Origin of the sequence: Acinetobacter sp. NCu2D-2 (genome assembly GCF_001647675.1) — a bacterium.
Lineage (GTDB): Bacteria > Pseudomonadota > Gammaproteobacteria > Pseudomonadales > Moraxellaceae > Acinetobacter.
Window position 1 is genome coordinate 634,387 of record NZ_CP015594.1, and the last position, 57,671, is coordinate 692,057.

The 57,671-nt window shown below is 39.9% G+C and carries 48 protein-coding genes, 1 tRNA gene and 4 pseudogenes (2 of these 53 only partly in view); 34 read left to right on the forward strand and 19 right to left on the reverse strand.

The window, feature by feature from the left end:
• Positions 1 to 898 carry the 3' portion of an MFS transporter gene (locus A3K93_RS02935; protein ID WP_067728789.1) on the forward strand. The gene continues 479 nt to the left of window position 1, outside the view, so the window shows 898 of its 1,377 coding nt (coding positions 480-1,377); its start codon lies beyond the left edge, outside the window; its stop codon occupies positions 896 to 898.
• Positions 899 to 951: 53 nt separating this feature from the next.
• Here the strand turns inward: A3K93_RS02935 and A3K93_RS14620 are convergent.
• A protein-coding gene (locus A3K93_RS14620; protein WP_101494813.1) for an IS3 family transposase occupies positions 952 to 2,174 on the reverse strand; the annotation gives its coding sequence in 2 pieces (ribosomal slippage) (positions 952 to 1,838 and positions 1,838 to 2,174; 1,224 coding nt in all).
• An 854-nt stretch (positions 2,175 to 3,028) separates the two neighbouring features.
• Between A3K93_RS14620 and A3K93_RS02950 the strand changes: the two genes are divergently transcribed.
• From A3K93_RS02950 to hpaR, 9 genes are all read left to right on the forward strand, one after another.
• The gene (locus A3K93_RS02950; RefSeq protein WP_081408500.1) at positions 3,029 to 4,294 is read left to right on the forward strand and encodes a p-hydroxyphenylacetate 3-hydroxylase oxygenase component; all 1,266 of its coding nucleotides are present in this window, start codon (positions 3,029 to 3,031) and stop codon (positions 4,292 to 4,294) included.
• 18 nt (positions 4,295 to 4,312) lie between these two features.
• Positions 4,313 to 5,251 carry a p-hydroxyphenylacetate 3-hydroxylase reductase component gene (locus A3K93_RS02955; protein ID WP_067728791.1) on the forward strand — a complete coding sequence of 313 codons (939 nt, stop codon included), beginning with the start codon at positions 4,313 to 4,315 and terminating at the stop codon, positions 5,249 to 5,251.
• Between the two features lie 158 nt (positions 5,252 to 5,409).
• Positions 5,410 to 7,158, forward strand: coding sequence for an FAD-dependent oxidoreductase (locus A3K93_RS02960; RefSeq protein ID WP_067728793.1), 1,749 nt, complete (start codon positions 5,410 to 5,412; stop codon positions 7,156 to 7,158).
• A 96-nt stretch (positions 7,159 to 7,254) separates the two neighbouring features.
• Entirely contained in the window at positions 7,255 to 8,007 is a 753-nt protein-coding gene (locus tag A3K93_RS02965) for an SDR family NAD(P)-dependent oxidoreductase (RefSeq protein ID WP_067728795.1), read from the forward strand.
• 33 nt (positions 8,008 to 8,040) lie between these two features.
• Positions 8,041 to 8,781: an IclR family transcriptional regulator gene (locus tag A3K93_RS02970; protein ID WP_067728797.1), complete on the forward strand. Its 741-nt coding sequence runs from the start codon at positions 8,041 to 8,043 to the stop codon at positions 8,779 to 8,781.
• Positions 8,774 to 9,544, forward strand: a complete 771-nt coding sequence (locus A3K93_RS02975; protein WP_067728799.1) for an IclR family transcriptional regulator domain-containing protein — start codon at positions 8,774 to 8,776, stop codon at positions 9,542 to 9,544. Before A3K93_RS02970 ends, A3K93_RS02975 begins: the two co-directional genes overlap by 8 nt.
• Before the next feature lie 136 nt (positions 9,545 to 9,680).
• On the forward strand, positions 9,681 to 11,033 hold the full coding sequence (locus tag A3K93_RS02980; RefSeq protein ID WP_067728802.1) for an MFS transporter: 1,353 nt from the start codon (positions 9,681 to 9,683) through the stop codon (positions 11,031 to 11,033).
• Positions 11,034 to 11,287: 254 nt separating this feature from the next.
• Positions 11,288 to 12,634, forward strand: a complete 1,347-nt coding sequence (locus tag A3K93_RS02985; protein ID WP_067728804.1) for an OprD family outer membrane porin — start codon at positions 11,288 to 11,290, stop codon at positions 12,632 to 12,634.
• A 54-nt stretch (positions 12,635 to 12,688) separates the two neighbouring features.
• Positions 12,689 to 13,117: a homoprotocatechuate degradation operon regulator HpaR gene (gene hpaR, locus A3K93_RS02990; RefSeq protein WP_067728806.1), complete on the forward strand. Its 429-nt coding sequence runs from the start codon at positions 12,689 to 12,691 to the stop codon at positions 13,115 to 13,117.
• Between the two features lie 73 nt (positions 13,118 to 13,190).
• On the opposite strand, the gene A3K93_RS02995 is transcribed toward hpaR, so the two are convergent.
• Positions 13,191 to 13,385 (reverse strand): hypothetical protein, encoded by a 195-nt coding sequence (locus A3K93_RS02995; protein WP_067728810.1) that lies wholly within the window; start codon positions 13,383 to 13,385, stop codon positions 13,191 to 13,193.
• A gap of 489 nt (positions 13,386 to 13,874) precedes the next feature.
• Here A3K93_RS02995 and sbmA point away from each other — a divergent pair, with 489 nt between their 5' ends.
• The 8 genes and pseudogenes from sbmA to A3K93_RS03045 all read left to right on the forward strand — a co-directional run bounded on the left by sbmA (position 13,875) and on the right by A3K93_RS03045 (position 22,311).
• Entirely contained in the window at positions 13,875 to 15,068 is a 1,194-nt protein-coding gene (gene sbmA, locus A3K93_RS03000) for a peptide antibiotic transporter SbmA (RefSeq protein WP_067728812.1), read from the forward strand.
• 642 nt (positions 15,069 to 15,710) lie between these two features.
• Positions 15,711 to 16,688: a hypothetical protein gene (locus A3K93_RS03005; RefSeq protein WP_171255044.1), complete on the forward strand. Its 978-nt coding sequence runs from the start codon at positions 15,711 to 15,713 to the stop codon at positions 16,686 to 16,688.
• A 140-nt stretch (positions 16,689 to 16,828) separates the two neighbouring features.
• Positions 16,829 to 17,344, forward strand: coding sequence for a hypothetical protein (locus A3K93_RS03010; RefSeq protein ID WP_067728814.1), 516 nt, complete (start codon positions 16,829 to 16,831; stop codon positions 17,342 to 17,344).
• 352 nt (positions 17,345 to 17,696) lie between these two features.
• Positions 17,697 to 17,879: pseudogene (locus A3K93_RS03020) on the forward strand (transposase); the annotation flags it as partial.
• Positions 17,880 to 17,968: 89 nt separating this feature from the next.
• A complete protein-coding gene (gene istA, locus A3K93_RS03025) occupies positions 17,969 to 18,988 on the forward strand; it encodes an IS21-like element ISAba8 family transposase (RefSeq protein WP_067728820.1) in 1,020 nt (339 codons plus the stop codon).
• On the forward strand, positions 18,988 to 19,761 hold the full coding sequence (gene istB, locus A3K93_RS03030) for an IS21-like element ISAba8 family helper ATPase IstB (RefSeq protein ID WP_067728822.1): 774 nt from the start codon (positions 18,988 to 18,990) through the stop codon (positions 19,759 to 19,761). The genes istA and istB overlap by 1 nt, the downstream gene beginning before the upstream one ends.
• Positions 19,762 to 19,833: 72 nt before the next feature.
• A pseudogene (locus tag A3K93_RS03035) lies at positions 19,834 to 20,732 on the forward strand (IS3 family transposase); the annotation flags it as partial.
• A gap of 355 nt (positions 20,733 to 21,087) precedes the next feature.
• Complete coding sequence (locus A3K93_RS03045) at positions 21,088 to 22,311, forward strand: IS256 family transposase (RefSeq protein ID WP_067728827.1); 1,224 nt, start codon at positions 21,088 to 21,090, stop codon at positions 22,309 to 22,311.
• Positions 22,312 to 22,442: 131 nt separating this feature from the next.
• On the opposite strand, the gene gatB is transcribed toward A3K93_RS03045, so the two are convergent.
• From gatB to gatC, 3 genes are read right to left on the reverse strand one after another with little or no spacing between them, the layout of a single operon-like run.
• A complete protein-coding gene (gatB, locus tag A3K93_RS03050) occupies positions 22,443 to 23,924 on the reverse strand; it encodes an Asp-tRNA(Asn)/Glu-tRNA(Gln) amidotransferase subunit GatB (protein WP_067728829.1) in 1,482 nt (493 codons plus the stop codon).
• Positions 23,924 to 25,402 carry an Asp-tRNA(Asn)/Glu-tRNA(Gln) amidotransferase subunit GatA gene (gene gatA, locus A3K93_RS03055; RefSeq protein WP_067728831.1) on the reverse strand — a complete coding sequence of 493 codons (1,479 nt, stop codon included), beginning with the start codon at positions 25,400 to 25,402 and terminating at the stop codon, positions 23,924 to 23,926. Before gatA ends, gatB begins: the two co-directional genes overlap by 1 nt.
• Positions 25,403 to 25,454: 52 nt before the next feature.
• Positions 25,455 to 25,769: an Asp-tRNA(Asn)/Glu-tRNA(Gln) amidotransferase subunit GatC gene (gene gatC, locus A3K93_RS03060; RefSeq protein WP_067728833.1), complete on the reverse strand. Its 315-nt coding sequence runs from the start codon at positions 25,767 to 25,769 to the stop codon at positions 25,455 to 25,457.
• A 134-nt stretch (positions 25,770 to 25,903) separates the two neighbouring features.
• On the opposite strand from gatC, the gene A3K93_RS03065 reads away from it, so the two are divergent.
• The 6 genes from A3K93_RS03065 (at position 25,904) to A3K93_RS14945 (ending at position 30,669) form a co-directional block, all read left to right on the forward strand.
• Positions 25,904 to 26,950: a rod shape-determining protein gene (locus A3K93_RS03065; RefSeq protein ID WP_067731652.1), complete on the forward strand. Its 1,047-nt coding sequence runs from the start codon at positions 25,904 to 25,906 to the stop codon at positions 26,948 to 26,950.
• A 16-nt stretch (positions 26,951 to 26,966) separates the two neighbouring features.
• Positions 26,967 to 27,824 carry a rod shape-determining protein MreC gene (mreC, locus tag A3K93_RS03070; protein ID WP_067728835.1) on the forward strand — a complete coding sequence of 286 codons (858 nt, stop codon included), beginning with the start codon at positions 26,967 to 26,969 and terminating at the stop codon, positions 27,822 to 27,824.
• Positions 27,811 to 28,302: a rod shape-determining protein MreD gene (mreD, locus tag A3K93_RS03075; RefSeq protein ID WP_067728837.1), complete on the forward strand. Its 492-nt coding sequence runs from the start codon at positions 27,811 to 27,813 to the stop codon at positions 28,300 to 28,302. The genes mreC and mreD overlap by 14 nt, the downstream gene beginning before the upstream one ends.
• Positions 28,290 to 28,856, forward strand: a complete 567-nt coding sequence (locus A3K93_RS03080; RefSeq protein WP_067728839.1) for a Maf-like protein — start codon at positions 28,290 to 28,292, stop codon at positions 28,854 to 28,856. The genes mreD and A3K93_RS03080 overlap by 13 nt, the downstream gene beginning before the upstream one ends.
• A 47-nt stretch (positions 28,857 to 28,903) precedes the next feature.
• Positions 28,904 to 30,358: a ribonuclease G gene (rng, locus tag A3K93_RS03085; protein ID WP_067728841.1), complete on the forward strand. Its 1,455-nt coding sequence runs from the start codon at positions 28,904 to 28,906 to the stop codon at positions 30,356 to 30,358.
• 137 nt (positions 30,359 to 30,495) lie between these two features.
• Positions 30,496 to 30,669, forward strand: coding sequence for a PA1571 family protein (locus tag A3K93_RS14945; RefSeq protein ID WP_171255045.1), 174 nt, complete (start codon positions 30,496 to 30,498; stop codon positions 30,667 to 30,669).
• Positions 30,670 to 30,816: 147 nt separating this feature from the next.
• Here the strand turns inward: A3K93_RS14945 and A3K93_RS03090 are convergent, their stop codons facing one another.
• Entirely contained in the window at positions 30,817 to 32,199 is a 1,383-nt protein-coding gene (locus A3K93_RS03090; protein WP_067728843.1) for a WS/DGAT/MGAT family O-acyltransferase, read from the reverse strand.
• A 172-nt stretch (positions 32,200 to 32,371) separates the two neighbouring features.
• Positions 32,372 to 33,103 (reverse strand): phosphoadenylyl-sulfate reductase, encoded by a 732-nt coding sequence (locus tag A3K93_RS03095; protein ID WP_067728845.1) that lies wholly within the window; start codon positions 33,101 to 33,103, stop codon positions 32,372 to 32,374.
• Positions 33,104 to 33,303: 200 nt separating this feature from the next.
• Here A3K93_RS03095 and thrH point away from each other — a divergent pair, with 200 nt between their 5' ends.
• Complete coding sequence (thrH, locus tag A3K93_RS03100) at positions 33,304 to 33,921, forward strand: bifunctional phosphoserine phosphatase/homoserine phosphotransferase ThrH (protein ID WP_067728847.1); 618 nt, start codon at positions 33,304 to 33,306, stop codon at positions 33,919 to 33,921.
• Positions 33,922 to 34,002: 81 nt separating this feature from the next.
• Here the strand turns inward: thrH and A3K93_RS03105 are convergent, their stop codons facing one another.
• Both A3K93_RS03105 and A3K93_RS03110 read right to left on the reverse strand, forming a co-directional pair.
• Positions 34,003 to 35,412 carry an outer membrane protein transport protein gene (locus A3K93_RS03105; protein ID WP_067728849.1) on the reverse strand — a complete coding sequence of 470 codons (1,410 nt, stop codon included), beginning with the start codon at positions 35,410 to 35,412 and terminating at the stop codon, positions 34,003 to 34,005.
• 443 nt (positions 35,413 to 35,855) lie between these two features.
• Positions 35,856 to 37,007, reverse strand: coding sequence for an OmpP1/FadL family transporter (locus A3K93_RS03110; RefSeq protein WP_067728851.1), 1,152 nt, complete (start codon positions 37,005 to 37,007; stop codon positions 35,856 to 35,858).
• 334 nt (positions 37,008 to 37,341) lie between these two features.
• Between A3K93_RS03110 and A3K93_RS03115 the strand changes: the two genes are divergently transcribed.
• Positions 37,342 to 38,274, forward strand: a complete 933-nt coding sequence (locus tag A3K93_RS03115; protein ID WP_081408502.1) for an IS5-like element IS17 family transposase — start codon at positions 37,342 to 37,344, stop codon at positions 38,272 to 38,274.
• A gap of 102 nt (positions 38,275 to 38,376) precedes the next feature.
• Here the strand turns inward: A3K93_RS03115 and A3K93_RS03120 are convergent, their stop codons facing one another.
• The 3 genes from A3K93_RS03120 to A3K93_RS03130 all read right to left on the reverse strand — a co-directional run bounded on the left by A3K93_RS03120 (position 38,377) and on the right by A3K93_RS03130 (position 41,440).
• Positions 38,377 to 39,606: an OmpP1/FadL family transporter gene (locus tag A3K93_RS03120; protein WP_067728853.1), complete on the reverse strand. Its 1,230-nt coding sequence runs from the start codon at positions 39,604 to 39,606 to the stop codon at positions 38,377 to 38,379.
• 320 nt (positions 39,607 to 39,926) lie between these two features.
• Positions 39,927 to 40,002, reverse strand: a tRNA-Arg gene (locus A3K93_RS03125).
• An 82-nt stretch (positions 40,003 to 40,084) separates the two neighbouring features.
• On the reverse strand, positions 40,085 to 41,440 hold the full coding sequence (locus A3K93_RS03130) for an amino acid permease (RefSeq protein ID WP_067728855.1): 1,356 nt from the start codon (positions 41,438 to 41,440) through the stop codon (positions 40,085 to 40,087).
• A 329-nt stretch (positions 41,441 to 41,769) separates the two neighbouring features.
• On the opposite strand from A3K93_RS03130, the gene prpF reads away from it, so the two are divergent.
• Complete coding sequence (prpF, locus tag A3K93_RS03135) at positions 41,770 to 42,969, forward strand: 2-methylaconitate cis-trans isomerase PrpF (RefSeq protein WP_067728858.1); 1,200 nt, start codon at positions 41,770 to 41,772, stop codon at positions 42,967 to 42,969.
• Between the two features lie 68 nt (positions 42,970 to 43,037).
• Here prpF and A3K93_RS03140 read toward each other — a convergent pair whose 3' ends face one another.
• A complete protein-coding gene (locus tag A3K93_RS03140; protein ID WP_035337399.1) occupies positions 43,038 to 43,907 on the reverse strand; it encodes an IS982 family transposase in 870 nt (289 codons plus the stop codon).
• A gap of 234 nt (positions 43,908 to 44,141) precedes the next feature.
• Between A3K93_RS03140 and A3K93_RS03145 the strand changes: the two genes are divergently transcribed.
• Positions 44,142 to 45,053 (forward strand): polyprenyl synthetase family protein, encoded by a 912-nt coding sequence (locus A3K93_RS03145; protein WP_067728860.1) that lies wholly within the window; start codon positions 44,142 to 44,144, stop codon positions 45,051 to 45,053.
• Positions 45,054 to 45,107: 54 nt separating this feature from the next.
• Here A3K93_RS03145 and putP read toward each other — a convergent pair whose 3' ends face one another.
• The 4 genes from putP to A3K93_RS03165 all read right to left on the reverse strand — a co-directional run bounded on the left by putP (position 45,108) and on the right by A3K93_RS03165 (position 48,968).
• Positions 45,108 to 46,598: a sodium/proline symporter PutP gene (putP, locus tag A3K93_RS03150; protein WP_067728862.1), complete on the reverse strand. Its 1,491-nt coding sequence runs from the start codon at positions 46,596 to 46,598 to the stop codon at positions 45,108 to 45,110.
• 218 nt (positions 46,599 to 46,816) lie between these two features.
• Positions 46,817 to 47,671 carry an SPFH domain-containing protein gene (locus A3K93_RS03155; protein WP_067728864.1) on the reverse strand — a complete coding sequence of 285 codons (855 nt, stop codon included), beginning with the start codon at positions 47,669 to 47,671 and terminating at the stop codon, positions 46,817 to 46,819.
• A 3-nt stretch (positions 47,672 to 47,674) separates the two neighbouring features.
• A complete protein-coding gene (locus A3K93_RS03160) occupies positions 47,675 to 48,157 on the reverse strand; it encodes an NfeD family protein (RefSeq protein ID WP_067728866.1) in 483 nt (160 codons plus the stop codon).
• A 178-nt stretch (positions 48,158 to 48,335) separates the two neighbouring features.
• Positions 48,336 to 48,968, reverse strand: coding sequence for a 1-acyl-sn-glycerol-3-phosphate acyltransferase (locus tag A3K93_RS03165; protein WP_067728868.1), 633 nt, complete (start codon positions 48,966 to 48,968; stop codon positions 48,336 to 48,338).
• A 131-nt stretch (positions 48,969 to 49,099) separates the two neighbouring features.
• Between A3K93_RS03165 and A3K93_RS03170 the strand changes: the two genes are divergently transcribed.
• Both A3K93_RS03170 and A3K93_RS03175 read left to right on the forward strand, forming a co-directional pair.
• Positions 49,100 to 50,329: an MFS transporter gene (locus A3K93_RS03170; RefSeq protein ID WP_067728870.1), complete on the forward strand. Its 1,230-nt coding sequence runs from the start codon at positions 49,100 to 49,102 to the stop codon at positions 50,327 to 50,329.
• A 147-nt stretch (positions 50,330 to 50,476) separates the two neighbouring features.
• Positions 50,477 to 51,586 (forward strand): porin, encoded by a 1,110-nt coding sequence (locus A3K93_RS03175; RefSeq protein ID WP_067728872.1) that lies wholly within the window; start codon positions 50,477 to 50,479, stop codon positions 51,584 to 51,586.
• Between the two features lie 55 nt (positions 51,587 to 51,641).
• Here A3K93_RS03175 and A3K93_RS03180 read toward each other — a convergent pair whose 3' ends face one another.
• Positions 51,642 to 52,472, reverse strand: coding sequence for a lipopolysaccharide kinase InaA family protein (locus A3K93_RS03180; protein ID WP_067728874.1), 831 nt, complete (start codon positions 52,470 to 52,472; stop codon positions 51,642 to 51,644).
• A 310-nt stretch (positions 52,473 to 52,782) separates the two neighbouring features.
• Here A3K93_RS03180 and A3K93_RS03185 point away from each other — a divergent pair, with 310 nt between their 5' ends.
• The gene (locus tag A3K93_RS03185; protein ID WP_067728876.1) at positions 52,783 to 53,484 is read left to right on the forward strand and encodes an HAD family hydrolase; all 702 of its coding nucleotides are present in this window, start codon (positions 52,783 to 52,785) and stop codon (positions 53,482 to 53,484) included.
• A 169-nt stretch (positions 53,485 to 53,653) separates the two neighbouring features.
• Positions 53,654 to 55,285, forward strand: a complete 1,632-nt coding sequence (locus tag A3K93_RS03190) for a sensor domain-containing diguanylate cyclase (RefSeq protein WP_067728878.1) — start codon at positions 53,654 to 53,656, stop codon at positions 55,283 to 55,285.
• A 221-nt stretch (positions 55,286 to 55,506) separates the two neighbouring features.
• Here A3K93_RS03190 and A3K93_RS03195 read toward each other — a convergent pair.
• A pseudogene (locus A3K93_RS03195) lies at positions 55,507 to 56,443 on the reverse strand (IS5-like element IS17 family transposase).
• Between the two features lie 138 nt (positions 56,444 to 56,581).
• Between A3K93_RS03195 and A3K93_RS03200 the strand changes: the two are divergent.
• Positions 56,582 to 57,295, forward strand: a pseudogene (locus A3K93_RS03200) (carbonic anhydrase).
• 112 nt (positions 57,296 to 57,407) lie between these two features.
• A protein-coding gene (locus tag A3K93_RS03205) for a molecular chaperone DnaJ (RefSeq protein ID WP_067728880.1) crosses the window boundary here: on the forward strand, positions 57,408 to 57,671 show its 5' portion. It continues 768 nt past the right edge of the window; only the first 264 of its 1,032 coding nucleotides appear in the window; it begins with the start codon at positions 57,408 to 57,410; its stop codon lies beyond the right edge, outside the window.

A 57,671-nucleotide genomic window follows, 5' to 3' on the forward strand; every position in this document is an offset into this window, starting at 1 on the left:
TTTTGGTTCATTCCCGCAAATTGGTGTGCCGCTAGGTTTACTGCTTGCATCAGGTATGCTTGCATTGATGAGCGGTGTGATTGCACCAGGTGAAGCATTCATGGAGTGGGGTTGGCGTATTCCATTCTTGTTCAGTATTATTCTTTTGTTCTTAGGTCACTGGTTGCGTAAATCAGTTGAAGAAAGTCCTGTATTTGAAGAAATTAAAGAACGTAAAAGTGCATCTCAAACACCTGTACGTGATTTATTTAAAAACCATGCATTGCTTGTCATTGTGGCAGCGCTTGTATTCGCTGGTAACAGTGCAATTGGTTATATGACTACAGGTGGTTTTATTCAAAACTACACCACTGATCCAAATGGTCCATTGGCTTTACCACGTACACCAATCTTAACGATTGTGACTATTTCAGCTGCAGTATGGCTATTGTTTACATGGATTTCAGGTGGTTTGTCTGACAAAATTGGTCGTCGTCAAACCTATATCTATGGCTGGATCATTCAATTGGTTGGTGTGATTGCACTGTTCCCATTGGTGAATATGGGTGAAATCTGGTCTGTAGGTGCTGCGCTATGCTTGCTTTCAGTGGGTATTGGTATGACCTATGGTGCGCAGTCTGCATTCTACTCAGAATTATTCCCAGCATCGATTCGTTTCTCTGGTGTGTCTATTTCTTATGCTTTAGGTGCGATTTTAGGTGGTGCATTCTCGCCATTGGTTGCATCATGGTTGGTCAGCACAACAGGTTCGACAGGTTCAGTGGCGATTTATCTTTCAATTATGACTTTGATTGGTTTTGTTGCAACTATTCTGTTAAAAGACCGTTCAGGTATTCCTTTAGGCCCTGATCATGAAGAAGAACAATCTAAATCACCATTTACTTTTGGTAGTAAATAATTAGATATTGTCTTGTCCTGAAATAGATTGACAGTATTCCACTTCAAACCGAGTTAAGCAATTAGCTCGGTTTTTGTTTGCTCATACATCTGATTCGGGGTGTTCATATTTAAACTTAAATGCGGTCTATAACAATTGTAAATCATGATAGATTCCGCAATTAAGTGATCTAACTCCTTCATGGTTTGACATCGCGTGGTTAAAAACTCCTGCTTTAATATTCCATTAATTCGCTCTGCTAATGCATTCTGATAACAGTCCTTGCCATCTGTCATGGAAGGACATATCCCATAATGGCGCAATGCCGATTGATATAGCTCAGAGCAATATTGAGCACCTCTATCTGAATGATGAATCATCCTAGTCGCTCGATCTGTCGCTTGCTGCATCGCCATATGTAGAGCCTGCACAACATTCTCCGCACGCATATCATTCGATAACTTATAACCTTTAATCTGTCGGGTATAAGCATCTGTCACCAAGGATAAATAATGCACACCTTCAGCACTCTCAACATAGGTAATATCACTAACAAAGACTTCATTGGCTTGCACTGCTGAATAATCCTTTAATAAATTTGGATGCTTCTTCATCCAATGCTTGCTATCCGTAGTTTTTGTATAGCAACGCTTAGGGCGAATCAATAAGTTATTTTCTTTCAATATTTTAAATAACTGATCCCGTCCACACTTTAAACCACGTTGCAACAATTTGCCTTTAATAAGCCAATACAGCTTACGTGTTCCGATACTTGGCATGAGACAGCGATATTCCATAACCAACTCAAGTATTTGTTCAGTTGCTTGTGCAGTCATTTGAGCACGTTTTTCTGCTTGATAATAAGCTTGTCGGGTGATTCCCAACCACTGACAATAACGTGAAACGCTTAGTCTTCTTTGGCTTTGCCAATCTTTGAAACGTGCTCGGTATACTTTTTTCCAAGATCAGTCCCACATTCTTTATCAATGTGATAAATCACATCCTGAATAAATTCAGTTTTAAGCTTTTCTGCGGCTAACTGCTTTTCTAATTGGCGGATTCGTTGTTGGGGTGTCAATTGGCGTTTAGAAGAAGTCGGCATATTCGAAGTCCAGTCCTGTTGTCCGTGCTTGCGTAACCATACCAGCACAGTTGATCTTCCTTGAATACCATATTTTGCCTGAGCTTGCTTATAAGTAATTTGCCCTTTTTCTACTTCATGTACCACCATCATTTTAAAGGCAAAGCTATAGTCACGTTGTGTACGTTTAACTCGTTGTTCTCGTTTATGTTCCATAAAATAAGTCTCTTAAGGTGTAAACTTATTTCAGGACGGGACATATATCTGATTAAAAAAAGCCGCTGACGATAGCGGCTTTTTTATTGGCAGTGGTTTGTGTTTTCCCAAATTAAAAAAGAGTCGATGTAAAAAATAAGAGATAAAAATTTGGTTGAAGCCATTTATATGGGTTGATATTACGTCAATAAAAATATCAAAAGACGGATATTTAAAATGTAAAAAAATGATTTAAAAATTGTTGTCATTCAAAAGTCCTAAAAGTACCAATGAAATTAAGTCGAAAAAATGGGCATCTATGCAATTAATTTGAAAATTTGTTTGAAGACAGGAACCAGATTTTCGAATTTTTATAAAACAAAATAGCTAAAAATTGATGATGAATTATGGCTTTTAATATTTTTAGCTTTAATTATTTGATCATTAAAATGCATATTTAAAATCATGATGATTCTTCTTTTTTTGTTTTTAAGTTATTGAAATATAAATTAAATAAATAATTTAAATATTTTTTTTGATATTGTGATTGATGAGTTTTATGTGAGATTTTTTAAATCAATAGTCTTTAATTTTGGCTTTCATTCTGTACTTCAATCTATCTGAAAAATGATCAAAATTTAGGTTTTTATCATTTTTCACATCACTTACTACTTTAGTAGAAAGCCAAAAGAAGGGTGTAAAAATGCACGCATAATCACACTTGAAAAGTACCAATTTAACTCAGAAAAGTCCATTAATGTTGTGGTTGGTTTTATGAATAATAGTGCCTAACAACACATTCATATGGTGTTTAGCGCATTTTAAGACGTTGACCGCCATGTACATTTGAATTGGAACATCAAGGAAGTAGGCATATGGAAAATACCACTGCATTTAACTCTGATTCTCATACAGCTTATAACGCAGCTGAAGATTATGAGGGATATAAAGTGACTTACACTGAAGCTAAGCCTGTAGCGAATGAATCACTTTTAGAAAAAATTAAAGCAGTTCTTCCACAAATTGCTGCCAATGCAGAAGCGGCTGAACAGCTTCGCCGTGTGCCTGATGAAAACATCAAATTATTAAAAGATATTGGTTTACACCGCGCTTTCCAACCTAAGGTGTATGGCGGTTTAGAAATCAGCCTTCCTGAATTTGCAGATTGTATCGTAACGATTGCAGGTGCATGTGCAGGGACTGCATGGGCATTCAGCTTGCTTTGTACACATAGTCATCAAATTGCAATGTTCCCTAAACAACTACAGGATGAAATTTGGTTAGCCAACCCAGATGCAACGGCAAGTAGTTCAATTGCGCCATTTGGTAAAGTTGAAGAAGTTGAAGGTGGTGTTAAGCTTTCTGGCGACTACGGTTGGAGTAGTGGTTGTGACCATGCAGAATATGCAATCGTTGGTTTTAACCGCTTCGATGCCGAAGGTAACAAAATCTATAGCTTCGGTGTTATTCCACGTTCAGACTATGAAATCGTAGATAACTGGTTTGCTGGCGCAATTAAGAGCAGTGGTTCTAAACAACTTAAAATCCGTGATTTATTCATTCCTGAATATCGTATCCAAAAAGCGAAAGATATGATGGAAGGTAAATCAGCTGGTTTCGGTTTATATCCAGACAGTAAGATTTTCTATTCTCCATACCGTCCTTACTTCGCAAGTGGTTTCTCTGCAGTAAGTCTTGGTGTTGCTGAACGTATGCTTGAAGCATTCAAATTAAAGCAAAAAACACGTATTCGTGCATACACAGGTGCAAATCTTGGTGCGTCAACACCAGCACTTATGCGTTTAGCTGAGTCTACACATCAAGTGGCAGCAGCACGTGCCTTCCTAGAAAAAACTTGGGAAGACCACCGTATTCATGGTGAGCAAAAACGCTACCCAACTCAAGAAACATTGGCATTCTGGCGTACTAACCAAGCCTATGCAGTAAAAATGTGTATTGAAGCGGTTGACCGTTTATTCGCAGCAGCGGGTGCAACAAGCTGGTTGGATGGTCAGGAAATGCAACGTCTGTTCCGTGACTCACACATGACAGGTGCTCACGCTTATACAGATTACGATGTATGTGCACAAATTTTAGGTCGTGAATTGATGGGCTTAGACCCAGATCCAACAATGGTTTAAGAGAAAAGGATATCTCTCATGAATGCGATGACTCAACAAGCGACTGAATTCGATTCAAAATCGTTCCGCCGCGCACTAGGTAATTTTGCAACAGGCGTGACGATCATGACTGCGCAAAATGCGAAAGGCGATAAGGTAGGGGTAACTGCGAATAGCTTTAACTCGGTTTCTCTTGATCCACCACTGATTTTGTGGAGTATCGATAAGCGTTCATCAAGCTATGAAGTTTTTGCTGAAGCAAGTCACTTTGCAGTGAATATTTTGGCGGCAGACCAAATTGATCTTTCAAATAAGTTTGCACGTTCTAAAGATGACAAATATGCCAATGTTGATTTTGAACTGGGTGCTGGTCAAGCACCAGTTCTAAAAGAATGCTCAGCTGTATTTGAATGTGAGCGATACAACATTGTTGAGGGTGGTGATCACTGGATTATCATTGGTCGCGTGGTGAATTTCCAAGACAATGGTCGTTCACCATTGCTTTATCATCAAGGCGCTTATTCATCTGTATTGCCGCATCCGAGCTTGAATGCACGTGCAAATAATGATGATGAGATCTTCCCAGGTCGTTTGTATGACAATATGTATTACTTGTTGACCCAAGCAGTACGTGCTTACACCAATGACTACCAACCAAAACAGTTGGCGTCAGGTTTTAGAACCAGTGAAGCACGTTTGCTTCTTGTTCTTGAGAGTAAAACCGCGACGTCTAAACTTGATCTACAACGTGAAGTGGCAATGCCTGCACGTGAAATTGAACAAGCGACTGAAATCTTGGTGCGTAAAGGTCTGATGATTGATACTGAGAAGTGTTATGAACTGACTCAGCAGGGTGTGGAAGCCGCAAAAATGTTGCATCAGATCGGTGAGAATCATCAACAAGATGTATTCAAAACTTACAGTGAAGAAGACAAAATCTTATTCAAAAAGATGTTGAAAGACCTGATTGGTATCTAATTCGTTTTAGATCAATCTTAAAAAAAAACCGCTTCGGCGGTTTTTTTATACCTATTATTCAATAATAAAACATTTGCATATAGGATAATTTTGTTTAATATATTAATTAATGTTTAAAACGACATTCAAGAATACATAGAGGTTTTCTGGAGAGAATAATGGAATCACAATTCAACGTTGATGTACTGGTTGTTGGCTCAGGTGCATCAGGTATGGCAACTGCTATTACAGCAAAGCTTTTAGGCTTAAATGTACTTGTCATTGAAAAGTCTAAAAATTATGGTGGCACAACCGCGCGTTCAGGTGGTTGGTTATGGGTACCCGGTACAAAACTTGCGAAAGCATATGGACATGAAGATTCTCCAGAAGCCGTCAAAGCATATTTAAAACATGAAGGTGGGGATGCTTATAACGAGGAACGTGTTGATTCTTTTGTTAATCATTGTTCCGATGCGATTGATTTTTTCACTAAAAATACTGCTGTCCAATTTGATATGCCTTTAACATTCCCCGACTATCATGCAGAAGCACCAGGTGCAATGCAGGGCGGACGTTCGATGGTGACACGTCCTTTTGATGCGCGTGAACTTGGTGATCGTTTGGCATTGCTTGAACCGCCACTACCTGAATTGACTGTATTTGGTATGATGATTGGTTCGGGTGCAGATTTGCGTCACTTTATGAAAGCAACCCGTTCATTAGAATCGGCGTTATATACAGTGAAACGTTTCGGTACACACTTTGCTGAATGTTTAAAATACGGCCGTGGCATGTTGCTGACCAATGGTAATGCTTTGGCAGGTCGCTTAGCAAAATCTGCGCTAGATTTAGATATTCCTGTGTTAGTCGACACTGCCGCGAAAGAGCTCATACTTGCAAATGGCAAAGTGGTGGGTCTTAAAGCTGTTTCAGCAGGTCAAGAGATTAAAATTAATGCTTCACGTGCAGTAGTACTTGCTGCAGGTGGTTTCCCTCACAATACTGAATTACGTAAACGTCTATATAGCCATAGCGTAACAGGTTTAGACCATTGGTCTCCAACGACTGAAACCAATACAGGTGACAGTATTGCAATGGTTGAAAAAGTGAATGTTAAAGTTGATACACACTTAGAAAACAATGCTGCATGGGCACCTATTTCTCTGGTAAAACGTAAGGACGGTACTCATGGTGTGATGCCACACTTTATTGATCGTGCGAAACCGGGTGTGATTGCGGTTAATAAAAAGGGTAAACGTTTCGTCAATGAAGCAAACTCATATCATGACTTTGTTCAAGGAATGATTAAAGGTGCCAATATTGATGGCGAAATTACCTCTTGGCTCATCTGCGATCGTAAAACCTTACGTATGTATGGTCTAGGTTCTGTTCCACCACAACCACTGCCAATTGGAAAATATCTTAAATCAGGTTACCTCAAACAAGGGCGTAGTATTGCTGAACTGGCAAAAAACTGTGGGATAGATCCTCAAGGGCTAGAGGAAACTATTAATAAGTTCAATCCATTGGCAAAAATCGGTCAAGATCCTGAGTTCGGTAAAGGTTCTAAAGCCTATAACCGTTATCAAGGTGACCCGCTACACATGCCAAATCCATGCTTAAAACCAATTGAGCAAGGGCCTTTCTATGCTGTTCAATTACGTCCGGGTGACATCGGGACATATGCAGGTTTACCAGTCGATCGTCATAGCCGTGTACTAGATGCAACTGGTCAAATTGTTCAAGGTTTGTACTCGGTAGGTAATGATGCCACAAGCATTATGGGTGGGAATTATCCAGGTGCAGGTATTACTTTAGGACCTGCTTTGGTATTCGGTTATCAGACTGGCTTATTCATTGCCAAAGGTAAAGACAATAATCCAATTAAAGAGCGTACTGTCGAAAACCAAGAAGCAGTCGCGGTCTAAGTTTTTAGTGTTTTATTCCCATCACATGAATTTCTCGTGGTGGGAATCCTTTCTTAAATTTCGTTTTTGACTCATATTTTGAACAGGAAGTTTTAAATGTTTGTGCTTTATAATAAAAAAATTGTGGTAACAGGTGCTGCGCAGGGTAATGGTGAAGCGATTGCCAAAGGTTTATCTCAGCTTGGTGCAACGGTCATTTTGGCAGATTTAAATCTGGAAAAATTAGAACAGGTTAAACAGGATATTGTTGCTACAGGTCGTGAAGCTTATGCATTCGCCTTAAATGTAGCTGATTTAGAAAATTGCCAGCAGTTTGCACAGCAAGTTCAGCAGACCTTGGGTGATATTGATGTCTTGGTTAATAATGCGGGAATTTTACGTCGAAGTAATATTGAATCTGAATCAACATTTAAAGACCTTGATGACACTTTAAATATCAATCTAAAAGGGAGTTATAACCTGACACATTCTTTCCTCGAATCCTTAAAAAAGACGCAAGGTAATATTGTCAATGTTGCATCGATTCAGTCATTTGTCGCAGCAACGAGTGCAACAACCTATGCAATTTCAAAGGGCGCAGTTGCACAGATGACGAAAACTTTAGCTGCAGAATTGGCAAAATATGGTATCCGCGTCAATGCCATTGCTCCAGGTGTTATTGAAACCCCGATGACTGAGTTTACCCGTTCCAATCAGGGCATGATCGAGGGTTATTTACGTCATGTTCCAATGAATCGTACAGGGCAGCCGACTGAGCTTGTAGGGCCAGTATCTTTTCTCTGCTCCAATGCCGCAAGTTATGTAACAGGCTGTATACTACCTGTAGATGGCGGTTATTTAACTGTCTAATCGGAGAATATAAATACAGGTGCAGAGGGAACAATGACCAATCATCAGCGCGGCATCCAAACCGTTGAATTGGCCGGTGACATTTTAAAATTGGTCTGTGGTTCTAAGAGAGCTTTATCCTTAAGTGAAATTGCAGAAACCTTGGAGATGTCTCCAGGTTCTGCCTATAAGTACTTAATTAGCCTTTTAAGAACAGGGTTATTAAAAAGAAATGACAGTACTTTAGAGTACGAAGCGGGTCCTTTAAGTTTACGACTCGGACTTTCTAAAATTAAACATGACGACATGCTAGCCCATGCTCGTGATGCTTTGACGCATCTTGCAGAAAAATATCAACTTAATGCCTTTGCTTCTATGTGGTCCGACTTAAATGGGGCAACAGTTGTCTTTTATAAAGAATATGGTGGCTTCTTTAATTTAGGTTTTCGTTTGGGTATGCGTTTATCGCTGCTGAATACCACCACAGGTCGCTTATTTGCAGCGCATATGGATGCTGTTCAGTTAGCAGACAACCTTGATCAGGATATGATTAAGCCATTAGATTATATGAATGTGCTTCAAGAGATTCGAACTCAAGGCTACTCAACATTGTCTGATATTCCCACACCAGGATTTACCAGCTATGCAGTGCCAGTGTTTGATTGTGATCAAAATATTGTAATGACTTTAACAGCGTTTGGACCTTCTGAACGATTTGTACAGGGCAAAATTCAGCCTGTACTTGATGAACTGAACCAAATTGCAGCGGAGCTTAAAGGACAAAACAATGGATGATCTTAGCCAACAACCAGGCATTCAAAGTATTGACTATATTAGTGAAATATTAGAATTATTTTGTGATCGGCACGCCAAACTTAGCTTAAAAGAGATTGCTAGTGCTTTAAATGATAGTCCGGCTAAAGTATTTCGCTATTTGGTTAGCTTAACACGTATTGGATTGCTGCAAAAAACGGCCAACAATGAATATGTGGTAGGGGATCTTGCACTTGATCTTTCTTTTAAAGCTTTAAATCTACTCGACCCGATTGAACAAGCATGTCAAACCGCAAAAGCTATTAATCGTGAAAGCTCGTATGGGGTAGCGGTCAGTATTTGGGGATCTTTAGGACCAACAGTAATAAAAACCTATGAACCCGTTGAAGGGATTTATTCTAAAATCCGTGCAGGTTCGGTGATGTCACTGATCAATAGTTCTATTGGTAATACTTTTGCACAGTTCTTACCTGAGCATATTCTTCGCGATGCACTTGAGTTAGATTACATTCGTCATTCAGGAGTTAAGCTCTCAGCCAAAGAGCGTAATGAGTTTATGACAGCTATGCAGTCACGTCGTGATCAAACTATAACGCTCATGGTCGATCGACCAAGTGCCGGTCTGAGTTCAATCAGTTTACCTGTGTTTGGTATTTCGGATGAGATTCAGTTTGTGATTACGGCATTTCATAACAGTCATGTACTTTTGGCAGAGCAAGACCAATTTACTCAGTATTTAACTAATAAAATTGCTGAGCTATCGCGCAATATCGGCTTGAACTAAAGTATTAAAAAAATGTCTGAACAAGGATTGTACAGATATAATTAACATGTTAAATTTTATATATAAGTGAAAGATTTGCTTATTATACAATTTATTTGTCGCTTCAGCATTGATGCTAAGCATGAGGAAATTTGGTATGGATCACCAATTGTCGTCACAAATCGCTTTTTCTACAGCGACTGAACTAGAAAAACAGTTACTCCTAAAAAAACTGTTTTGGAAAATTCTTCCTATTTTATTTATTGCCTACTTCTTTTCATTTTTAGACCGCGTCAACATTGGTTATGCGAAGCTACAAATGCAGGATGCAATTGGCTTTACAGATTCTCAGTATGCTTTCGCTGCTGGTATTTTCTTTATCGGTTATGCATTTTTTGAAATCCCAAGTAACATCCTGATGGATAAAATTGGGGCTAGAAAAACCCTTGCACGTATCATGATTCTTTGGGGTTTAGCTTCGGCAGCAACGATGCTTGTTAGCTCTGCAACCCAACTCTATGTATTGCGTTTGATGCTGGGGATATTTGAAGCAGGCTTTTTCCCAGGCGTAATTCTTTATTTAAGTTTTTGGTTCCCAAGCTATATGCGAGGGCGTGTCACCTCTATTTTAATCTTGGCAACCTTGACGGCACCCATTATTGGTGGACCTATTTCAGGTTTAATCATGACCCACATGAATGGTTTCCACGGTTTAGGTGGCTGGCAATGGATGTTCTTGCTTGAAGCATTGCCGATTATCTTGATTGGTTTCGTCTGCTTGTTCTATTTAACGGATAAACCAGGAACTTCTCGTTGGTTAAGCCCACAAGAGCGTCAATTGCATAAGCAAATTATGACGGAAGATGCGGGTCCCGATGCACAGGATTCCAAGATTAATCATTCTGGTAAAGCCGTTTTAAAATGCTTAACCGATTACCGTGTGTATTTATTAGCTTCACTCGCATTTGCTGCATATTGTGGGTCTTACGGTTTCAATTTCTGGCTACCAACTATGATTAAAGAAATGGGAGTCACTGATATTGCTCAAATTTCTTTCTATGCCATGATTCCATTCTCGCTTGCTGCTGTGGGTATGATTACCGTCGGTCGTAGTTCAGATAAACGTCGTGAACGCCGTTGGCATTACACGATCAGCATGTTGTTTGGTGCTGCGATGATGTGTCTCGCTGCATTTTGGACTGGCGATATGATCAGTCGTCTGATCATTCTTGGCTTAGCTGGTTTTGGTTTCAGTGGTGGCGTGGTTGTGGCATGGTCACTTCCTGCAGCATATTTAGAAGGTAAAACAGCGGCAGCAGGTATTGCAATGGTCAGCACGCTTGCAACGATGAGCGGATTATTTGCACCTTGGGCAATTGGTTTTGCACGTGAATTAACAGGAACCAATGAAGCAGCATTATTAACTATTGCGGGTGTAATGGTATTGGCTGCACTTATAATGGCATTCCTGATTCCTGCAAAAGCAGTCTATGTCAGCGATAAAAAATAATTTCTCCTGAGGTCACTAGTACATCTATAGAACTCATTTTTTAAAACTTTGATTTTTTAAACCTATTAGCAGATCTGAGATCTGTTGATCTAGAGAGACTCATTTTAAATTCACATACCGTCTTATTTTTAATTTAGATATTAATTAAGAATTATGCAAATAGAGGGATGGATGAACCATATAGCAGCTAAAACGTGGTGATCAGTTTTGATCTTGAACTACACGTAAATAAACTACATTTAAGGAAAAATGTAATGAATAAGCCAACAAAATTATCGGTATTGATTGCTTTGCTCATGCCTTTTTCGCCAGAAATTCTAGCGAATAATATTATTGAAGATGGCACATTTGATGTAATGAACCGTAACTTCTATTTCTATCGTGATTTTAGAGAAGGGGCGTATAACACAGCAGGTGCAAACACTCAGGTTCCAGTGTCAGAAAAAGAGGGTTATCGCAGTGAATGGGCACAAGGGATTGTGGCAGAGTTTAAGTCAGGATTTACCGATACCCCAGTTCAATTTGGCTTTAACTTCCATGCGATGGGTGCATTAAAGTTATATAGCAATCCCTATAAAACAGGTACCAATATTTTAGAATTCGATGGTGCAACTGGTGAAACTAAGGAAACCAATGGTGAATTCGGTGGTGCACTTAAATTTAAGTATAAAGATACGACAGTCACTTATGGTGATCAATTTCCAAATACACCTGTAATTGCAGTGAGTACTGTACGTTTACTGCCATCTACAGCGACTGGTATTTCTGTTCAGGATAAATCTTTCGATAACTTAACCATTAATGCTGCGCATTTTTATCGCATGAATCCTGTCGATACTACGGAAAGTTTAAATTACTTTACGACCGACTATGCTGCTGGGATTACTTCTAATTCCATTAGCTTTGTAGGTGGAACCTATAAACACAAGGATGTTCTTTATACTGCTTATGCATCAGAACTTGAAGATGTCTGGAATCAGTACTATTTAGGGGCAAGTACCAGTTATAAGTTAGCTCAAGAAGGTCATGCACTTCGCTTTGCAACCTCAAATTATTACAACACCGATACGGGTGCAAAAAATGGCGGTGACATTTCTGCTTTGGCATTATCAGGTTTGCTCGGCTACCAAATTGGAAAGCAAACGTTCTCTATCGGTTATCAACAAATCATTGGTGATGAACCATTTGACTGGGTTGCATTTAAAACCTTAGGTGCCAATACTTCAATTTTAAATGCCGCACAATACGCGACCTTTAGTGAAGCCAATGAAAAATCTGTGCAATTAAAGTATGAGGCAGATTTATCAGAGTTTGGTTTAAACGGCTTTAGCTTTATGGGGCGCTATTTATACGGCTGGGATATTGATAACTCAGACAGCAAAAACTTGGTCTACAACCGTAACGGCGCACATGTATATAACAAAGACATTGATTACACACACTGGGAGCGTGATTTAACTTTGGGTTATAAAGTTCAGACAGGTTTTGCGAAAGGTTTAGACATCAAACTGCGTCAAGCCACACATCGTGCAACAAAGGGATATCGTTATAATGACATCGATGAACTACGCGTCATTCTCGAATATCCATTATCATTTTAGTTTTGATTCAAAAAGTTGGTAGAATAACTTATATATAGATATCTACTCAGACTTATGAAAAAAATACGACCGTCGCTGACCTTGGCTTTATTAGAAGCCCGCGAAGCGCTCATGACACATTTTCGCCCTGAGCTTAATGAGATTGGCTTAACAGAACAACAATGGCGTGTAATTCGAACTTTGGCTCAACATGAAGAGCTTGATAGTACCAGCTTGGCAGAAAAAGCCTGCATTTTAAAACCAAGTCTTACTGGTATTATTAATCGCATGTCGGAGATGGATTTGATCGCACGTCATCGTTCTGAAACTGATCAACGTTTTAGTTATATTTCTTTAACTGAAGCGGGGCGTGAAATTTTTGCCAAAATGTCAGTGCGAATGGAACAGCGTTATCAGGACATTCAAAACCGACTGGGCGATGAAAAAATGCAGCAACTGCTGGATTTATTAGATGAAGCTAAAAAGTTAAAACGCCAACTTTAGAGCACAAAAAATGCCTGATTCGTCAGGCATTTTTTTTATCAATTTAAAAAAATTATAAATTGAGTATCTGGGATTAAAGCTCACGCCACACGTCGTTTTCATCTTTTAAAGACACAGTGAAATTAAATGAATCATCTGTGCTCACTAAAAGTGAGGTCGGTGTTTGCATCACAACTTTAAGGACAGTGCCAGCATCAAAAATCAAAGGCTCACAATTTTCCTTTTCCAAGGTCACTGGCTTTAATAATTCGATTACAGAGCTTTCCATTGACTCATTCCCCAAAGTGTATGTTCTAAACTGATCATAGCATGAATATTTTTAATATTTGCACGTTCAGCGTATCTGGCAAAACCAAAATCAGATTTTGTGTAGATGATTATATGAAAATAAGTGCTACAGTAAAGTCCGAAACGTATCAATTATGTACTTATTTTAAATAAAGAAATCTTAAATCATGCTGACCATTCAAGCATTTATTCTACCGCTCAAATTGTACTCAATGGTCATATTGGGCTATTTAATCAGAAATATATTTCAAATGTAGACAGATACCCGATAACTGGTTAAATCAGCAGATGTTTTGAGTAAAATATTCAACATTTCATTGGATAGTCTTTTATTTCCAACAGGGCTTGTATCAAACTGAATCTAAAGACGAAGAAATTTGAGTCAAGCATTTCAAAAGTGGATTACACTGCTCCACATAAGCGATAACATCGTTCATAAATTGAAAAGAATAAGGAGTATTCATCGACTATGTTCAAGTCTTTTTTTCCAAAACCACTCTGGTTTTTTAGCAGCCTCGTTCTGTATTTTTTTATTCATTTAGGAATTTGGCATAGCGGTGGTTCGGGCTGGGGAACCTATGTGGGTTTTCCTGAAGGCTATACTGAACAAACTTTACCGATTGGTGTTAGCCGTTTCTGGTCGGCACAATTTTTATGGTTCTATTTATGGTACTTCGTCGCGACTGCGCTATTTGCATTGTTTTGGCATTTTAAAGAACATCATCCTTGGCAGCGTTGGTCCATTTGGGGCTCGTCTTTTATCTTGTTTAACATTTGGTATGGCGTACAGGTCAATGTGGTGTTAAACGAGTGGTATAGCCCGTTTTATGACTCCATCCAAAGAATGCTCACCAATGGTGGCGGTGATGTTGCAGACCTGTATGCGGGGGCAGTGACCTTTATTTATATTGCGATGGTCTATGTAACTTTTGCCGTCTTTAATTTATTCTTTGTCAGCCATTATGTATTCCGTTGGCGTACTGCAATGAATAACTACTACACCGCACATTGGGAGCAGTTACGTCATATTGAAGGTGCATCACAGCGTATTCAGGAAGACACCATGCGCTTTGCAAAAACCACTGAAGAACTAGGTGTTTCCCTGATTGAATCCTTAATGCTGCTCATGGCATTTTTACCAGTACTTTATACGCTGTCGAGTCATGTCAAAACGCTTCCTATCATTGGAGAGGTGACCCATGCGCTCATGTGGGCAGCCATTGGTTGGGCGGTGTTTGGTACGGTATTATTAATGACAGTCGGGATTAAATTGCCAGGTTTGGAATTTAATAACCAGAAGGTGGAAGCCGCTTATCGTAAAGAATTGGTTTATGGTGAAGATCATGCAGATCGCGCGCATCCACTACTTTTACAAGAACTGTTTAGCCGTGTACGCGTGAATTATTTCCGTTTGTATTTCCACTATGCGTATTTCAATATGGTGCGTATTTGGTATCTACAACTCGATAATATTTACGGCTTATTCATTTTGTTCCCAAGTATCGCGGCAGGTGCGATTACACTGGGTCTGATGATGCAAATCTTAAATGTATTCGGTAAAGTCCGAGAGTCGTTCCAATACTTGATTATGTCGTGGCCTAAAATTATTGAACTGCTTTCAATCTATAAACGTTTAAAAGCATTTGAGTCGAATTTGCATTAATTTTTCAAATTTGAACCTATTCGGATGTGTTGTTGAGATGCATCCGATTTTTTTTTATTTTTTAAATTTTCTAATCCGACGAATGACAGATCAATTTAGCTTTTTTTAGCTTTTACCTCCCAATATTGGGATATGAGCGCTCAATATTCATGCCTAAGATGAACTAACCAACGGTGATGGTGCTAATTTCCATAACGATATGTATTAAAAAAATAAAAGTACAAATATGGGGGAAATTATCTTAACTTTGCTCATGATGTGTCAGACCTCTCCCTATAGAGCTATGACAGATTATGACTGACCACTGTCTCGCGGGGGCATTGCGGATCAAAGAAGTGAGTGGTTACTTCTTTGATCTTTTTTTATGGTGTAGATTTGATCTGCATTCTTTCATTAGCTTAAAGCTGTTCATAATTAAGTCACTGATCTGTTTAGTAAAATCTTATTTCTAAGATACTTAGATTATTCATTCTTGGTTTATTCTTTTCAAATGCCTAGCTTTTTGATGCCAAATTTGAAATAAATTTCTACGTGAATCAATATCTTGTGTTTGTTGTTTAAGTATTTTTCAGTTATGTTATGCCAATGCTTTGGCTTGAGAATAATAATGTGAAACTCAAACTGATAATACTCACAACAATAATGTTTGGCTTAGCAGCATGTCAGTCGACAGGACGCGTTCAGAAAGACCCGATGACAGACTATGCAACGCCACAAGAAATGATGATTAAAAAAGGTTTGAACTTGGACGATGGATCGGCAAAGGATTATGTCTATCTATGGGATGCAAAATCGGGTACGCCAGCAAATCATGCTTTATTGCCAAGAACGACGGTAAGTCAATATTGTCATGCCAAAGGTGGAACCTTGGTGCTGTCATATAAGAGCCAACTCCGTTTAGTCAATCATGCGGCACAAAAGAAACGCTTAGCGGCAGATCGTCGTTTGGCTCAAGGGATTGGTGCGTATAAATGTAAGCTCAGCAATGATCAGTATTGGATTGTTTCCATTGAGCCTATGTCTGAAAAGCAAATCGATAAGAGCAATACCAGCCGTTCAGTGAAGTTACTCAGTAAAGTCATGACTATGGCAGAAGCTCGTCAATTTTATCGTGGCGCTGCGGTACTCGATCGTAAAGTTGAACCGCCCGTAAAAGCAGCTAGCAAGGCTGCAACTAAAGAGCAGACTAAGAAAGAAAAAGAAGCTGCGCTGAAAGATCAGCTAAAAGACGTTCCGAATAAAGAAGTCCCTGCCAAAGAGATTAAAGCACCAGTGGTTGAGGCACTGCCTGCACCTGTCATTGCAAATACGGTTGAAACCACTCAACAGCAGCAAACACGACTGTATGTGGCTGCACGTCGCGATATTAATGCGGGCAGAAATGTAACCAATGCCTGTAACAATGCTCAGCGCGCCTATAGTCTTGGTAAGCAGCAGGGTGCAGAAGGGACACGTATTTATACCGAGTCTGGCATGTTGGTGGCACGTTGTCTGAATAGCATTCCTTCGTATGGCAGCCGTATTCCAAATGCCAAAGGGCAAGCAAAACGGATATTGACCAACTTAGCCAATAACTATAATCATTCAGGTGCGAAGAATATGCTTCGGCAGATGAAATAACTTCCTACTTTAAAAGCCCATCCATGAGATGGGCTTTTTTATATCTCATATCATTACGACTCAAGTTTTACACACGCATAACAGGGTTGTGGCTTGGGTTTGTGTTAAAAGTACCGTATTCATTTTAGGTATTTAGATTTATGTCATTTCGTTTAAAAGCATCATTTAAAAATAATCGTACAGTTTTCAAGGCTGCACTTTTGGCTTCTACTATGATGTTTACGGCTCAAACCGCTTCGGCAAGTATAGCTCAAGAGCAACTGAGTTCTTGCTTGGTAAAAGCAACGACAGCAGCAGATAAAACCAGTGTTCTACAATGGACTTTTGCAGCACTGGCAACGCACCCTGATTTAAAGGCTTTTGCACAAGTAAGTGAGGCTCAAAAAGAGCAACTGGACAAAAACTTTGCAGCTGTGGTGCAGCGTATATTGGTTGAGCAATGTTCGACTCAGGCGAAAGCTGTGATTCAAGCGGATGGTGTTGAAGGTATTGGGGCAAGTTTCCAAGAGCTTGGGCAAATTACAGGTGAAGAGATTTTGAAAAATCCTGAAATTAAGAGTCAGCTTAAAGGCGTGTTGAAGTATCTGGATTTGAATAAGTTGGTGATGACGTTTTTAACCCCAGATATTTGGAATAAGTTGGGGGCGATACGTTAAAACATGTGCCTATTTTAAAATGGTAGCGATGATCTTAAGCAGCCAAATAATGGGATAGGCAATCATTTCTCCAATATGTAATAGCTGAGATCCTTTGTGGTCTTTAGTTTCCTTATGATGCATGGAAAATAAATAGCTTCTCGATCTAGGATGAATCAACAAGATAATGATCGAGATGGTAAATATCCCGATGGCAGTTTGAATGATTGTGAGCAGAAGGTCGGGTGTCATTTTTGTTTTTCTTTGGTGTTTTTGATTTTATAGCATGTTCTAAATCCTCTGGTAATCCCCCCTAAAAATAATAGGATCTAAAAGTAGAATTTTCTCTTAAGATACGAGCAGGAGATTCTGCATGAAAACATCTAAATTTACTGACAGTCAGATCATGTCCATCTTGAAACAGGCAGAATCTGGTACACCTGTAGCGACCCTTTGCCGTGAACACGGCATGAGTAATGCTACCTTTTATAAATGGCGTGCCAAATATGGTGGTATGGATACATCATTAATGGCTCGACTGAAAGAGCTAGAAGCCGTGTTAGCGGCAGTGTAAAAATGACCCCCTAATGGCATTTAAAAACTGACCCCCTTGGTTAATATAGCGGTCATTTTGGACTGCTCAACATGTTAACTTTGGAGCAAGCAGTGACAATCCAAATACTTCATCAACAAGGTAAATCTATTAAAGCTATTACTCGTGAACTGGGGGTGTCCAGAAATACCGTACGTAAATATTTACGGCAGAAGGAAACACCTCAGTATCGGCGTACACAACCTAGAACAAGTATTCTTGATCCATATAAACCTTATTTACTCCAACGTGTAAACGCAGCTCATCCTGAATGGATTCCTGCTGTCGTGCTCTACCAGGAAATTTTAAGGTTGGGATATCCAGGAAAGATCAGGATCTTGAGGGAATATCTTGCAACATTAAAACCAGTTGCCAAACCGGAACCGATCATTCGTTTTGAAACCCAACCTGGCCAACAAATGCAGGTGGATTTCACCACGATTCGACGCAACAACACGACTTTGAAAGCCTTTGTCGCAACATTAGGGTATTCCAGAGCGACTTTCGTGAAATTTTATGATCATGAACGTACCGATGCATGGATCGATGGTCTGGAAAATGCATTTCAGTTCTTTGCAGGAGTACCTCAAGAAATCCTGTTTGATAACGCTAAAACGATCATGATTGAACGGGATGCCTATCAGGAGGGGCAGCATAAATGGAATCCCAAACTGCTCGACTGCGCCAAGAAATACAGCTTTCGTCCTCGCGTATGTAAGCCCTACCGTGCACAGACCAAAGGCAAAGTTGAACGCTTTAATGGATACCTCAAATCAAGCTTTATTGTGCCATTGAAAGCAAGCCTGAAGACTTCGGGTTTACTGTTAGATGTTGATGTCGCCAATGCCCACATTGGCCGGTGGCTGCATGAAACCGCCAATCAGCGGATTCATGCCACCACGCAAGAAAAACCGGCTGTTCGACTGCAACAGGAGCAGCAAAAATTTACGCCATTACCGCAATCAGATACAGGTTCTAGCACTGTACCTGTTGCAGCAGCACAGCATGTCATGCCCTACGAGAGTTTGCAGCATCCCTTATCGGTATATGATCAGTTGCTGGGAGTTTCCTGATGAATCTGCAATACGACCGTATAGAGCAGCTTTGCCAAAAGCTCAATCTGCCTGCCATCGCATCACAATGGTCACATCATGCACAACAAACATTAGGTCAGGATGGAAGTTATGCTGACTTTGTTGAAGCGATCTTGACGCATGAATATGCTGCCAGGCAACAGCGCAGCCAGCAGGTACTGATGAAACTCTCAGGCCTGCCTCAAGTCAAAACCCTGGAAGACTATGATTTTAATTATGCCCTAGGGACCCCTAAATCACAGGTGATTGAACTGTTCAATCTGAGCTTTATTGCTAGAGCAGAAAATGTGGTGTTTCTCGGGGCTAGCGGAGTAGGAAAAACGCATTTATCTATGGCATTAGGCTATAAGGCCATCATGAACAACATTAAGATCAAGTTCATTACCGCAGCGGATTTAATGCTGCAACTGAGTACAGCCTATCAGCAAGGTAAATTGAAAACCTATATGCAACGGGTGATACTCGCCCCAAAATTACTGATTATCGATGAAATTGGTTATTTGCCCTTTGGACGTGAAGAAGCGAATCTGTTCTTTAACGTGATTGCCAAGCGTTATGAAAAAGGCAGTACGATATTGACGAGTAACTTATCATTTAGCCAGTGGTCCAAATCCTTTGCAGATGATGTCACGTTGACCGCTGCGATGTTAGATCGGTTATTGCATCACTGTCATGTGGTACAAATATCGGGTGAGAGTTATCGTTTGAAGGGTAAAAAAAGAATTGGGATTCAGCCTCAGGTTGAAACTTAATATGAGATCAAAGGGGTCAATTTTACTTTGCCATTTGTAAGGTAAAAGGGGGCAATTTTAGAATGCCGTTGACAGCCCGAAAATACCAGACTTAAAAAGATGTATGCGGAAGAGCGATTAAAGGCCGAAATCATCCAGGAAGCGATGGCAAAAAAGTGGTAAAGCCATCTTGCCGGCGTAAGATGGCACAACAGGCAGTTGCCCAGCATGCCATTAGTATTCGTTTGGCTTGTAAAGCATTTGGCATTAGTGAAACCTGCTACCGCTATCAAGCCAAACTCAGCGATGACAATGCACTCATTGCTGAACAGCTCATTGAACTCACTGAGGAAAATTCCGACTGGGGCTTTGGTTTGTGCTTCTCGTATTTACGGCATGTTGAGAGTTGCTGCTGGAATCACAAGCGGGTTTACCGCATTTACTGTGAGTTGGCACTGAATCTGCGTATTAAACCGAGAAGAAGACTAAAACGGCATGCGCCTGAACCATTGAAAGAACCAATCCGAGAAAATCAGGTTTGGTCATTAGATTTTATGCATGATCAGCTTTCCGATGGTCGCAAGTTTCGATTATTGAATGTGATTGATGATTACCGCCGCGAAGGCCTAGCCATTGAAGCAGGGTTCTCATTGCCCACAATCAGGGTTATTCGTACGTTGAATCAATTGCTGGAGTGGAGAGAAAAACCGTTAGTGATCCGATGCGATAATGGTCCCGAATTTATCAGTCACGAATTTGTGCGCTGGGCTACTGAGCACGGTATTCGTATTGAATATATTCAACCGGGTAAGCCACAGCAGAATGCGTATATTGAACGCTATAATCGGACCATACGTTATAGTTGGCTGAGCAAGCATTTATTTGATACTTTGGATGAAGTACAAGATTATGCAACAAACTGGTTGTGGCATTACAACCATGAAAGACCACATCAAGCTAACAAAGGAAAGCCACCTCTAATGGCTGCTTAACCTCTACTTTTAACTTCGGTTATTTATGGGAGGATTACCGGTACTATTTAATAAATTTGAAAAATGAGGAATTAAGAATAGAAGTAATTGATGTTTTTCGTAATAGTTTAGAGATAAAGGTATCTCCAAGAAATAGTGAGAAAGTGCAACTAAAACATATTCTTTTTAAAAATTATGGTTTTCAAATTCAAATGGAAGGTTTTGAGAAGCTAAATTTTTATATTTATGATGAAATTTGTGTTGTTTTGACAACACTTAATAGAAGTAGAAATTTAGGTATAAAGAGACTGTAAATTAAATTGTGTAATTGCCTGAATTTGCTATGTTCATATTCACAACGGAGTCAGGCAACATGATGAACGAACAAAAACTAAAAGACTTTGCAGCAGAATTTGCTAAAGGAATCAAAACAGAAGACGATCTCAATCAATTCACCCGATTATTGACTAAACTCACTGTTGAAACGGCTCTCAATGCCGAACTTACCGAACATCTCGGACATGAAAAGAATGCTCGTAAGAACGGTTCAAATGCTCGTAACGGTTATTCCAGTAAGACCGTGCTGAGCGATGATGGTGAGATTGAGATCACCACACCACGAGATCGTGATGGCACATTTGAGCCACAACTAATTAAAAAGAATGAGAAGCACTGCTTCGCAAGGCGTATCACGCAAATGGATAGCCAAATTCTATCCCTTTATGCCAAAGGCATGACTACCCGTGAAATCGTGGCTACTTTCAAAGAAATGTACGATGCTGATGTATCTCCAACGCTTATTTCCAAGGTGACTGATGCTGTTAAGGAGCAAGTCGCTGAATGGCAAAACCGTCCGCTGGATGCACTCTATCCCATCGTCTATATGGACTGTATTGTAGTTAAAGTCCGTCATAATGGCAGTGTTATCAACAAGGCTGTATTCCTTGCCTTAGGCATTAATCTTGATGGACAGAAAGAACTGCTCGGCATGTGGATGGCTGAGAATGAAGGTGCAAAGTTCTGGCTGAATGTCCTGACTGAGCTTAAAAACCGAGGGTTGCAGGATATTCTGATCGCCTGTGTGGATGGACTAAAAGGCTTTCCTGATGCCATTAACAGCGTATACCCGCAAACCCATATCCAGCTGTGCATTATCCATATGCTGCGTAACAGCTTGAAATACGTATCATGGAAAGATTACAAGGCCGTCACTCAGGATTTAAAAGCCGTTTATCAGTCACCTACTGAAGAGGCAGCCTTGATGGCCATGGATCAATTCGCCCAAACATGGGATGACAAGTACCCACAGATCAGCAAAAGCTGGCGTACACACTGGGAGAATCTAAATACCTTCTTTGCTTATCCAGCCGAGATACGCAAAGCCATCTATACCACCAATGCGATCGAATCATTAAACAGCGTAATACGTCAGGCGATCAAAAAGCGTAAAGTCTTTCCAACGGATGATTCTGTACGTAAAGTGATTTACCTGGCAATTGATGCAGCGTCTAAAAAGTGGAATATGCCTATTCGCGACTGGCGTTTAGCCATGAGCCGCTTTATTATTGAATTCGGTGACCGCTTAAGCAATCACCTTTAAATTTATGAAAAGCAATTACACAAAATTATTTACAGGCTCGGTATAAATGAAAGTAATCAAGCAGATTTTATAGAAATTGAATTAAAAGAAAACCCGCTCTAAAGCGGGTTTTCTTTTAAAGAAAGATCAAATCAACCAATCAATTTTTTCATTAATTCATTCACTTGTGCAGGGTTGGCTTTACCTTTCGCTGCCTTCATGACTTGACCTACAAGACCGTTAAAGGCTTTCTCTTTACCAGATTTATACTCTTCAACCATCTTCTCGTTGGCAGCAAGTACGTCCTTAATAATTGCTTCAATTGCGCCTGTATCAGTTTCCTGTTTCAAGCCTTTTTCAGCAATAATCTCGTCCGCAGTTTTGCCTTCTTCCCACATAAAGCCGAAGACTTGTTTTGCAATCTTGCCGTTAATGGTGTTGTCCACAATACGTGCAATCATGCCACCCAATTTTTCAGCAGATACAGGAGAATCAGCTAATTCTAAGCCTGCTTTGTTTAAAGCACCTGAGAATTCGCCCATTACCCAGTTTGCAGACACTTTACCTTGTGCAGCACCGCCAGCAGCTTTCACCACGTCTTCATAAAACTCTGACATTTCACGAGTCAGCGTTAATACATGAGCATCGTACTCAGTCACGCCAAAGTCCGCGACGAAACGAGCACGACGTGCAGCAGGAAGCTCAGGCATGGTTGCTTTAATCACTTCAATTTGCTCGTCTGCGATGATGACAGGTAACAAGTCTGGGTCAGGGAAGTAGCGGTAATCGTTCGCTTCTTCTTTAGAACGCATAGAACGCGTTTCCATTTTCACAGGGTCGAACAAACGTGTTTCTTGGTCGATGGTACCGTCCCATTCCAAGATTTCCATTTGACGTTCAATTTCAACATTGATCGCTTGTTCAATGAAACGGAATGAGTTGAGGTTTTTAAGCTCACAACGTGTACCGAATGGTTGACCCGGACGACGTAAAGACACGTTACAATCGGCACGGAATGAACCTTCTGCCATGTTACCGTCAGAAATACCTAACCAACGCACAAGCGTGTGAATCGCTTTAATATAGGCAACTGCTTCTTCAACCGAACGCATATCCGGTTCAGAGACGATTTCAAGCAATGGAGTACCTGCACGGTTTAAGTCGATACCAGATTGACCTTCGAATTGGTCGTGGATCGATTTACCCGCATCTTCCTCAAGGTGCGCACGTGTTACGCCAATGCGTTTAACCGTACCATCTTCAAGTTGGATGTCGATATGACCCAAGCCCACAATTGGATTATCCATTTGGCTGATTTGATAACCTTTTGGCGAGTCAGGGTAGAAATAGTTTTTACGCGCGAATACAGAAGCTTGGTCGATGTAAGCATCGATCCCTAAACCAAAGCGAATCGCAAGATCAACGACTTCTTTGTTGAGTACAGGCAAAACACCCGGCATTGCAAGGTCAACTAGGCTCGCTTGCGTATTTGGGTCTTGACCAAATTCAGTCGATGAACCTGAGAAAATTTTGGTATTGGTTGCAAGCTGAGTGTGAATCTCGATACCAATGACAACTTCCCAACCATCAATCAGGTTAGATTTTGGTTTAGCAGATTTTTGAGCTTGAGCCATTATGCATTCTCCTCAGCAATTGCAGCGCGTTTAGTATGCCAATCGGTGACTTGTTGATACTGATGTACCACAGACAACAATTGCGATTCTGACCAGTAGTTACCAATCAGCTGTAAGCCAACCGGTAAATTATCCTTGTCAAAACCAACAGGCGCGTTAATCGCAGGTAGACCTGCCAAGTTCACTGCGATGGTGTAGATGTCACCTAAGTACATTTCTACAGGCGACAAGTTTGCACCAATCTTGTATGCAGTGGTTGGTGCAGCAGGCGCAGCAATTACGTCTACAGATTCAAATGCTTTTAAGAAGTCTTGTTGAATCAGACGACGTACTTTTTGTGCTTTCACATAGTACGCATCGTAGTAACCTGCAGATAATGCATACGTACCAATCAAGATACGACGTTGTACTTCTTTACCGAAACCTTCCGAACGTGAACGTTTGTATAAGTCCATCAAGTCAATTGGGTTTTCTGCACGGTAGCCATAACGTACGCCATCAAAACGAGACAAGTTCGATGAAGCTTCAGCAGGGGCAATCAGGTAGTAGGTTGGGACGTAGCTTTCTGTCATGTTGAGATCAATCTCAACCAGCGTTGCGCCCATTTCCTCTAACTTTTTCAATGATTCTTCAACACGTGCTTTCACATCAGCATCTAAGCCTTGAACGTTAAAGTACTGTTTAGGAATACCAATGCGTAAACCTTTCACCGATGTACCGTTGAGGTTAGCCACATAGTCATCGACTTCTTTGTTCACAGAAGTTGAGTCTTTGGCATCATGACCTGCCATCACGTTCATGAGGTAAGCACAGTCTTCAGCCGAACGTGCCATTGGACCACCTTGATCCAAAGATGACGCATACGCGATCATACCGAAACGTGAAACACGACCATAAGTCGGTTTAAGACCTGTAAGACCACAGAAAGATGCAGGTTGACGGATTGAACCACCAGTATCTGTACCTGTTGCAAATGGAGCAAGGTCAGCAGCAACGGCCGCAGCCGAACCACCTGATGAACCACCTGGGACATGGCTTAAGTTCCAAGGGTTAGCTGTTGCGCCGTAGTATGAGTTCTCTGAAGTTGAACCCATGGCGAATTCGTCCATGTTCACTTTACCTAAAGTGACAAGACCTGCAGTTTTACCTTTTGCCACAACAGTTGCATCGTAAGGTGATACAAAGTTGTCGAGCATTTTAGAGCCCGCAGTGGTTTTAATGCCTTGGGTACAGAAAATATCTTTATGTGCAATTGGCACACCTGTAAGTACATTTGCACCGCCAGCTTTACGTAATGCGTCAGCCGCATCAGCCTCTGCCAATGCCAATTCAGGTGTAACTGTTACAAATGATTTAACTTGCGCATCGATTTTCGCAATACGTTTTAAATAGTGTTCAGTCAATTCGCGTGAAGAAAATTGAGCATTTGCCAAACCTTCTGTCATTTCACGAATCGATAAGCGATGTAAATCTGTCATGAGAAATAATTCTTTACGTTTAATTTAATAAAAAGTTTTAACTGATCAATAATCACTCAATCACGCGAGGAACGAGGTATAAACCTTCTTGTACAGCAGGTGCGACTGCTTGATATTCTTCACGATGATTGCTTTCCGACACGACATCTTCACGTAGTGGCTGTGGATTGTCGAAAGGGCTCTTTAATGGTTCAACACCATCGGTATTGATGCCTTTCAGGGTTTCCATCATGCCTAAAATTTTATTTAAACTTTGAGCATATTCAGCAGATTGCGTATCATCGAGTGATAACCTTGCAAGGTGAGCAATGGCTGAAACTGTTTCTGCATTTAAATCTGCAGAATGCTGTGCATCCGATGTAGACATAATATTACCTAATCAGTATTAAAAAAAATTCAAATTATCGTGCGTTATGATAAGCGATTGACTTGTCCAAATCATCACATTTAGTTAAAGTTGCCACCTTGCGTCCATATAAAAGTTTAACTGAGAACGTCCCCGTGATTCTAAAACGACTAATTGGCTTGTTTTCGCCGGATCTAGCTATTGACCTAGGTACTGCTAATACACTTATCTATGCGCCAGGACGAGGCATTATATTAAATGAACCCACGGTTGTAGCGATCCGCCACAGTGGGTCACAAAAAATTGTTGCTGCCGTAGGTCTTGACGCGAAACAAATGCTAGGTCGTACACCTGCCAATATTTCTGCAATTCGCCCGATGAAAGATGGCGTGATTGCTGACTTTGAAGTGACTGAAACCATGCTGAATCAGTTCATTGGTAAAGTTCACGAAAAACGTTTGTTCCCACCTGCACCGCGTGTTGTCGTGTGTGTACCATGCAAATCAACTTTGGTTGAACGTCGTGCGATTCGTGAAGCGGTATATAACGCTGGCGCACGTGAAGTACGTTTAATCGAAGAACCAATGGCTGCGGCAATTGGTGCGGGTATGCCTGTAGAACAAGCATGTGGTTCGATGGTTGTTGATGTTGGTGGTGGTACGACTGAAATTGCGATTATTTCGCTACAAGGTTGTGTTTACGCTGACTCACTTCGTATCGGTGGTGATGTGTTTGATGAGCAAATCATTAACTATGTACGTAAAGCACATGGCTGTGTGATTGGTGAAACCACTGCAGAAGTAATCAAAAAAGAAGTAGGTATGGCGCTTCCTGATGAAGGTGCGAAACCACTTGAAATTGAAGTGCGTGGTCGTAACTTGGCAGAAGGTGTTCCGCGTGCCATTACTGTCACTTCTGATGAAGTGACTCAAGCGATTACTGATCCATTACAAAACATTGTGTCAGCAGTGAAATCTGCACTTGAGCAAACACCGCCTGAATTGTCATCAGACATCGCAGAGCGTGGAATTGTCTTAACAGGTGGTGGTGCATTGCTACGTAACTTAGATAAGCTTCTTGCGAAAGAAACAGGGCTTCCTGTGGTGGTTGCAGAAGATCCACTGTCTTGCGTGACTCGTGGTGGTGGTAAGGTGCTCGAATTCTTCGATAACCCAAATCATGACATGTTATTTGTAGGCTAAGAAAAGGACGCGGCGGGTGCAAGCACATCTGTTTTCAAGACAACCGCCATCTTTTCGCTCTTTCATCATAGCGTTGGTGACATGTTTCGTGGTGCTTTTCTTCGATTGGCGCATGCCACATGTTATCCAACCTGCAAGGGATGTCTTGTATGCAGCGTATAATCCGATTTATGCGCTGGCAAGTTATCCTGTGTTGTCGCGAGAATGGCTGACTCAACAAACTAAGTCTGAAGCGCAACTTCGTCGTGAAAATACCGCGATGCAAGCTGAGCTTTTACAGGCTCAGGTACGTTTACAAAAAATTGCTGAACTTTCAGCTGAAAACACGCGTCTGCGTGGTCTGCTCGATACTCCTTTAATCATCGATGGTCGTATGGAAATTGCTGAAGTCATTGGGACAGATGCCGATCCATTACGTCATATTATTGTGATTAACCGCGGTTCCAACAGTCAGCTTCGCGTCGGTCAAACGGTACTCGATGACAAAGGTATTATGGGGCAGGTGATTAATGTCTACCCACATAGTAGCCGTGTCATGCTGTTATCCGATAAAGAGCACTCACTTTCAGTTCGTTTAGAACATACTGGCATGCGTGCCATTGTTTCAGGAACAGGCGATTTAGGTCGTTTGAAAATGGAATATGTTCCAACCAGTGCCAATATCAAAGTAGGTGAAAAAGTTTATAGCTCAGGCTTAGGCGAACATTTCCCTGCAGGGTATTTAGTCGGTACGATCTCGAAAGTTCAACGTCACAATTCTGGTGAATTCGCCCAAATTGATGTGATTCCTGCAGCACAGCTTGCTGGTGGGCATCATGTGGTGGTTTTATTTTCCGACTCATTAGCGATGGAGCAACCGAATGTCGATCGCTAGAATGAAGAACAATCGCCAGAGAGATCCTTTATTTGCCATTATCATTTCCGTGATTGTGGCATCGATCCTCATGGTCTACCCATTGTCTTATGCCTTGTCAGGATGGCGTCCGCTATTCATGTTCATGGTCATGATGTTTTGGGTGCTGTGTCAGCCGACATGGTGTGGGGTATGGTTTGCATTTGCCACTGGTATTTTTGCAGATTTACTCCTTGATGCACCGCTCGGTTTAAATGCATTGAGTTTTATAGTTATTACATTTTTAGCGCGGTTTCTGACACGCGAACGCCGTATTCTCACTTTTGGAAATTTGTGGGTCATCACGACATTAGCAATTCTTGCGCATCTGATGATTCTATTTTTCTCACAAGTGGCAAGTGGTGTCCATTTTTCTTTCCCACGTCACTGGTTACCGATGTTGACTAGTGTATTCGTGTGGCCTGTCTTATATTATATGCTACGAAAATGGCGCATATAATTCTCGCTTCTAGCTCTCCACGCCGTCGAGAATTGCTCGCACAGCTCGGACTCGAATTTGATATTTTGAGTCCAGATATTGATGAATCTGTTCAAGAAAATGAAACAGTTGCAGCCTATGTCGAGCGACTCGCACGTGCGAAAGCCGAAGCAGTTGCAGTACAATATCCTGATGCGATTATTATTGCTGCAGATACCAGTTTAGGTGTCGACAACGAAATATTAGGCAAACCAGAATCTAAGCAACATGCGTTTGAAATATGGTCTAAAATATCAGGCCGACAGCATGATGTTTTTTCTGGCGTATGTGTTCGTACAAAAGATGAAAAATACAGTATAGTGGTTCAAACACGAGTGCATTTTCAGGCACTTAGTGTCAGTGATATGGAAAGTTACTGGGCCACGGGCGAGCCAATTGGAAAGGCTGGCGCTTATGCGATTCAAGGCATTGCAGCACGTTATATTCCAAAAATTGAAGGCAGTTACTCCAATGTTGTGGGCTTGCCGCTATATGAAACAGTACAGTTATTACAGACAGTTAAAGCACTAAATTAACTGCTGATTAAAAGAATTTAATTTTTATAATGTTTTGAGTTGTTGTTATGTCTAATGAGTTGTTGATTAACGTCACACCGACAGAGTGTCGGGTGGCGTTAATTGAAAACGGTACGGTGAACGAGTTATTCGTTGAACGTACTGCCAAACGTGGTTTGGTTGGGAATGTATATAAAGGGAAAGTTGTGCGTGTGCTACCTGGTATGCAAGCAGCTTTTGTGGATATTGGTTTATCACGTACGGCATTTTTACATATCAATGATATGGTATGGCCGCGTAATCAACCGATGCCCAATGTATTTGAGCTCTTACAACCGGGACAAGTTCTGACGGTTCAAGTCATGAAAGATATGCTTGGTACCAAGGGCGCTCGACTCTCGACAGATCTTTCTATTCCCTCACGCTACCTTGTGCTCATGCCATATGGCAATCATATTGGTGTATCGCAACGGATTGAATCTGAAGAAGAACGCGTTCGTTTACGCTCAATTATTGAGAAAGTTCAAAGTATTCATAAGCTACCTGGTTCGGTCATTGTTCGTACCGCAGCAGAAGGTATTGATGAAGACGCTATTGCTCAGGATATGAGTTATTTGGCAAAACTTTGGGAATACATTCAACGTAAACAAAAAAGTATTGCAGTGCCTTCATTGATTTTTGAAGAGTTGCCATTACCACAGCGTGTGATTCGTGACTTGGCCAATGAACATACCTCAAAAATTTATGTCGATTCTCGTGAGATTCACGGCAAGTTAAAAGAATTTGTCGATGAGTTTGTGCCAAACATGAAAGAGTGTTTGATGCATTATCCGGGTGAGGCACCGATTTTTGATTTATATCATGTCGAAGATGATATTCAGAAAGCCCTACAGACGCGTGTAGCACTCAAGTCTGGTGGTTATCTGATGATTGATCAGACTGAAGCTATGACAACGATTGACGTCAATACTGGCTCTTATGTCGGTGGTCGTTCGCTTGAGGATACTGTCTTTAAAACCAACATGGAAGCCACTCAAGTGATTGCACGTCAACTTCGACTGCGTAACTTGGGCGGTATTATCATTATTGATTTTATCGACATGCAAGAAGCTCAGCATCGTGAAGAAGTCTTAAATCAATTTGAAAAGATGTTAGAAGGCGATCACGCAAAAACCAAAATCACTCAAGTTTCTGAACTTGGTTTGGTGGAAATGACGCGGAAGCGGACTCGTGAATCTTTAGAACATTTGTTGTGTGAGTCATGCCCGACCTGTCAGGGACGTGGTTATGTTAAATCTGCTGAGACAGTGTGTTACGAAATATTCCGAGAAATCTTACGTTACGCACGTGCATACGAATCACAAAGTGGTTTTACTGTGGTTGCACATCCCTTAGTGATTGATCGTTTGCTGACTGCAGAAGCTGCAGCTGTTGCGGATTTGGAGCATTTCATCAGTCGTGTGATTAAATTCCAAGTTGAAAATTTATACACGCAAGAGCAATACGATATCATTCTCAGCTGAATTTGTAACATAATATCGCTAAATACTTGTTACAACTCTCATTTTACAATGGGAGTTGAATTGCCAATACTAGATACATCCAAGTAGCCAAAGCCAATCTCCCATAATTCTAGGCTTAGCAAAATAAGAGGTGTGTCATGAGTATGAGTAAAGCGGTCATTAATCAGGGTATAAAACACGTATTAGAAGCGAAAACTGTTCATGCGGGGTATATTGTGGATGAACGTGGCAATGAAGTGCAGATTACATCGTCAATGGTGCGTCATGTATGCCACCAATTACTTAAACAATGTCGGACTGTAAAAGCTTAAATTGAACCTGAAAAAATTAAAACAATTCAAAAAATAATCAAATAAATAAAAGGGACTATAAAAGTCCCTTTTATTTTTTCATCAATTAATTGGCAAATCTGCTCAGTAAGATTTCATCATAGAATCTACCCAAGCATTTTAAAATGCTTAGCTAACCGCAGCTAACTTTGGGGTTTTTCCGCCATCCACGATACGTTCAAAACGCTGAATTTCATCTTCTAAATGACTGAGTAAATTCTGCATTTTTGGTAAGGCATTGCGACAAGCAGTTAAACCAACTTCGAGTTTATCGAGATAACTGGTCATGGTGATATTGAGTGCCTGACCATCAAGCACGATTGAAGCAGGATAGAGTGCTTCTAAACGTGCGCCATTCCAATACAACGGCTCTTGTGGCCCTGGAACATTAGAAATAACGAGGTTAAAGGCTTGGCGTTTTGGCATTAAGCCTGAAGCAATATTTAAACCTGCAGCGCCATAGATAAAAGCACTGTAGTTTAAAATTTGATTGGCATTCATGCGTTTAAAACGTTCTTTGGCATTCATGACACTACGACGAACAATCTTTAGGCGCTCAAGTGGGTCATCTTTATGCGTCCCTAAATTTGCCAAGATCATAGTAATGCGATTCGACATGTCTGAATCATCACTACGTACTGATGCAGGCACCATCGCGATCAACGGCTTTTTAGGCAGTGCATTCTGAGTAATGAGGTATTCGCGTAGTGCACCTGAGCAAATGGCCAGCACGATGTCATTAATGGTGACACCAAGTGATTTGGCAATATGACGCAAACGCGAGAATTCAAACGACTGTGCAGCAAAACGACGTGCAGCGCTCACACGTTGATTAAGAATCGAACTTGGCGCTTGGAAACTTGAAACATAATCCGGATTGCGTCCCATGTCCTTAATTACGGTTTGTGACAGTTCATACATGACGCGCGGTGTAGACTCAAGTTGACCTTTAATGGTTGCCAATATGCCTTTTACACGGCTGACTTTCGGTGCTTTTAAGCGTTTTGCGCGTGGGCCTTCAACACACCAAGGTGGCACAATGCTTTTTGCATTTGGATCATGGGATAAAGATTTTTCAACCAAACGCATGCCTGCAATACCATCCACCATCGCATGGTGAATTTTAAAGTACATGGCAAAACGGTTACCTTCAATCCCTTCAATAATATGACAAGTCCAAAGTGGCTTTGCACGGTCAATTAAAGCGCTGTGCTCTTGAGAAATATAGGTAAGAAGTTCACGGATACGGCCAGGTTTAGGTAAGGCAATATGTCTGAAATGATGATCTAAATCAAAATGTTCATCTTCATCCCAAAACAGTCCATTTAAATAATTATTAAAAGGTGGGATCGGAACTGATTTGGATTGGCGGATGTCGCTGACAAGTTCTTGTATAAATGATGCAGGTGCATTTTCAGGAATTTGGAACAGGAAAAGTCCGCCTACATGCATAGGCTGCTGCCGTTTCTCTAAAGAGAGGAAAATAAAATCAATTGGATGTAATGGACGCATAGCGTGGATTGCCTCATCGAACCTTCTACGGCCGTTCTTGTTGGAATAGCCTTGTTAGAATTATTAATATTACTTATACAAAGTATAGCGATTTTGACACATAAAGGTATAAATTTATGTGTATGCAAAGGTTAAAAAAACCACCGTCTATCGGTGGTTTTATCCAATCTTATTATTTTAAATTGCCAGCATGTAGTCCACATTCTTTATGGGTGGCTTCTTCCCACCACCAACGACCTTCGCGTTCATGTTGGTTGGGTAGAACGGGGCGTGTACATGGTTCACAACCAATCGAGATATAACCTTTCTCATGCAGTGGGTTATATGGAATTTCCATCATACGGATATAATTCCAAACGTCACTACTAGACCAATTTGCAAGTGGATTATATTTAATCAGTTGTTTGCCTGGTCCTGAGAAGCCAGCATCAGCTTGAATGACTGGAATTTCATTACGTGTTCCTGGGCTTTGATCCTTACGCTGACCTGTAATCCAACCATCTAAAGTGGCTAATTTTTTGCGTAAAGGCTGTACCTTACGGATACCGCAACATTCTTTATGATCATCTTGATAGAAGCTAAATAATCCTTTTTCAGTCACGAGTTTCTGAACAGCTTCGCTTTCAGGGAAACAGATTTCGATATCAATCTTATAGTACTTACGTACTTGTTCAATAAACCGATAGGTTTCGGCATGTAGGCGACCCGTATCTAGGCTAAAGACACGAAAAGGTTTACCAAGATGCGAAGCCATATCAATCAGTACAACATCTTCTGCACCTGAGAATGAAATCGCAATTTCACCTTCTTGGCTAAGAGCGAGAGCTAAAATTTCACTTGGAGATTTATCGGCATATTCAGACGCAAGTGCATCTACAAGATCAATACTTGGAATAGTAGTCATGACAGTCCTGGCGATATAGGCTTGGAACAATAAGGCCTATATTAATTTATTTCAGAACTATTTTAATAGAATAGATATAAACGACTTATCACTAAAAAATAAATACTTATGAAAAAAATAGATTTAAAAAAGTACAATGCAAAAATCAGATCTTCGGCTATGATAGTGCAAAATTTTTAATACACCAGAGGGGAATGTTCATGGAAGTTGTTTGTCTTGATTTAGAAGGCGTATTGGTTCCTGAAATTTGGATTAACTTTGCAAAGAAAACAGGCATTAAAGCACTTGAAGCAACGACTCGTGATATTCCTGATTACGATGTATTGATGACTCAGCGTCTGAATATCTTAAAAGAACATGGTTTGGGATTAAATGATATTCAGGAAGTGATTGCTGAGATGGGGCCTTTTGAAGGTGCTAAAGAATTTGTTGAATGGGTGCGTACACATTTCCAATTGATTATTTTATCAGACACATTCTATGAATTTGCGCATCCTCTAATGAAACAATTAGGCTGGCCAACCATTTTCTGTCACAAATTAGAAACTGATGAAAATGGTATGATTTCAGCATATAAACTTCGTCAGCCAGACCAAAAACGTCAAGCCGTAAAAGCTTTACATGGTTTGAATTTCCGTGTGATTGCAGCAGGAGATTCGTATAACGATACGACGATGCTGGGTGAAGCAGATGCAGGTTTCTTATTTGATGCACCTGAAAATGTGATTGCAGAATTCCCGCAGTTCCCACCAATCCACGGTTATGCAGCATTAAAAGAAGCCATTCGTAATGCTTCAGTTCGAGATATTCCAGCTTAAAACTGATTTTGACTGAAATAAAAAGGGCATCCGAAGATGCCCTTTTTATCGTTTAACCCATTTTGACCCCATCAAAATGAATTAGAAACGGTAACCAATTTTCAAGCTATAACCGATAGCATCGTTATCTTCAAAATCAGCACTGTAAACATCTGTACCAAAGTGACTTGCTACTTGAGATTTAGCATCGCCTAACCAGAAGTATTTAACGCCAGCTTGAATAAATGATTGAGGAGTTGGCGAATATTGACCGCCTAAACCAACGCTCCAATAACCTTCTGTAGGACCAAGTGTTGAAACAGGGTTACCTGCGCCAGAATCCCAACCTACCATAACAGTACCAGCCCATAAATCATTGAATTTACGACCGACACCTACGTTGGCAGAAATTTGATCTTTTTCATATGCAATAAGGTCAAAGCCACGTGGATCACCAATGATTTTTCCAGTTAAATCAGAAGCAAGTTGACCAAACTTATTCGGACGAATTTTAAATTCTGACCAATCTACCCAACGTAATTGAGCAAAAGCGACAGTATTTGCCATGATTCCAGTTTGGAAATCAAGGTTTACAGATTGAGGAGTTTTGATTTTGGTTTCAGCAATATCAAACTTCCAATCTTTTTTCAAAGCATCAATTTTACCAGAAGTACCCATCAAAATATTAAAAGGCATAGTTTCTTCAACCATGACTTCATGTTCGATTTCTGAGCGATAAGTTACAGATGCTTTCAATGCAATTTCAGGAATTTGGAATGCAGCACCAGCTAACCAGCCAACAGCACCATCTTCACTGATTTTAGCTTTATAGCCTTTAAAACCTGTCAGTGTTTCAGCACCTTGTACGCTTGAAGATAGTGAACAAGTCGGTGCCCCAATAAGTGCGAAACAGTTTACACCCCCGAATGGACCATAAGCTGAACCATGAAGTGATACATCACCTTTCACAGTTTGATAAACTGGACCACCATAAATATTCCAATTCTCAGTTGGTTGGAAACCAAAAATTAAAGAAAGAGTCTGTGTTGATACACTGACATTAGTTGATTCATCGCCAACAGTAAATGCACCTACATTATTTACGCCTAAATCTAATGTGCTTTTAGCATTTACGACATCATGACGTTTATCCGCTTGTGAGTACTCAGCATCTGCACCGTAAGGTTGATCATAGATCAAACCGAAAGAAAACTTATCCGTAGCCTGAACTTTGATTACAGCATTATAGAAATAATAGCTATTGGCCATATCGCTTAAGTTTGTATTTGCTAATTCACCAACTTTAGATTGTTCTCCACCAGTTGGTTTGTAATCAGATTTTAATTTGCCTGATACATCTGCATCTAGAGCTGAAATACCTGCTTCAAAATAATTCCCAGGCTGCAAAAATGCTTGGATTGATTGACCTGAACGATCTAATGCTGCTGCGAAAGCTCCCGACATTGGTAGGCTAGCGAATAAAATAGCAGTACTTAATGTTTTTAATTTCATACTCATTCTTTCCTTGAGTCACGCAAATAACACGTATCTTTGTGTTATGTAATAAGTGATATGTATTGCATTTATTTTCATATCGTTGCGTGAAAATATCAGATTAAAAAAAGAGTAAAGACTCTAAAAGATAAGTTTAATGTTATTAATGCTATTGACTTTTAGAAACTCATATAAAACTTAATATGTATTGCAATTAAGATATTGATAATAAAAAGTATATTTTTTGTAAAAATATTTCACATTATTTGTGTGTGGAAAATCATTTGGTTTAAAAATAGACAACGGGTTAACATTTAAGTGAAATAGATAATTTAATTTATATTAATTAATGGTTTAAATTTATTTAATAATGGATTTTGAAATTGATGATTTGCTGATAATAAATCTGAATCTATAAAAAAAGGGATGCAAAAACATCCCTTTTAACTAATCATTCTTGCTTAGAAACGATAACCAATTTTCATACCATATGCCCAAGCATTGTTATCGGTGAAATCTCCGACAGGAATGCCAGATGTTTGAGCAACTGCATCACCAAGCCATAGATGTTTAACACCTGCCTGAATAAAGTAATTTGCTGCAGGGCTATATTGAGCACCTAAACTAAGACTCCAATAACCTTCAGTAGGTCCAAGTGTAGTCACAGGGTTACCTGCACCTGAATCCCAGCCAACTGTAGTTGAAGCAGACCATTTGTCAGAGAACTTATGACCTACACCGACATTTGCAGACCATTGATCTTTATCATATGAAATAAGATCTTGACCTTTTGACTTTAAAAAGGGAGGACTTACAGTAAATTGGTCCCAATGAACCCAACGAACATTGGCAAATGCTAAAGTATTTTGAGTTACACCGGTTTGGAAGTCTAAATTGACAGATTGCGGTGTTACCGCTTGAGTTGTTGTCTCTTCAGTGAAATTAAGTGTGCCTAGCCCAGTAATCACTGGATTAAGTACTTCATGTGATTTCGCATTATGCTTCACTTCAGAGCGGTAGGTGACAGCAGTCTTTAAAGCAATCTCAGGAATACTGTAGGCAAAACCAGCAATCCAGCCAAATGCAGGTTCTTCATCAACCTTAATTTCGTAAGTACCCAATTTTTCTTTGCCGCCATAAGCAAAGCCCCTAAGCTTAATGTCTGCTTCTACTGTTTGCCAAACTGGACCAGCATAAATATTCCAATTTTCAGTAGGTTGATAACCAATCAGCGCAGTTAAATTTTGGGTCTTAACCTCTACCGATGTTCCAACTTTTTGATCACCAAATGTATTACTTGCACTCGAATATTGTGCGTCTGCGCCATAAGGCTGATCATAAATCAAACCTAAAGAAACTTTATCTGTCGCTTGTACTTTAACGGCAGCATTTACGAAATAGTAGTCATCTGCCATATCCGAAATTTTTTCAGGCAAAATTTTAGAGGTACCTTTTACATCAGGATCTAAAATTGAAATACCTGCTTCAGCATAGTTAGCAGGTTGTAGAAAAGCTTGGATTGATTGACCAGAGCGATCTAAACCACCAGCAAATGCTGTAGAAAAGGGAAGTGAACACAATAATAGTGCTGAAGAAAGTGGCTTAAGCTGCATTGCTCATCCTTGAAATAGCTTGGTAAATTAAAAAACTGATGGAAAAATAACATAATTTAAAAAAGAGTAAATGCTCAGCTTTGATTAAATCGTAATCTGATTGGTATATAAAAAAATCAATCTTAGAGTAGATATACTATTTTTATTAGACTAAAGTCATGAATTTTATGTTTTTAATTTAAATACATTGGCTGAAATGACAAGAATAATAATTAGAAGTCAAGTGTTGTATATTTATTCAATTAGTTTACAAGTGTATAAAAATTTATAGCATTCAAAAGGCTTTGTTGCACAAACCTATCTGTAAAGGCTTTTTCAGCGATATAATTTCCAAATGAATAAGCCTACACAGAAAATCTACCGCACAACCAATTGGCCCGCATATAACCGAGCACTCATGAGTCGCGGAAATATTGCCATTTGGTTTGATCCTGCTACGCAATGGTATGCGCCATCAAAAGGCAAACAAGGGCGAAATCAAACCTACTCCGACGCAGCCATCCAATGCTGCTTAATGATTAAATCCTTATTCCGTCTATCTTTACGTATGGTCACTGGCTTTGTGCAAAGTCTGATTAAACTTTGCGGATTAAATTGGACCGCACCAGATTACAGTACGCTTTGTAGAAGACAAAAGCATATTGATATTGCAATCAGCTACCAAAAAAGTAGCGATGGGCTGCATCTACTCGTAGACTCTACAGGCATGAAGTTTCTAGGTGAGGGCGAATGGAAACGCAAGAAACATGGAGCTGAATATCGTCGCCAATGGCGTAAACTACATATTGGTATAGATGCCAAAACCCTACAAATACGCGCTATTCAGCTCACAACCAATAATGTCAGTGATTCACAGGTGCTTGGTGATTTACTTAATCAGATTCCACAAGATGAGCAGATTGACTCTGTTTATACCGATGGAGCTTATGACACCAAGCAATGCCGTCAGGTTATTGCAGATCGGCAAGCACATGCGGTGATTCCACCTAGAAAAAATGCGAAACCATGGAAAGATACAAAAAGTAGCTCGCTAGAGCGAAATGAATTACTTCGAACAGTTAAACGTTTAGGCAGGACATTATGGAAAAAATGGTCAGGCTATCATCGCCGCAGTTTGGTGGAAACCAAGATGCATTGCATCAAATTATTAGGCGATAAATTAATGGCAAGAAGCTTTCCTAGTCAGGTGAATGAAATTCATGCACGTGTAGCAGTCCTCAACAGATTTACGGAATTAGGTCGACCACTTACCCAAGTTACGCCTTAAATTTGGCTCAATTAGGGGCGCTTTGCATTTCAAATCTTTGTGCAACAAAGCCCATTCAAAAGAAAACCACCCGTAGGTGGCTTCTTTTAGGTTATGAACTTTTTAGAAGCGATAACCGATTTTTAAACCATAACCGATTGCATTATTATCTTCAAATTCTCCCACATTTGGATTCGCTACTGTTAATGCAGTTGCATCACCTAACCAGAAGTATTTCACACCACCAGCGATAAAGTAATTCGGAGCAGGGCTATATTGTAAACCAAGGCCTACGTTCCAATAACCCTCTGTAGGACCAAGTGTGGTTACAGGGTTTCCAGCACCAGAGTCCCAACCTACGGAGACATTACCTGCCCATTTTTCGCTAAATTTACGACCAACACCACCAGTCACAGTCCATTGGTCTTTATTATATTCAACTAGATTGCCACCAGCTAAACCAGCGAAAGCAGGATTTAAACCAGCAGCTGTATCAAGAATTTGACCAAAGTTATTTGGGCGAATAGAAAAACCATCCCAATTTACCCAACGTACATTCAAGAATCCTACAGTATCGGCCATAATGCCAGATTGTAAATCTAAGTTAACAGATTGCGGTGTAGTGATCGCTGTTTTACCAGTTGTAAATAGAGCACCAGCTAAAGGGTTGATATTAGTAAAACTACCGAAAGATTCTGTTGCTTCTAATTCATGATCAATTTCTGAGCGATAAGTTAAAGATGCTTTTAGAGCAATATCCGGAATTTGATATGCAATACCTGCTAACCATCCCCATCCTTCATCTCTTTTCATATTTGCATCATAAGGCAGAGCTGGAACACCTAATGGAGCAATAGGGACACCACCAAGCATACTATAAGCACCACCACGAAGAGCAACTTCACCTTTAGCTTCTTGGTAAACAGCACCAGCGTAGAAATTCCAGTTTACTGTAGGCTGGAAACCTACTAATAATGATAAGTTCTCAGTGTGAACTTCTGCTAATGTGCCATCGTCACCGTTTGGATTGAATGCATCTGATTGATTTTTGTATTCTGCTTTAGCACCAAATGGTTGGTCATATAAAAGACCTACAGAAATATTCTCTGTTGCCTGAATTTTTAATGCTGCTGAAGGGAAGTAATAAGAACTTGCCATATCACCAGTTGCTTCACCTGTAAAAGCTGTACCAGATACGTCAGCATCTAGAACAGAAAGGCCAGCTTCAAAGTAGTTACCTGGTTGTAAAAACGCAGAGATTGATTGACCTGAGCGATCCATAGCTGCAGCAAATACACCAGTGGCTGGTAGCGCTGCTAAAATCATTGCTGTACTAAGTGTTTTTAATTTCATTCTTCAATTTCCCTTGAGGTACACATTGGTTTAAACATTTGGGGTATATGCTTTGTATTGTTTTTTGGAGTTTTCATACGCCTTCAATGGCAGATTTGTTACTCCATGTGTCAAAAATAACACAATTAAAATAAGAGTAAATGCTCTAGAGTGACAAATTAGTTTAAAAAATAATCTTAATAGAGTTTTTGCACTAAATTAAAATTAAGAAAATGCTTTATCTAATTGAAATAAATCAAAATAATAAGAAATTAAAGCTGTTGAAAATAATTAATCTAGAATGAGTAGAAAGTGTTATTTGTTTCACACTTTTATAAGAATGGTGCGCCCTGCGGGACTCGAACCCACGTCGGTCACTTAGGAGGCAACTGCTCTATCCAGTTAAGCTAAGGGCGCTAAGTGTGCCAATGTACTCTAAATTAAGCCAAAAAAAAAGTTATTACCGAAGTAATAACTTTATAAAAGCATAAATCGAAACTTATGCTTTTTTTCTATTCAATAATTTGAAGGTAAAGAACATGATGCAAATCCATAGAGGAATCATCATGACTGATTCTTTAAAGCCTTGCGTCCACATGATATATAAAATCATAGCAATAAAGGTGAGAACAATGACGTTACTCACTGGAGACCAAAGTGCAGGGAATTTTGTGGTTTCCCCAAGTGCTTTCATCTTTTGGATGAACTTAAAATGAGTCAATGAAATCATTGCCCAGTTGAGTACCAATGCACCTACGACCACATAAATCAAATGACTGAGTGCATCTTCAGGCACGAAGTAGTTTAACAATACACAACCAAAGATAAGCAATGCAGAGAAAAGGACAGCTGTAATTGGCGTACCTTGTTTATTCACTTTTAAGAATGCTTTTGGCGCATTACCTTGTTTGGCTAAACCAAAAAGCATACGGCTGTTGGCATACATACCACTGTTATATACGGAAAGTGCCGCAGTCAAAATAATAAAGTTAAGCAGATGAGCCGCCCAATCGATACCCAATTGACTGAAAATCATCACAAAAGGGCTTTTATCAAGGCCACCTAGTTCTAACTGATTCCAAGGCACGAGTGATAACAAAATCGTTAATGCACCGACATAGAATATCAGAATACGGAACACAACCTGATTGATCGCTTTGGGAATGGTTTTCTCAGGATTCTCAGCTTCTGCCGCTGCCATACCGATCAATTCAATACCACCAAAGGCAAACATCAAGAAGGCCAACATGTAGAATAAACCTTCAAAACCATTCGGGAAGAAACCACCCGCAGTCCAAAGGTTACTAAATGACGCAGTTGAGTTAGCATCTGCTGTAAACAGTAAATACAGACCAAATACAATCATTGAAATGACGGCAGTCACTTTGACAATAGACAGCCAAAATTCAGATTCACCGTAAAATTTAACATTGCCGAGATTAACCAAAGTAATCACAACAAAGAAAAACAGCACAGAAGCCCAAGCAGGAATTGCAGGCCACCAATAATTAATATATTTCGCAACGGCCGTCAGTTCGGTCATTGCAACTAGGATATATAAAATCCAATAGTTCCAACCAGCAAGAAAGCCTGGAAATTTGCCCCAATATTTATAAGCAAAATGGCTGAAAGAACCCGCAACAGGTTCATGAACAATCATTTCACCTAATTGACGCATGATTAAGAAGGCAATTAAGCCGCCAATCGCATAGCCCAAAATAATCGAAGGACCCGCAGATTGAATCACCTGCGCAGAACCTAAGAATAAACCTGTCCCAATTGCACCGCCCATGGCGATCAATTGAATATGACGGTTCTTTAAGCCACGCTGAAGTTGTGAAGACTCGTTGTTCAAAGTTTTCAGCCCGACAATAGAATAATAAGTTTTAAGATTGTAATAGATCAGGCTGAATAAGCCTAGTACAACACAGTTTATGAAATTTTATTATGGTAATAATAACTAGATATTATGAAATAAATCTAAACAAACAATAATTTAATCAATATATTAATTTTAATAATAAAAATTCATCACAGAAAATGACGACCAAGGTCTAAACACAAATGTTGTTTTTTTAAGCTATGCTGCAGGGGTCAATGTATTTTGATAAAACAAGATTATACTCAGCAGCGATGTACGCAAAGATTTAAAAACACAAGTAAAGTGAAAGGATAATAATATTTATGAGTTTTGCTCGCCAAATTAAAATTCCAGCAACCTATATCCGTGGTGGAACCAGTAAGGGTGTATTCTTCAATCTTAAGGATTTACCTGAAGCTGCACAAATAGCTGGTCCAATTCGAGACCAACTTTTACTGCGTGTCATTGGCAGTCCAGATCCGTATGGTAAACAAATTGATGGTATGGGCGGGGCAAGCTCAAGTACAAGTAAAACGGTTATCGTGTCGAAATCGATGACTCCAGAGCATGATGTGGACTACTTATTTGGTCAGGTTTCAATTGACCGTCCATTTGTCGATTGGAGTGGTAATTGCGGCAATCTTACAGCGGCTGTAGGTTCGTTTGCCATCCGTCAGGGTTTAATTGATGCTGATCGTATTCCTAAAAATGGAATCTGTACGGTTCGAATTTGGCAAGCCAATATTCAAAAAACCATTATCGCCCATGTGCCTATTCATCAAGGGCAGGTGCAGGAGTTAGGCGATTTTGAACTTGATGGAGTCACATTCCCTGCAGCGGAAGTTCAAATTGAATTTTTAGATCCTGCCGATGATGACGCAGATGGCGGTTCAATGTTCCCGACAGGGAATATCACCGATATCTTAGAAGTTCCAGAAATAGGTTCTTTTCAAGTCACCATGATTAATGCGGGTATTCCAACCGTTTTTTTAAATGCGGCAGAATTGGGGTATGACGGTACCGAACTTCAAGATGCGATTAATAATGATCAAGCAGCGTTAACGAAATTTGAAACGATTCGTGCCCATGCTGCATTGAAAATGGAATTAATCCATAACATAGATGAAGCTGCTACACGCCAGCATACACCTAAAATTGCATTTGTCGCTGAACCTAAAAATTATGTATCGTCCAGTGGCAAACAGATTAACGCAGCAGATATTGATGTCTTGGTACGTGCATTGTCGATGGGGAAATTGCATCATGCCATGATGGGAACTGCCGCAGTGGCAATTGGTACAGCATCAGCGATTCCCGGCACTTTAGTGAATTTGGCTGCGGGTGGGGGTGAGCGACAATCTGTACGATTTGGGCATCCATCAGGCACTTTACGTGTAGGTGCTGAAGCGTGTCTGATCAATGGCGAATGGACTGTAAAAAAGGCGATCATGAGCCGAAGTGCACGTGTTTTGATGGAAGGCTGGGTCTATGTGCCTGAAGATGTACTGACAAAATTGCAATAACTGAATTCTATCTTTTTTAGAACCGCAGATCATCAGCGGTTTTATTTTAGTGATAACCCGAATCCTGCTTAAGCCGATGATTCCTTAATTTGAATTGTTGGCTTATTTCGATGGGTTAATTGATATGCACATAGTGAGGCGTAAATTCCACTCAGAAATCCATGAAGACTACGTGCTTTACTCGTCACTAAATTGTATTGCCCCTTCAATAAGCTGAATAATGTTTCTATTTTATTGCGTTGTCTTAGGTGATATTCATCTGATGCACAGAGTTGAATAGCCTGCATATTCTTCCGATGATAAGTAATTAAATCAATACCTTGATCTTTCAATCTAATTTTTAATTCTTGGCTGATGTAGCCCCGATCCCCGTAAAGTTTTGCTTCTATACCAGCAACCAATTGCTCAACCATTTTTATGTCAGCAACATGTCCATTCGATAAAGCAGAACAGGCAATTTCACCAAATTGATTCATTGCAATATGTAATTTACAGCCATAAAACCAGCCCATTGAGCTTCTACCACGTGATGCAATTTGGATTAATGATTTATGACGCTGAATACGTTGATTTTTACAAACTGGCAGAGTTGTTGAATCAATCCATAAATATTGTGTACCTTGGCCTTTCATCAGTGCCACATGTAAAGCGTGTAGAGCTAATTCATGCATATTGATCAGATGAATCATCCTTTGATAGCAAGGCAAGTACTTAAATAAATGGCTTTTATCTTCTTTTAACCAGCTGAAAAAGGCTTTGAAATTATTGAAATGAGAGCATTTGTACCAAATGGCAATAAAGCAGATTTCTGAAATTGTAAGTTGAGCAGTTCTGATTCTTAAGGAACCACGGTTTTGTTTGAGAAACTCCCAATAAGTTGCTTCAAATTTAAGAAAGAAATCATCAATTACGCAAAATAATTCGGTACTATTAAACATCAGGACTAGAGTTGTGAGTTTTGTGTGGTAACTCAACTGATGGCTCTAGTCCTCTTATTTTTCAAGTCAATTTCTTATCCGCGATTCGGGTTAGTGATATGTATGCAGCAGAATATTAGTGGGTAGAATAATGACTAATAATCAGTGTAAAAACTCGCTACAATAATGGTATGCATAAAACCGATGGTCACTCATTGGTTTTAATTCTTTTAGGACAATGTATTCGAGGCGAATGTGTCATCTATTACTGATCTGTCAAATCATCCATTGACTCAAGCACAACATCGTATTCATCAAGATTTATTGACAGCTTTAGATGCCTTTTCTATTCCAGAGCCATTAAAGTCAGCAGTTCATCATGCGGTGATGTTGGGCGGTAAACGTGTTCGTCCTGCATTAAGCTATGCTACGGCTGCTCTAAAGCCAAATCAAAATCAAGCCGCTGTGCGTCGTGCCGCGGTGGCAATTGAATTTATTCATTGTTATTCCTTAGCACATGATGATTTACCCTGTATGGACAATGACCAGTTACGTCGTGGTCAGCCAACCTGTCATGTTGCATTTGGTGAAGATACGGCTTTACTTGCAGGTGATATTTTACAGTCTATGGCCTTTGAAATTTTGGGGAGCCGACTGTTTGATCAGGGACCTGCAGTCGATGCTGCGATTGTATTAAAACAAATGCAAATTCTAGCAACTGCCTCTTCAAAAATGGTCAATGGTCAGGTGCTTGATTTGCAAGCGGAAGGCAAGCAGATTGATCAACACGCCTTGGAAAATATTCACCGTAATAAAACAGGTGCGCTAATTTCAGCGGCAATTATGATGGCTGCTGTGACAATTTTTGAAGGAACTGATTTAGCTATTCCAAAATTACGTGAGTTCGCTCAAGCGATTGGTTTGGCATTCCAAGTTCAAGATGACATCTTAGATATTATTTCTGACACTGAAGTTTTGGGTAAAACTGCAGGTAAAGATCAGCAAGTTGAAAAATCGACGTATCCTGCGCTTATGGGATTAGATCAAGCTCAAGCGTATGCCAAAGACTTACATGAACAAGCATTGGCTGCACTAGCGTATTTCGAACCTGCTCAAGCAGAAGAGTTACTGGCGATTACGCAGTTCTTATTGCATCGTAAAAGCTAAAGCGTTGAAATAAAAAAAAGAGGACATGAAGTCCTCTTTTTTTTGAATCTGTTTTTATTTGGTTTCGTTATACAAACGCTCAGCTTGTTCGAAACGGTCAGTGACTTCTTTGCCTGGTGCTTTGCCCATCAGGCTGACAATGACGATTGAAAGCATAGACAGGATAAAGCCTGGAATGATTTCATAGAGGCCTGTGTCGCCAAATAGGTTTTTCCACAGAATCACGACAACTGCACCAACAATCATCCCTGCAAGTGCGCCATTTAATGTCATACGCTTCCACATCAGCGATAATATAATCAATGGACCAAATGCAGCACCAAAACCTGCCCATGCATAAGCGACTAAACCTAAGACTTTTGAAGCAGGATTACCTGCCATCCAAATCGCAAGAATCGAAATCAGAAGCACCATTAAACGGCCAACCCAAATCAACTCTTTTTGCGTTGCAGATTTACGTATGAACGATTTATAGAAATCTTCCGTCAACGTACTTGAACATACCAACAGCTGACAACTTAGCGTACTCATTACCGCAGCTAAAATTGCTGCGAGTACAATTCCTGCAACCCATGGATTAAATAGAATTTTGGTTAATTCCATAAAGACGGTTTCAGGGTTTGCATTGACCACACTTGCAAGTTCTGGATGCTGTTGGAAGTAAGCAATACCAAAGAAACCAGCAGCAACTGCGCCGCCCAAACATAGTGTCATCCATGTCATACCAATGCGACGTGCATTTGGAATAGATTTTACTGAGTCTGCAGCCATGAAACGTACAAGAATATGCGGTTGACCAAAGTAACCTAAGCCCCATGCCAATAATGACAAGATCGCTACGCCACTTAAATTTTGTACCATATCGAATGCAGCAGGTCGTGCAGCTTCAAGTGCTAAAGTCACTTGTGACATATCGCTGAACGTAAGGATGGTGACAATAGGCGTTAGCAATAAGGCAAAAATCATAAAGGTGGCTTGGATGGTATCTGTCCAAGATACTGCCAAGAAGCCACCAATGAATACATAGCTAATGGTGGCAATCGCGCTGATCCAAAGTGCTGTGCTATACGACATATCGAACATACTTTCGAAGAGTCGAGCACCAGCGACCATGCCTGAAGCACAGTAAATGGCAAAGAAAATTAAAATAACAACAGCTGAAACGATTCGTAGGATTTTCTTTTGATCATTAAAACGGTTGGAAAAATAATCGGGTAGCGTCAGTGCGTTATTTTGCACTTCAGTATGTACACGCAAACGACCTGCAACCAAAAGCCAGTTCAGCCATGCACCCGCAATTAAACCAATCGCAATCCACATTTCAGACAAACCTGAAAGATAGATCGCACCTGGTAGACCCATGAGTAGCCAGCCACTCATGTCAGAAGCGCCTGCAGAAAGTGCAGTAACAAAACTACCTAAACGACGGCCCCCTAAAATATAGTCAGAAAAGTTTGTTGTCGCACGATACGCCATCAATCCGACGACGACCATAATGACAATATATAAAAGAAAGGTGATTAAAGTTGGATTTAGGGAGCTCATACAATATCCATTTTCGAGTTGGACTGTAAATCGAAATAGGGACTACGTTTAGATAACTTAGCGGAAATGCGAGATTTCGCTAGCGCTGCAGCCCAAAACATTACAAAAAATTAACGCGAAATTTAACCATAAATTCGCATGTTTTGCAGAGTTTTTATCGGCTTTATAGACAATAGGCAGCTCGAAAGCTGCCTATTTAGATGAATCTACAAAATTTTTTAATTATTTCGACCCATGACACCACGAATGGTATTCATAATGTCGGCTGGTAATACCACCGTCTTGGCATTTGGAGATTTCGACATATCTTGCATCGCTTTGACATATTGCTCACCCAACAAGTAGGCAACAGGAATTTCTTTATCACCGACTGCTGAAGTCACCATCTCAATAGCACGCTGTGACGATTCAGCCAAAACTACTTGTGCTTCGGCATCACGACGCGATGCTTCTAAACGACCATCCGCTTCTAAGATTGCTGCTTGTTTTTCACCATCGGCTTTGGTCACAGTCGCACGACGCTGACGCTCAGCAGCTGCTTGTTCTTCCATTGCGGCTTGCATGGTATGAGACGGCTTAATATCCTGAATTTCGACCGTCTTTAAGGTAATTCCCCAATCTGAAATATCATCAGAAATCGCAGCTTTCAATTTGGCTTTAATATGATCACGTGATGACAAAGCATCATCTAAATCCATTTCACCGACAATTGAACGTAAAGAGGTTTGAACCAGGTTTTGAATTGCCCATGTGTAGTTCTCAATACCATAGACTGCTTTTTCAGGTGTGGTCAGATTGATATATGCCACGGCATTCATAAGTAATACAGCATTGTCGCGTGTGATCACTTCCTGAGACGGAATATCAAGCACGATATCTTTGGTGGTAACTTTGTAGGCAACATCATCAATATAAGGAATCACAAAGTTGAGACCGGGGCCTAATGTGGTGTGATATTTACCGAGACGTTGCACAATCCATTTATAGCCTTGAGGCACAATACGAACACCTTTAAAAATAGTGATCGCCACAAAAGCTAAGAATGCGATAACAATGATTGCTCCAGCAGACATAATTTATATACCCTTTTCGTTTTCGTAATTTTTAGTGTGGTTCTGAACCACAAGATCATTTCCTAAAATATCCACCACTCGAACACGGTCACCCACATGAACAGGTGTTAAGGTGCGGCAAGACCATTCATCTGAACCGAGTACAGGTAGCGGAAAGCGGACTTTGACTTGGTCATGGTCTAGGTTGACTTGGATCACCATACCGACTTGACCAATGGTTGCCTCTCGCGACAAGCCCGCTTTGGTTTTATCGGTTGATAATGGCTTAATAAATTTAAACCAAGCCACTGTGCACAGAATTGAAAAGAAAATCCAAATCAGAATTTGTAGATTCATTCCCATGCTCGGGAAGATCCAAAATAAAACACCAACCAATATTGCCCCAATCCCAAACCAGAGAGCAGCAAATGCAGGTAAAATCAGCTCAGACAAAATTAAGGCAATGCCCAAAACAAACCAATGCCACGGTTCCAAAACAAATTCCATAAACAGACCTTTGTATTTAAATGGATTTAATCATCATTTTTATCAACCATGAGACTGACTGTAGCAGATCGTGTCTTAAATACAAAACCTGATGAAAGATTGAGTTAAAGTCTGAGCGATGACTTAAAGGAATTAAGCATTGAACCGAAGTGTTTTAAAAAATTAAAGCTAGACAGCTTTAGGGATTTTTCTTCATATGTTTTTGCAAAGGCTTCGCCACCCATTCAGGATTCTTTGCGGACATTTTCCCATCATAATGTTTCAAGATCGCTTCTAGATCAGCTTCAAAATCACCTGTGGTATGAAATACACCAAGGATATGAATTGTTTTTATATCGTAGTCGAAGCTAAACATGACAACGGGTAAGCCAGCACCATGTGCAATATGATAAAAACCACTACGGATTTTTTCAGGGGCTTTGCGGGAACCTTCAGGTGCCATACCGACCCAAATCTGTTCTTTCTGTTGAATGATATCAATAATTTGTTGAGTTTGACCTTTTGGCGTGTCGCGTACGACAGGAATAACACCGACCCATTCTAAGACAGGTTTGAGTGGTGTTCTAAATAAACTGTCTTTACCAAAAATGGTGATATCAATACCCAGTCCCAGTAACGCATTAAAGCCTAACCAAGCATCTATATTCGAAGTATGCGGAGAGATAATCGCCACAGCTTTGGCAAGATTGGGGAATTCACCCTCAAATTTCCAGCCTTGAGCTAAAAATAAGCGTTTAAAAAATTCACGACTCAAATGACTTCCACGGCTTGGAACAAGGGGAGGAAGTTGAGGGAATTTCGTTTCGCTCATAAGGAGTACCTATCTCAATATAATTGTATTTTTTGAATTTTCTACTTTTTAATGTACTTTTTCATTGGCAGAATGTGTTGCTATAAAGATCATCATAATGGCTATTTTTGCCAAACGTAAGGCGAAATTGTATGCAAAATATTTACCTACTGTTATTTAGCCTGTATTGGGCACAAGGCTTACCAGTCGGGTTTATGACGCATGCATTACCTGTGATTTTACGTGCAGAAGGTGTGTCACTGACGCACATTGGTGGTTTTGGTCTTCTGATGTTGCCATGGTCGATTAAAGTCTTTTGGGCACCGTTGGTCGACCGTTACGGTTTACGATCTTTAGGACATTATCGAAGTTGGATTATACCCACCCAATTACTGACAGTGGGTGTGCTTATCCTTTTATCCTTCATGCCGATCCATTCTCTAGATCAACCATTATATTTATTGCTGTTTTTTATCAGTCTATTACTTATGAATAGTGTAGGGGCGACGCAAGATATTGCCACCGATGGACTCGCAGTAAAGATGTTGAAAGGCGAACAGCAGCAGTGGGGAAATACCTTTCAAGTTGTGGGTTCCCGTTTAGGTTTTATTGTGGGCGGGGGCGCCGTTTTATGGTTGTTGGATCTATTGCAATGGCAACAGACTTTTCTGTGTTTAGCTTTATTGGTGGCTTTAAATACCATTCCAATTTTCTTTTTCAAAGAAGCAAGTCTGAAGCAAAATCAGTTAAAGCAAGTTCAGCCGTCCTTTCACTTGAAGTCATACTTTCAATATTTCCTTAATAATACTGATATTCGACGATGGTTTGTGGTTTTACTGACGTTTAAGATTGCTGATGGGCTTTCAGGACCTTTATTAAAGCCTTTGATGATTGATTTGGGATTAAGTTTTAGTCAAATCGGTGTTTATGTGACGATGCTTGGTGCGGGGGCAGCATTGATCGGTGCAGGCTTGGCAGGTCTATTATTAAAATACATTTCACGTCGAAAAACGCTCATTATTTTTTCACTTATCAAAATTCTGAGTTTGGCGGCTTATTGGTGGCTTTCGATGCAATATTTAGCGCAGAAAAATGTAAATGAACGGGTGATTTATATCATCAATGCGGCTGAAGATATGGCTTCCGCAATGCTACTGGTAGTCATGCTGACATTGATTATGCAATACAGTCGTAAAGCTTTTGCAGCGACTGATTTCACTTTTCAAGTGGCGATTATGGCAACCGTGAGTGGTGGGCTTTATACCTTAAGTGGGATTGTGGCAGATCAATTGGGTTATATGACATATATGGCAATTATTGTGGCGATTGCGATTTTATGTCTAATCCCTATTTTGCGCTGGAAAAATCAGTCTCAGGCATGAAAATCAATATTTCCGATGAAAAACGGTCAAAAAATGCTTGCTTAGCCTAAAGTACTAAATGGAATATATAAATAATATTTTAATAATTTTGTAATATAAGGCGTGTGTGTAATATTCGTTACAAAATAATTCTAGGACATTTTTAAGATGAAAACTCAGTTAGCAACAGCAATCGCACTTAGCCTTTTAGCGGGGACTACATTTGCAGCACCAACTTTCTACGGTGAAATTGATGCGTCTATTGACTACTTACCTGAAGATAATAAAGCGCCAGTAGCAGATAAAGACGTTGTAGAACTTAGCTCGAACAGCTCGTTTGTAGGTTTGAAAGGTGAAGAAAAATTAACTGACCGTTTAAATGCGATTTACGCGATTGAATGGGCATTTAACTCTGATGCAGAAGGTTCTGATTGGTCTCAACGTAACCGTTTTGTAGGTTTGAAAGATGCAAAATTGGGTACATTAAAAGTTGGTGCGCATGACACACCATTGAAACAACTTTCTAGCCCAGTAGATACTTTTAACAACTACGTAGGTAACAAAGCTGACGTTACAGGCATCATGACGGGTGAAACTCGTTTAGCTAACGCTGTAGTATATGAATCACCAGCTTTTGCAGTTGCAGATGGTAAAGTCCAAGCGAATGTATTATTGGCAACTGGCGAAAATAAAAAAGCTGAAAAAGGTAATGGTGCATCAAAAGCAGCAGGTCGTGGTTTAGGTGATACTTGGTCAGCTTCTTTAGTTTACAACAGCCCAGTAGTTGTGGCAGGTCTTGCATACGATAAAGCTGTACCAACAACATTTGCCGGTCGTGGTTTTGATAATGCAACTGCTCCTGAAGCAGTTCAAAGTGGATTATTTGCTTCTGCAAATACTTTACGTGCGATTGGTCGTGTGAATTTAGATGGAGGTTTGGCACTTAAAGCACTTTATCAAACTTCTGAAGTTGAAACTGCTGAAGGTAATGCTGCAGGTTCAGAGTTTATTGATGATGCTCAAGGTTGGTTAGTAGGTGCTGAATATAACATTCCAACTGCAAAAGCTTGGACTGTGAAAGCACAATATAGCCAAAACACAACTTCATTCACAAACAATCAACCTGATTTTGAAGCGTCACAAATTTTTGTTGGCGCAGACTATGCATTTAACAAACAAGTGAAAGCGTATGGCTATGCAGGTTACTTAACACTTGAAAAAGGTTCTGATGAGACTAAACAACCAGTGGTTGGTACTGGTCTTGAATACAAATTCTAATATTTGATTCAATCAGAATAGAAAAAGGCGATCTAACAAGGTCGCCTTTTTTATTTCAGGTTTCATAACTTTCAGATTTCATAATACTGGCAAAGGACGTTCTTGATAGAGCAAATTGAGTAGCACAATTACATTTTTTCAAACGTAATCCATCTTTGCCCATTTTTTCAGGCTTAAGTTTGAGTAGCCAACGCAATTTATAACCTGTACGGGCAATATCTTGATAAGTTTTAGAATGTACATCTAAGGCATTTAATAAAATGTGTTTGACTGATGAAAGTTCGCTTTCTTCAAAGCGTTGAGCGGTTGAGAAAATCAAACATAGCCAATCTCGAGTTTGGCAATCCTCTATAGACAATATCTGCCCTGGATCAGTTTCAAAATCGATAAAAGCAAACTGCTGCTGATCATCAATTAAAATATTGCGTGCAAATGCTTCGCTTAAATAACTCTTTTTTGCGTGAATCTCAGCAATCGCGGTCACCACTTTTTCAAATAAAGCCAAGCGAGCTTCACTCGAACGCTGTTGCTGTAGTGCCGTTTCGAGTTGTACAACATGATGACCTGAATCTGCTGCATCTTTTAACAAAACCGCGTTATCCCGATAAGCTAGGATTTCAGGCACATTAATCCCAAGCTTACGCAGATTCTTTAATCGACTGACCTCACAGGCAATCGCACCTGCACCACCCGTATTGGGAACGGGTGCAAGCATCGATAAGCCGAGTAAGCGAGAAAACCAGCATAAGGGTAGGTAAATCCAAGTCGAATGTCGCTTGTTAGCTTTTTTAAGCCAGACTTTTTGTTCTCGATAATAATGAGCTGCGACAGGTTCACTTTGAAGTTGGGAGGCTGTTCTTAAAAATACATCATATTTACCGGGCATAAAGTCTTTGAACCAAATAAATAAGTTGTAGTTATTATAGAAATAGGCATTTCTACTCCAGTTATAGATATGTAAATCAACAACTTAAATGCATGATTCAATTTAAGTCGATGATATCAAGCTGAATATTTGTACTTTGGTTACTATATTTTGAGGAAATATCTGAATAAATGAAGAAAGATATTGGTGATTGAGAACTTAACTACTACAGAGTGTTTAAAGTCAGATACATAGATATGCTTAGCGGGTATGTAGCAAAAGGAATGTGCGTCTACATGCTAAAGTAACGCAAAAGTAAAATGGATAGGCTATGACGATTCAAGCTGTTATTTTTGATTTAGATAATACCTTAACGCATCGTGATTTAAGTATTCAGGCATATTGCCAACATTTAGCGAGGCATTACGCAGATCGGTTGTCATCTCCGCAGTTCGAACAGATGACAGACATTGTTCGGCGTATCGATAATGGTGGCTATCCAAAAAAAGAATTACTCACTCACCCAAGTATTGGTGCATCGGTAGCCTATGCTTTATTAAAAGAATTGAATTGGAAAAATCCTCCCGATTTAGATGAACTATCTGCATTTTGGTTTGCCGAATTTGGCAAATGCGCAGTTGCGATGCCGCATGTATCCGAAGTTTTAGAGCAGTTAAAAAGTCAAAATTATAAGTTAGGGATTATTTCAAATGGCGCGCATGAAACCCGTATGAACATTATCCAAGGTTTGGGAATAGCACATTATTTTGAGGTAATTGTCAGCTCTGGGGCTTTTGGTAAAAGTAAACCACATCCTGAAATCTTCTTGCATACGGCTCAATTGCTGGACACAGCACCAGAGGATTGTCTTTATATTGGTGATCATCCAATCAATGATGTGCAAGGTGCCAAAAGTGCAGGCATGCAAGTGCTTTGGTTAGAAGGTTTTCATCCTGAACCGAAGAATAAGCTCGTTAAAATTGAAAAATTGACCGATATTTTCGGCTTCTTAGCAAATACAGACTCATGCTAAGGCATTGTTTAAATGTCATAAAATAATGTGATGAATTACAAAAAAAAATCTGATAAATCTGAGTAGATAATTTATGATCTATCCATAAAAATTTTTATTCGGATAATGTGTGGCAAATTTTTTTCGATGGGACTCTTTTCGTAATCGAATATTGGTATTGTTTACCGCCATGTCGCTGCTGATTGGCGCGTGTGCAACCATATTCATTGAAAAAGTTGCTTCGGATCAAATGACCAAAGCTATGGGTTTAACCCTTTTTGTGGCTGCAAAAAGTATTAGTAATACTTTGGCAAATTCGCTGAATGAACGTGAACGAGAAATTGTGCTATTAAGCCAATCACCATTGTTCGAAGAAATGGATTTGAACCATCCTCGAATTCAAAAACAATTGGATCAAGTTCAGAAGTCTTATCTTTATTACGCTTGGATGGGTATTGCAGATCCAGAAGGTGAAGTTAAGGTTGCAGCACACCAGTTGTTAGAGGGTGCAGATGTCTCTCAACGCGATTGGTTTATAGAAGGCAAGAAGCAGCCCTATATTGGTGATGTGCACGAGGCCATCTTACTTGCCAAAAAAGTCAAAGCGATTGATCCAGAACAGCCTTTACGTTTTATTGATTTTGCAGCACCTATTGTGGATGCAGAGACTAAAACTTTAAAAGGTGTATTGGCTGTTCATGCAGATTGGAGCTGGGCAAAATCGGTTTTAGAAAGTTCATTAACTGAAAATGCTACTAAACGTGGTGTAGAAGTTTTCATTACCGATAAAAATGGCGAGCTACTTTATCCATATAGTGGTATCGGAAAGATCCAACCACCCGCTTACAATCCGCAAGAAGCTCGACACTTTATTCACAACTGGGGAAGCGAACAGAAATATTTAACAGTCAATTTGCCAGTGATCTCTAATACAGCCACTGATTTGGGTTGGCATGTCGTCATTCGTCAGCCAGTTGAAATTGCGCTGAGTGAAGTGAAAAGCCTGCAATATGAAATGTATGCACTTGGGTTGGCATTTGCACTGATCTTATTATTTTTTACTTATCGACTCGCACGCCGTTTTAGTACACCGATTGAAATTTTGGCACGTAATGCGCGTCTGATTGAAAAAGGTCAGCAAGATATCGACTTTAAAACCAATAATTCGATTCGCGAAATTCGTGTTTTATCAAATGCCTTACGTAGCATGGTGAAAACGCTGTTATTGCAAAAACAACAACTGCAAACTGCAAATGAAAACCTTGAACATAAAGTAAATGAGCGTACGGCCGAGCTGAAAGCTGCAAATACTGAGCTTGAGATGTTAGCAAGTCGTGATGTACTGACGGGTTTAAAAAACCGACGTGCGTTTAATGAGTATATTGAATATTTATTCGCGCAGTTTAAACGCCATCAGCAAAGTTATAGTGTACTTATGCTGGACATTGATTACTTTAAAAAAGTAAATGATAAGTTTGGACATGAGATGGGGGATCATGTACTGCATCAGACAGCAGAAATTATCAATCAATCTGTTCGAAGTACTGACTTTGTTGCACGTTTGGGCGGTGAAGAGTTCATTATCATATTACCATCCACAACAGCTAAAGCGGCATTTAACATCGCTGAGAAAATTCGCCATCAAGTGGCTCAAGCAACCATTATTTCAGACTATGTATTGACATTGAGTATTGGGGTGAGTGAAGTCGTTAATATGGATGAACTGGCAAATGCAGCAGTGAGACGTGCCGATCAAGCACTGTATATGGCAAAAGCACAAGGTCGTAATCAGGTGGTCATGATGAATAAATCAGCTGAATAAATCCGATAAATTTTCTACACGGGAAATATTTTTAAAATTAAATACTATTTTTATTTTTTAAATATCTGATATTTTAGATTTGTAGCTAAATAATGTTTTTAATCACATAAATAATCATAAAACAGCATAAAATATAATCTTTTGAAAATCCTATAAAGTAGTTTTGATGGGCTTTGTTGCACAAAGATTTGAAATGCAAAGCGCCCCTAATTGAGCCAAATTTAAGGCGTAACTTGGGTAAGTGGTCGACCTAATTCCGTAAATCTGTTGAGGACTGCTACACGTGCATGAATTTCATTCACCTGACTAGGAAAGCTTCTTGCCATTAATTTATCGCCTAATAATTTGATGCAATACATCTTGGTTTCCACCAAACTGCGGCGATGATAGCCTGACCATTTTTTCCATAATGTCCTGCCTAAACGTTTAACTGTTCGAAGTAATTCATTTCGCTCTAGCGAGCTACTTTTTGTATCTTTCCATGGTTTCGCATTTTTTCTAGGTGGAATCACCGCATGTGCTTGCCGATCTGCAATAACCTTGTCAACGGCATTGCTTGGTGTCATAAGCTCCATCGGTATAAACAGAGTCAATCTGCTCATCTTGTGGAATCTGATTAAGTAAATCACCAAGCACCTGTGAATCACTGACATTATTGGTTGTGAGCTGAATAGCGCGTATTTGTAGGGTTTTGGCATCTATACCAATATGTAGTTTACGCCATTGGCGACGATATTCAGCTCCATGTTTCTTGCGTTTCCATTCGCCCTCACCTAGAAACTTCATGCCTGTAGAGTCTACGAGTAGATGCAGCCCATCGCTACTTTTTTGGTAGCTGATTGCAATATCAATATGCTTTTGTCTTCTACAAAGCGTACTGTAATCTGGTGCGGTCCAATTTAATCCGCAAAGTTTAATCAGACTTTGCACAAAGCCAGTGACCATACGTAAAGATAGACGGAATAAGGATTTAATCATTAAGCAGCATTGGATAGCTGCGTCGGAGTAGGTTTGATTTCGCCCTTGTTTGCCTTTTGATGGAGCATACCATTGCGTAGCAGGATCAAACCAAATGGCAATATTTCCGCGACTCATGAGTGCTCGGTTATATGCGGGCCAATTGGTAGTGCGGTAGATTTTGTGTGTAGGCTTATTCATTTGGAAATTATATCGCTGAAAAAGCCTTTACAGATAGGTTTGTGCAACAAAGCCATTTCATAATAAATATCATTATTAAATTTCATTTAAATAATCGTTTATTTTAATAATTAAATTGATTTTCTATGGGTAAATATTATGAAAAAAATCTTTTATACAGTGCTTATATTAGCATGTGTTTCCACTGTTTAGGCGGATGATTGGGGTTATACCCAAGCGAATGAATGGGGCAAAAATCAAAAATATTCTGCCTGCAATGGTGTCAATCAATCACCCATTAATATTGACCGTACGGTAAAAGCTGAACTTGAACCCTTAAAGTTTAGTTATAACACCATGATTCAATCCATTTAGAATAATGGGCATACCGTTCAGGTCGATTTTTCTGAAGGCGGGATTTTGCATTTGGATGGTGATCAATTTGCTTTAAAGCAATTTCACTTGCATAGCCCGAGTGAAAACCAAATTAAGGGTAAGAGTTATCCTTTAGAAATTCACTTTGTGCATGCCAATGCGAAAGGACAACTCGCAGTAGTAGGGTTGATGTACGCACAAGGTGTAGAAAACCCGATGCTAGCAAAAATGTGGGAACGGTTGCCTAAAACAAAAGGTCAAAAGTTGGTGCTTAACACGCCACAGCCTGTAAATAGCATGTTACCCAAAAATCGTGAGTACTATCGTTTTAGTGGATCATTGACAACGCCACCATGCTCAGAAGGTGTCCGCTGGATTATTATGAAAGAAATTCAATACGCATCTGAGAAGCAAATACGTCAATTTTCAGACTTAATGGGACATCCGAATAACCGTCCGATTCAGCCTTTAAATGGTCGAATCATCGCTGAAAATTAAAATTTTGTGATGTGCTTTTTGGCAGACTTCGGTCTGCCTATTTTTTGCAAATTTTAGCTAGGCATATTGATATAGGGCTAAAATAGCATTTTCTCCTGCTGTCTATTTGTTTATGTCTTTTGAGCTTAAAACCACGCTACAAACAGGGCTTGAACTTGCCCCACAGCATCCAAAGTTAAATCGTTTAATTGATGAAATTGAACAGCAAAAACAGCTATTACTTGCATGGCAAAATGCTAAAGATGAAATTCGTGGCTACAGTCAAAAGGCACTGATGCCTGCTTATCGTGAGCTATACAATACCTTGTATGAACAGATGCTGACCTTGTGGAATAGCCTAAGTTGCTATGATTTAAGCAGATCTGATAGCGCCGTA

What these genes read in the sequence shown, in the direction of transcription:
- A3K93_RS02950 (WP_081408500.1), top strand. Translation starts at nt 3,029, where the DNA reads ATGGAAAATACCACTGCATTTAACTCTGATTCTCATACAGCTTATAAC.
- A3K93_RS02955 (WP_067728791.1), top strand. Translation starts at nt 4,313, where the DNA reads ATGAATGCGATGACTCAACAAGCGACTGAATTCGATTCAAAATCGTTC.
- A3K93_RS02960 (WP_067728793.1), top strand. Translation starts at nt 5,410, where the DNA reads ATGGAATCACAATTCAACGTTGATGTACTGGTTGTTGGCTCAGGTGCA.
- A3K93_RS02965 (WP_067728795.1), top strand. Translation starts at nt 7,255, where the DNA reads ATGTTTGTGCTTTATAATAAAAAAATTGTGGTAACAGGTGCTGCGCAG.
- A3K93_RS02970 (WP_067728797.1), top strand. Translation starts at nt 8,041, where the DNA reads ATGACCAATCATCAGCGCGGCATCCAAACCGTTGAATTGGCCGGTGAC.
- A3K93_RS02975 (WP_067728799.1), top strand. Translation starts at nt 8,774, where the DNA reads ATGGATGATCTTAGCCAACAACCAGGCATTCAAAGTATTGACTATATT.
- A3K93_RS02980 (WP_067728802.1), top strand. Translation starts at nt 9,681, where the DNA reads ATGGATCACCAATTGTCGTCACAAATCGCTTTTTCTACAGCGACTGAA.
- A3K93_RS02985 (WP_067728804.1), top strand. Translation starts at nt 11,288, where the DNA reads ATGAATAAGCCAACAAAATTATCGGTATTGATTGCTTTGCTCATGCCT.
- hpaR (WP_067728806.1), top strand. Translation starts at nt 12,689, where the DNA reads ATGAAAAAAATACGACCGTCGCTGACCTTGGCTTTATTAGAAGCCCGC.
- A3K93_RS02995 (WP_067728810.1), bottom strand. Translation starts at nt 13,385, where the DNA reads ATGGAAAGCTCTGTAATCGAATTATTAAAGCCAGTGACCTTGGAAAAG.
- sbmA (WP_067728812.1), top strand. Translation starts at nt 13,875, where the DNA reads ATGTTCAAGTCTTTTTTTCCAAAACCACTCTGGTTTTTTAGCAGCCTC.
- A3K93_RS03005 (WP_171255044.1), top strand. Translation starts at nt 15,711, where the DNA reads ATGTTTGGCTTAGCAGCATGTCAGTCGACAGGACGCGTTCAGAAAGAC.
- A3K93_RS03010 (WP_067728814.1), top strand. Translation starts at nt 16,829, where the DNA reads ATGTCATTTCGTTTAAAAGCATCATTTAAAAATAATCGTACAGTTTTC.
- istA (WP_067728820.1), top strand. Translation starts at nt 17,969, where the DNA reads ATGTTAACTTTGGAGCAAGCAGTGACAATCCAAATACTTCATCAACAA.
- istB (WP_067728822.1), top strand. Translation starts at nt 18,988, where the DNA reads ATGAATCTGCAATACGACCGTATAGAGCAGCTTTGCCAAAAGCTCAAT.
- A3K93_RS03045 (WP_067728827.1), top strand. Translation starts at nt 21,088, where the DNA reads ATGAACGAACAAAAACTAAAAGACTTTGCAGCAGAATTTGCTAAAGGA.
- gatB (WP_067728829.1), bottom strand. Translation starts at nt 23,924, where the DNA reads ATGGCTCAAGCTCAAAAATCTGCTAAACCAAAATCTAACCTGATTGAT.
- gatA (WP_067728831.1), bottom strand. Translation starts at nt 25,402, where the DNA reads ATGACAGATTTACATCGCTTATCGATTCGTGAAATGACAGAAGGTTTG.
- gatC (WP_067728833.1), bottom strand. Translation starts at nt 25,769, where the DNA reads ATGTCTACATCGGATGCACAGCATTCTGCAGATTTAAATGCAGAAACA.
- mreD (WP_067728837.1), top strand. Translation starts at nt 27,811, where the DNA reads ATGTCGATCGCTAGAATGAAGAACAATCGCCAGAGAGATCCTTTATTT.
- A3K93_RS03080 (WP_067728839.1), top strand. Translation starts at nt 28,290, where the DNA reads ATGGCGCATATAATTCTCGCTTCTAGCTCTCCACGCCGTCGAGAATTG.
- rng (WP_067728841.1), top strand. Translation starts at nt 28,904, where the DNA reads ATGTCTAATGAGTTGTTGATTAACGTCACACCGACAGAGTGTCGGGTG.
- A3K93_RS14945 (WP_171255045.1), top strand. Translation starts at nt 30,496, where the DNA reads ATGAGTATGAGTAAAGCGGTCATTAATCAGGGTATAAAACACGTATTA.
- A3K93_RS03090 (WP_067728843.1), bottom strand. Translation starts at nt 32,199, where the DNA reads ATGCGTCCATTACATCCAATTGATTTTATTTTCCTCTCTTTAGAGAAA.
- A3K93_RS03095 (WP_067728845.1), bottom strand. Translation starts at nt 33,103, where the DNA reads ATGACTACTATTCCAAGTATTGATCTTGTAGATGCACTTGCGTCTGAA.
- thrH (WP_067728847.1), top strand. Translation starts at nt 33,304, where the DNA reads ATGGAAGTTGTTTGTCTTGATTTAGAAGGCGTATTGGTTCCTGAAATT.
- A3K93_RS03105 (WP_067728849.1), bottom strand. Translation starts at nt 35,412, where the DNA reads ATGAAATTAAAAACATTAAGTACTGCTATTTTATTCGCTAGCCTACCA.
- A3K93_RS03110 (WP_067728851.1), bottom strand. Translation starts at nt 37,007, where the DNA reads ATGCAGCTTAAGCCACTTTCTTCAGCACTATTATTGTGTTCACTTCCC.
- A3K93_RS03115 (WP_081408502.1), top strand. Translation starts at nt 37,342, where the DNA reads ATGAATAAGCCTACACAGAAAATCTACCGCACAACCAATTGGCCCGCA.
- A3K93_RS03120 (WP_067728853.1), bottom strand. Translation starts at nt 39,606, where the DNA reads ATGAAATTAAAAACACTTAGTACAGCAATGATTTTAGCAGCGCTACCA.
- prpF (WP_067728858.1), top strand. Translation starts at nt 41,770, where the DNA reads ATGAGTTTTGCTCGCCAAATTAAAATTCCAGCAACCTATATCCGTGGT.
- A3K93_RS03140 (WP_035337399.1), bottom strand. Translation starts at nt 43,907, where the DNA reads ATGTTTAATAGTACCGAATTATTTTGCGTAATTGATGATTTCTTTCTT.
- putP (WP_067728862.1), bottom strand. Translation starts at nt 46,598, where the DNA reads ATGAGCTCCCTAAATCCAACTTTAATCACCTTTCTTTTATATATTGTC.
- A3K93_RS03155 (WP_067728864.1), bottom strand. Translation starts at nt 47,671, where the DNA reads ATGTCTGCTGGAGCAATCATTGTTATCGCATTCTTAGCTTTTGTGGCG.
- A3K93_RS03160 (WP_067728866.1), bottom strand. Translation starts at nt 48,157, where the DNA reads ATGGAATTTGTTTTGGAACCGTGGCATTGGTTTGTTTTGGGCATTGCC.
- A3K93_RS03165 (WP_067728868.1), bottom strand. Translation starts at nt 48,968, where the DNA reads ATGAGCGAAACGAAATTCCCTCAACTTCCTCCCCTTGTTCCAAGCCGT.
- A3K93_RS03170 (WP_067728870.1), top strand. Translation starts at nt 49,100, where the DNA reads ATGCAAAATATTTACCTACTGTTATTTAGCCTGTATTGGGCACAAGGC.
- A3K93_RS03175 (WP_067728872.1), top strand. Translation starts at nt 50,477, where the DNA reads ATGAAAACTCAGTTAGCAACAGCAATCGCACTTAGCCTTTTAGCGGGG.
- A3K93_RS03180 (WP_067728874.1), bottom strand. Translation starts at nt 52,472, where the DNA reads ATGCCCGGTAAATATGATGTATTTTTAAGAACAGCCTCCCAACTTCAA.
- A3K93_RS03185 (WP_067728876.1), top strand. Translation starts at nt 52,783, where the DNA reads ATGACGATTCAAGCTGTTATTTTTGATTTAGATAATACCTTAACGCAT.
- A3K93_RS03190 (WP_067728878.1), top strand. Translation starts at nt 53,654, where the DNA reads ATGTCGCTGCTGATTGGCGCGTGTGCAACCATATTCATTGAAAAAGTT.